The sequence below is a fragment of the Pseudomonas chlororaphis genome (genome assembly GCF_001921865.1).
Lineage (GTDB): Bacteria > Pseudomonadota > Gammaproteobacteria > Pseudomonadales > Pseudomonadaceae > Aquipseudomonas > Aquipseudomonas chlororaphis_D.
Genome location: NZ_MSCT01000018.1, coordinates 168862 through 226532, shown reverse-complemented (window position 1 = coordinate 226532; position 57671 = coordinate 168862). Strand labels below are relative to the sequence as shown.

Here is a 57671-nt window from a genome sequence, read left to right as displayed (position 1 = left end):
GGACAGCTCGAACGCCGCGGCCTCGACGGCGCGCACCTTGGACAGCGTGTAGGGCGCGATATCCAGGCGATCCAGGCGCCTGCCGTAGGCCTGGTTGAAGTCCTGGTAGAACCCGGCGAAATCGGCGGCGGCGATCAACTGCTCGATGTCCCGGAGGTAGGCGCGGTAGTGATTGATATTGCTCATGTAGCTGTTGGAGGGTTTATTGCCGGTCGCCGCCCAGGTCCGCGCGACTTTCGAGTCCCAGATCGGGTAGAGGTCCGGCCGGACAAAGTGCAGGAGCTTGGAGGCGCCCACCACCGAATGCAGGCTGTTGGCCAGGTCCTGCATCGGCTGCTTGTCGATCACGGTGGGCGAGGTGAGGGCGCTGGCCAGGGCGTGCGAAGCCTGGTCGAGATGCTTGGCGTTCACCCGCGCCACCCGGGGCATCCAGCCGTAGCACATGGCCGACAGTTGCAGCAGCAGGTCGGCGCTGTTGTGGTGGGCTGTCGCGAGGGTTTTCGAGGCGTGCAACAGCGCCGGGTAGGCGCGCATGTAGGTCAATGCCTGGAGCGTCGGCTCGATCGGCTGTTTGTCGATGATCGATATCGCTTTGCGCAGCTTGGCAAGGGTGATTCTGGGGACGGTCTGGCTCATTGGGTGGTGGCATCCATGGGGGTGGCCCCTGGCGAGCGTAGCGCCATTTTCACGGCGGAGGGGTGGGGGATTATGCCGCGTCAGGCTCGGGTAGCGACAAGTAATAATGCAACTTCAAGGTTGCGCTTTTGCCGAGAGCGTCTAGGGTCAACTCACTGGAGGTGACCCATGAACTCATCAGATCGTATCGAAAGAAAGATCCTGCTCAAGGCGCCGCAAGCCCGCGTCTGGGCCGCGCTGGCCGATGCTGAGGCGTTCGGCAGCTGGTTCGGCGTGGCGCTGGCGGGGCAGCGGTTTGTCGTCGGGCAGCGGACCCGCGGGCAGATTACCTACCCTGGCTACGAACACCTGGTCTGGGACGTGCGGGTGGAACAGCTGGAGCCTGAGCATCTGTTCGCGTTCAGCTGGCACCCTTACGCGGTGGAACCGGGCGTCGACTATTCCGCCGAGCCCTGCACCCGGGTGCAATTCGAGCTTGAAGAACTGGACGGCGGCACCCTGCTGCGGGTGGTCGAGTCCGGCTTCGACGGCATCCCGCCGGAACGCCGGCTCAAGGCGTTTCGCATGAACAGTCGCGGCTGGGACGAACAGATGAGCAATATCGAGACCTACCTTGGACCCTGAGACCTTAGCCATCCCCCCGCCGCTGGACCGTTCGGCCTTGATCTTCGCGGCACTGGGCGACGAGACCCGTCTGCGGCTCGTCGCCATCTTGTGCGGCGGCGGCGCGCTGTCGATCGCCCAACTGACCCTCGGTACCCAGATCAGCCGCCAGGCCGTGACCAAGCACCTGCACGTACTGGCCCAGGCCGGCCTGGTGCGCGACGCCAAGCTGGGGCGCGAACGGCGGTGGGCCTTCGAGCCGGCCCGGCTGGCCGAGGCCCGGCGTTCGCTGGAAGTGATCGGCCAGCAATGGGATCATGCCCTGGGCCAATTGCAGGCGTTTGTCGAGTCATAACGGAAACCGTCACGGATGTTCGAGCCTTACCTGAAACACTGGAATTTGCGGGTCGATGGCGCGCCGATCGTCACCCCTGGCAGCCACCTGCTGCCGGTGCGCCTGGACGGCGCGCCGGCCATGCTGAAGATCGCCCTCGACGACGAGGAAAAACACGGCAACCGCCTGATGGCCTGGTGGGCCGGGGAGGGCGCCGCCCAGGTCTACGGCCATCACGGCGATGGGCTGCTGATGGAGCGAGCCATGGGCCGGCGCTCGCTGATGCAAATGGCGCTGGCCGGCGAAGACGACGAGGTCAGCCGGATCGTCTGCGCCAGCCTGGCGCGCCTGCATGCGCCGCGCGCTGCGCCGTTGCCGCCGCTGTTGAGCCTGGGGGAATGGTTCCAGGCCCTGCGTCCGGCCGCCCGGCGCGAAGGCGGGGTTTTCCGGCGCAGCCTGGCCACGGCCGAGGAGCTGTTGGCGACGCCTCGCGAGCAGGTGGTGCTGCACGGCGATATTCATCACGACAACGTGCTGGATTTCGAGCAGCGCGGCTGGCTGGCGATCGATCCCAAGCGGGTCATGGGCGAACGCGGTTTCGACTTCGCCAACCTGATCTGCAACCCGGACCTGCCGACCAGCGCCGACCCGCGGCGTTTCACCCGCCAGGTCGAGGTCATCGCCCAAGCCGCGGGGCTGGAACGCAAGCGCCTGCTGCAATGGGTACTGGCCTATACCGGGTTGTCGGCGGCGTGGTTTCTCGAGGACGGCGAGGTCGCCAGCGCGGAGCACGAGCTGCAGGTGGCGGAGTTGGCCATCCGCGCGCTGGAAGGCGCGGTCTAGAAACATTCGCCCGTTGGCTTATGGCAAAAGGCTTACATGCGCTGCCGGATATTTCGTCTGTTGCCGTTTGCGCCACCGGCTTAATCTTCTTCCACCACTGCAGCGCAGGATGCGCTCAGGGTCATGGAAGACCGACCATTGCAAGGATTGCAGCGACAGGGAGTCGTAATGGTCTTGAAAGAAACCCGCTTCGGCGGGTTTTTTTTCGCCTGCGAAAAAGTGGTGGCGCTACAGGTGGCGGATTTCGTCCGGGACATTGCCCCAGTTGTCATGGCGGCCATCGGCATAGTGCACCGGGGCGGCGAGCAGTTCCTGCAGGTCGATATCGTCCAGGGTCATCACCTGCACCGCGACGTAGTCGCCGCCGATTTCCTGCACGTGTCCGCGGCCGAACGAACGCACGCCGCAACGCTTGCAGAACAGGTGATGGGTAGTGCCGGTGTTGAAGCGGTAGTCGCTCAGCGCCTGTTCGCCGCCGAGCAGGCGAAACGCCTTGGGCGCGACGATCGCGTTCCAGTTGCGGGTCTTGCTGCAGATCGAGCAATTGCACTTGTTGGTACCCTGGCTCAAGTCGATGTCGACTTCGTAGCGCACCGCGCCGCAATGGCAACTGCCGCTATAGGTCTTGTGCATCGCCGGGCTCCTGGAGAAAGACAGAGCCAGAGTGTAGGAGCTGTCCGGGCCGCCTGCCGGGAGCCGCCGGTCATTTTGCCGGGCCCCCGGCCGGTTGCGGCCGCATTCGCTCGTGGCGCCTCAGGCCTGCTGCCAGCGGGCCACGACCCGCTCGACGATTTCGCCGCGCTGCTTGAGGGAGCTCGCCGCCAGTTGCAGGGCTTGCGTCACCACCGCGCTCGGCGCGGTCTGCGGGCTACCGGCGGCGAACGGCGGGGCCGGGGCGTATTCCAGTTGCAACTGGACCCGCTGCGCGGTCGCCTCGTCGAACAGCTCGGCGGCCAGGGTCAGGGCAAAGTCGATCCCGGCGGTAATCCCGCCGCCGGTCAGCAGGTTGCCGTCGCGGACCACGCGTTCCTGCACCGGGATCGCCCCCAGCGGCGCCAGCAGCGAGTGATAGGCCCAATGGGTGGTGGCGCGTTTGCCGTGCAGCAGCCCGGCGGCGCCGAGCACCAGGGAGCCGGTGCACACCGAGGTGACGTAGCGCGCCTGCGCCGCTTGCCGGCGGATGAAGTCCAGGGTCTGCGGGTCCTCCATCAATGGCCCGACCCCCGAGCCGCCGGGGATGCAGAGCACGTCGAGCGGCGGGCACTCGGCGAAGCCGGTGGTCGCCTGCAGCACCAGGCCGGAACTGGAAACCAGCAGCCCGCGCTCTTTCCAGACCAGGTGCAGCTGCACGTCCGGCAGCGCTGCCAGCACATCGTAGGGCCCCGTCAGGTCGAGTTGCTGGACGTTGGGGAACAACAGGAAACCAATCTGCAGCGTCATGGGCTATCTCCCGAAAGTATTCAAAGGGGTCCGCGCTTGTGCGGCTGGACGGTTCGACTCTAGCCCCCTAGGATTTGGCGAATACGCCAACCTGCCCACGATTCACGCCAATCATGCCCCAGACCCCGAAAACCGTTCATGTACTGACTTTCGCTAACGCCCAGGTGCTCGATGTCACGGGGCCGTTGCAGGTGTTCGCTACGGCCAACGACCTGGCGCGGGACCAAGGTTTGCCGCCGCCCTACAAGGCGAGCGTGATCGCCGCCGGGGAGGGCGCCGTGGCCACGTCGGCCGGCCTGGCGCTGCTGGCCGAGCCGCTGCCGGCGCCGGGCACGCCTTGCGACACCCTGATCGTCGCCGGCGGCTGGGGCGTGTACGCCGCGGCCGAAGACCCGACGCTGGTGGCCTGGGTACGCCAGCAGGCGGCCCTGGCGCGGCGGGTGGCGTCGGTGTGCACCGGGGCGTTCCTGCTGGCTGCCAGCGGCTGGCTCGACGGGCGCCGGGTGGTCACCCACTGGACCCGCTGCGAGCAGTTGGCGCGGCAGTACCCGCGGCTGCGGGTGGAAGCCAACCCGATCTTCATCAACGAAGGGCCGGTCTGGACCTCGGCCGGGGTCACCGCCGGCATCGACCTGGCCCTGGCCCTGGTCGAGGCCGACCTGGGGCATGCCATGGCGCTGGACGTGGCCCGGCAATTGGTGGTGTTTCTCAAGCGCCCCGGCGGCCAGTCGCAGTTCAGCGCGACCCTGGCGTTGCAGAAGCGCGGCAGCCGGTTCGACGACCTGCACGCCTGGATCGCGGAAAACCTCGGGCGCGACCTGCCTATCCAGGTCCTGGCCGAGCAGGCCGGCATGAGCGAGCGCAGTTTTGTCCGCCACTACCGCGCCGACACCGGCCGGACCCCGGCCCGGGCCATCGAGCAGATCCGCGTGGAAAGTGCCCGGCGCCTGCTTGGCGACAGCGCCGTGGCGATCAAGCGCATCGCCGCGCAGTGCGGCTTCGGCAGCGAAGAAACCCTGCGCCGCAGTTTCCTGCGGGCCCTGGGGGTGACGCCACAGGCCTATCGGGAACGGTTTTTCGCCGGCGGATCAACCCCGCAGTAGTTCCAGCAGGGCCTGCACGGTGGCCTCGGGCGCCTCCTGCGGCACGTTGTGCCCGACCCCGGCCAGGACCCGCCGCTGGTAGGGGCCGCTGAACCGGCCGAGGTCTTCGTCCTCGACGCTCGCCGGGCCGACCCCGTCGTCGGCGCCGCACAGGGAAATGCTCGGCACGCGGATCGGCGGCGGTCGCACCAGCGCCTGCTCGATGTGTTCCAGGCTCGGATCGCCCGGGGCGTACCTGAAGCGATGGCGATAGGAGTGGATCACCACCTCGACGAAGTCCGGGTTGTCGAACGACGGCGCCGTCAGGCCGTAGAGTGCGTCACCGCGGGCCCAGCTCGGCGACCACAGTTGCCACAGCAGCGCGCACAGCTCGCGGCGGTTGGCTGTCAGCCCGTCCACCCCGCGCTGGGTATTGAAGTAGTACTGGTACCACAGCCGATGCTCGGTATCCGGCGCCCGGGGTTCGCTGGCCCCGGCGATGTCCTGGATGTTGTAGCCGTCGGCGCTCACCAGGCAGCGCACCCGCTCCGGCCACAGGGCGGCGACGATGCAGGCGGCGCGCCCGCCCCAGTCGAAACCGGCGAGGGCGGCCCGGGGAATCTTCAGCGCGTCCATCAGGTCCAGCAGGTCCTGGGCCAGCGCCGCCTGTTGCCCGGAACGCAGGATGCCCGGCCCGGCGAAACGGGTCGGGCCGTAGCCGCGCAGGTACGGCACTATCACCCGATAGCCGCGCGCCGCCAGGTCCGGGGCGATCTCGTCGTAGCTGCGCGGGTCGTAGGGAAAGCCATGCAGCAGGATCACCGGTTCGCCCTCGGCGGGGCCGTGGTGTTCGTAGGCGATGTGCAGGCGGGGAGTCTGGATGTACTGGACGCTGAGAGGGTTGCTCATGGGGAATCCCGTGGCAAGGAAAGCAGCAACCTTAGCTCAACCGGCATGACAGTCCAGCGTCTGGCCAGCAACCTTTTGCTCGATGGCGCCGGCCCGCGGTTATGAGCGCTCGGGCCGGAACCGTCGGGAGAGAAAGGCGGTTATTTTTTCTTCTTGACCTTGGTGGTCTTCCACGCCCACTGCGTGCCGGTGGAAATGAAGTAGTGACGATTCGTATGACTGCACGGCCTGGGATCGATGCTTCCTACGGCAGGTCGAGCTCGGCACAGGTCGTGACATGCTTGAAATGATGCTGCCACAGCTTCACCCCCAACTGGCCGGAACGGTCCAGCGACGAGCCCACGGTCAGGTCGGTGAGCAGGGTCGGTTGCAGGCCGGCGTCGAACAGGGCGAAGCCGGCGGCGAGGACGCAGGTGTCGGTCTGGATGCCGCACACCAGTACGCGTTCGGGCTCCAGGCTTTTCAGGTAGGCGACGGTTTCGGGCGTGGGGGCGTAGCCGTATTTGATGAAGATGCGGTCGGCGGCGACCAGGCTGTCGTCGTTGGCGGCGGGTTGCCAGCCGAGCTGGCGGGCGAAGGGGGTCCGGCTTTCGTCGTGGCGTTCGACCGTGGCCACCGATGGCAGCCGGCCGAGCAGGGCGTCGATACCGTTCAGCAGCCATTTTGGCGGGTTGAACGAGGGTTGCACGTCGATGATCAGCAGCACCTGGCGCATGGGAATCCTTGAGAGGGCCGGGCGGCCTATTCTGCCTGCGAATCGTCGTGGTCGCGAGCTTGCTCGCGATGGCGTTCGACGATGCAGCGCATCCCTCAGCGCACGCGCAAGCCTTGCAGCAGCACGTCCAGCCCGGTCAGCGCCTGTTGCAGGCGCTGCCCCGGATGCTCGTCCCGGGCGATCCACAACGAGGCGTCGAGCAGGCTGCCGTTGATCAGGCGCGCCAGGGCCTCGCTGGGGGCGGGGACGACCAGGCCGGCCTGGATCAGCTCGTCCAGCAGGGTGCTCAGGGACAGCACGCATTGTTCCTCGCTGGCCTCGGTCAATTCCCCCAGCACCGCGCGCGCGTCCTGCAGCATGATCCGCTGGATCTCGGCGTCCTGGGACATTTCCAGGTAGGTCCGGCAGCGCTGGACGAAAGCGCCCCAGAGGTCGTCGGTGCCGCGCGAGATCACCTCCAGGCGCTGGTCCATCTCACTGTCGAGCTGCTCGACCACCGCCGCCAGCAAGCCTTTCTTGTCGCCGAAATGGTGGTACAAGGCGCCCCGGGTCAGGCCCGCCTCGGCGGTCAAATCGTCCATCGAGGTATGGGCATAACCCAGGCTGCCAAAGGCCTGGCGGGCACTGGCGAGGAGTTTGCTGCGGGTTTCTTCGATCATCTCGGCGCGTTGGCGCGGGCTCATGGCAGGCACTCACACTGCTGATTCGTGGATTGACATACGGCGCGTATGTTCTCATGCTTTCTCACATACGCACCGTATGTATTTTTGTTCCGCGGTGCATTCATGGCACGTTACAGCCCCCACAACAAGGTGCACCGAGCATGGCAAACCCTTACCGCGAACTGTTCAAGGCCCCCGGCAGTCGCGCTTTCGTGGTCGCGGGGATGATTGCGCGGATGCCGATCTCCATGACCGGCATCGGCCTGATCACCATGCTGTCCCAACTCAAGGGCGGCTACGCGCTGGCCGGGGCGGTGGCGGCAACCTTTGCCTTGGCCACGGCCTTTTGTGCGCCCCAGGTGTCACGCCTGGTCGACCGTTTCGGCCAGGGCCGGGTGTTGCCGATCGCCGCGGGCGTCGGCGGCGGGGCGCTGCTGGCGTTGCTGTTGTGCACCCGTTTCCAGGCGCCGCACTGGACGCTGTTCCTGTTCGCCGCCCTGGCCGGGTGCATGCCGAGCATCTCGGCGATGGTACGCGCGCGCTGGACCGAGCTGTACCGCGGCCAGCCGCAATTGCAGACCGCCTACGCCCTGGAGTCGGTGCTCGACGAGGTCTGCTTTATCGTCGGTCCGCCGTTGTCGGTGGGCCTGTGCGTGGCGGCGTTCCCCGAGGCCGGGCCGCTGGCGGCGCTGCTGATGCTGGGCATCGGCGTCACCGCGCTGGTGGCGCAACGGGCGACCGAGCCGCCAGTGCATCCCCATGGGGACCAACACAGCGCGTCGATCGTCCGCGCGCCGGAACTGCAACTGCTGATCCTGCTGATGATCGCCATGGGCGTGATCGTCGGCGTGGTCGATGTGGTCAGCGTGGCGTTCGCCCAGCAGCAGGGGCAGCCGGCGGCGGCGAGCATCGTGCTCTCGGTGTACGCCATCGGTTCGTGCCTGGCGGGCATCGCCTTCGGCGCGCTGAAACTGCAGACGCCGTTGCCGCGGCTGTTCATGTACGGCGGCATCGCCACGGCGGTGACCACCCTGCCGCTGCTGGTGGCGAGCGATATCCTCGGCCTGTCCCTGGCGGTGTTCGTGGCCGGCCTGTTCTTCGCCCCGACCCTGATCGTGGCCATGGCCCTGGTGCAGAACATCGTGCCGCCGGCCAGGCTTACCGAGGGCCTGACCTGGCTGATTACCGGCCTGAGTATCGGCGTGGCCATCGGCGCCGCGAGTTCTGGCGCTCTGGTGGACGCCTTCGGCGCGCGCAGCGGTTTCTGGATGGCGCTGGCGGCGGGGGCGGTGGTGTTCGGCGCGGCGTTGCAGAGTTATCGCCGGCTGAGCCGCGGCTAGCCGGCAGTCGCCTGAGGGCTACCAGCCACGTCCGGAGTTGACCCAGAAATTCACCGACAGCGAGGTGGACACCGACTCCACCTGATGGAACCAGCCCTCGGGCAGGAACAGCAGGTCGCCGGCTTCCAGGGTCACCCGCAGGAAGGTCACGTCCCGCGAGGCCGGAAAACGCTCGTAGTCGGGGGCGTCCGGGTTGACGTCGCAACCGTCGAGCCCGCCCTGGGGGGCGGTCGACCAGGTGCCCAGCGCCTCGCGGTGGTGGGGCGCGGCGAGAATGAACGACTTCTGGCCCCAGACCTGGGCGAACAGGTTGTCGGTGTCGTCGCGGTGCAGCGGGGTCAGGGTGCCCTTGGGGCCGATCCAGATCCGTGGCGGGATGAACAGCGAGCGGTCGAAGTAGGGCGGGTACTGGATCTGCTCCAGCAACTGCGCTGGTAAAATGTTGTTGCCCATATAAGCCGGCGGTTCGCCGTCGGCGCTTTTCGGTGCGGGGTTGTCCAGCGAGGCGATGAACTCGGCCATCGAGGTAGAGCGGAAGTCGCGCTCGGTGGAGAAGGTCTTTTTCACGTAGTCGCCGTGGCGGGTGATGCCTTGCAGCTCGGCGAAATGCACCAGGGATTGTTCGCGACTGAGCTTGAACAGCGGCCAGTCCCCCAGGGCATCGCTGATCACCACGGGAATGCCCTGGGGCAGGTAATGGCTCCGGAATTCTTCCACCGACAGCTCGCTGCGCGGACGCCGCTCCACCGTGCGCTGGGTCGGCAGGCTCGCCGAAACCTGTTCGCTGTGGCGTGGCGGGGTGGGGTAACGGGTGTTCATCTCGACTTTCTTGGCCACCGCACCGCCATGCCGGGCATGGTCGATGATTTGTGGCAGCAGCGTGGCCAGGCCCATGTTGCCGCCGATCTTCAGGCGGCCGCTGGCAAACAGTTCCTCGACATTGACGTTGCCGCCCATGATCCCGAGAAAGTCCGTTTCGGCGACCTCGATGGTGACGTCGGGCGCCGGGTGGCGGCCGGCCTCGGTCTGGCTTTGCGCCTTGACCTGCGACCAGAAGGCCAACTGCGGACCGAACACGAACTGGAAGGTGCCTTCGATGCCCACGGCACCGGCATTGGCGAACAGCTTTGACAGGATGCTCTGCAAGTCCATGGCGATCTCTCTTGTTTTTCGGTTTGATCTGCAGCAGGGAACGAAGACTGTTTCTGGAAATTTATAGTTACAAGTGACGAGACCTCGGCCTCGCTCATTTGCCGGTCAGTCGGCATGGGGCAGGTGGCGACTAATTTGCCGAACGGGTGGCACGTCCAGTCTTTACCATCACTTTTTTTTCAGGGGAACAACGTGACCCAGCTGACGCTGCTGTGCCTGCCGTATTCCGGAGCCAGCGCCATGGTCTACAGCCGCTGGCGGCGCAAACTGCCGCAGTGGTTGCACCTTGCGCCGGTGGAACTGCCCGGGCGCGGGGCCCGCTATGCCGAGCCGCTGGCGACCGATATGCGCGAGCTGGCGCGGCAACTGGCGCTGGAAATCCGCGCCACCTTGCGCGCGCCTTATGCCGTGTTCGGCCATAGCCTGGGGGCCTTGCTGGCCTGCGAGCTGGCGCACGCGCTGCGGGCCCTGGGGTGTCCGGAGCCGGTGGCGCTGTTCGCGTCGGGGACCGCCGCGCCGACCCTGCGCACCGACTACGACCGGGGGTTTGCCGATCCGAAGACGGACGAACAACTGATCGAACAGCTGCGCACCCTCAATGGCACCAGCGAAGAGGTGCTGGCCAATGAGGAACTGATGAGCCTGACTTTGCCGATCCTGCGCGCCGACTTCCTCTTGTGCGGCCGTTTTCGGCCGGTGCAGCGGCCATTGCTGAGTTGCCCGGTGCATGTCCTGGGGGGCAAGGCCGACCGCGCCACCACCGAGCAACTGGTGGGTTGGAGCAAGGAGACCCGGGGCAGTTTCTCGGTGGACATGCTGGCGGGCGGGCACTTCTTCATCCATGAGCACGAAGCCAGGGTCTTGAGCCTGATCAAGGGGCACCTCGAGGTGCATCGCCGGCGCCACCTGCAACCCGCGGCCGCGGCGGCCCTGTAGCCGCCGCCGACTTCGGGCGGGCTCAACCCAGCGACGTACCCTGGCGCCAGTACCCCATCAGGGTCAGGTTGCGCCGGGCCTGGCCGCGCTCGTTGATCAGGTGGCGGCGGATGCTCATCACCGTGGCGGACTCGCCGGCGACCCAGGCGTAGAAGCTGTTGTCTTCCGGGGTGGCGGTTTCCCAGGGGCGTTGTTCCTCGCCGCGCTCGGAGACCTTGATCGGCCGGCGACTGGTGTCGGCCGGCGGCAGCTCGGCCAGCTCCCGGGCGGCATGGATCAGCGGTTCGCCGTGCTGGGCGCCGAGGATGTCGCGAGGCAGCCAGTGGACCCGGGTCTGCGGGTTGTAGCGCAAGTCGATGCAGTCGCTTTCGTGGGGCACCTCGATAAATACCTGCACGTCCGGGTAGTCCGGGTATTCCTGCAGTTCCTCGAGAATTCCGGCGATGGCGGGCAGGGCGGTTTCGTCGCCCATCAGCAGCACTTTGCGAATACCCGCTGGCGGCAGCCATTCATAGCCACCGGGGTCGCCGCTGTAGGCCTTGTTCGGGACCACCATTTGCAGGCGGTCGCCGGGCCGGGCGTGGGTGGCCCAGGCGGAGGCGGGGCCGTTGACCCCGTGCAGCACGAAGTCCACATCCATTTCCGCCGGTTGCAGGCGCAGGGCGCGGATGGTGTAGGTGCGCATCGGCGGCTGTTGCTCGGCCGGCAGCTTGCGTCGGGCGGCGTGCCAGTCGCCTTCCGCCGGCAGTTGCGGGACGCTGCCGTCGGCGCCGGGAAACAGCAGCTTGATGCGCTGGTCCGGGGCCAGGGCGCGGGCCTGGGCGATGTCCTCGCCGGCGAACACCAGGCGCACCAGGGACGGGCTGAGGTCGATACGTTGCTTGAGCTCGACGTTGATCACCCGGTAGCCCTTGGGCCTGGGGCGGTCGATACCGGTCAGTTTGCGCAAGCCTTGGGTGAGGATGTCGGTCAGCGATTGGGCGGAGGACATGGGCATGTTCCTGCTGCAAGGGGGATAAGAAAGGAACGAAGGGTGGCGGGGTCGATTTACCGCCGCCGCCGGTCGGGTTGTCGCCAGAGGCCCCGGAGTGGGCGGGCGGCATGCCGCGCGGGGTTAATTTTCCCGGGGCTTCATCCGTTCCGTAGGGATGACCGAGCCAATGCTCGATACCCAACACGCAAGTACGGATGACCCCGATGAACGCAGAAGACTCCTTGAAGCTCGCCCGCAGATTCATTGAACTGCCGCTGGAAAAGCGTCGGCTGTTCTTGAAGGCGCTGGACAAGGAAGGCGTCGACTTCTCTGTGCTGCCTATTCCCGCCGGGGTCGCCGTACCTGACCGTCAGGCCCTGTCCTACGCGCAGCAGCGCATGTGGTTTCTCTGGCAACTCGACCCCCAGAGCGCGGCCTACAACCTGCCTAACGCGGTACGCCTGAGCGGCCCGCTGGACCGGGCGGTGCTGGCTCGGGCTTTCGACTGGCTGCTGGAACGCCATGAAAGCCTGCGCACGGTGTTCCGCCTGGAGGACGACGAGCCCCGGCAAGTGATCCTCCAGGCCCAGGTGAACATCGATTACCAGGACCTGACCGACCTCGACCCCGCGCAGCGCGAAGCCCGCGTGCGGCTGCGGGCCGACGCCGAGGCACGCCGGCCGTTCGACTTGCAGCAAGGGCCGCTGTTGCGGGTCTGCGTGCTGGAGCTCGGCGAGCAGGAGCACGTGATGCTGCTGACCTTGCACCATATCGTCGCCGACGGCTGGTCCATGGGCGTGCTGATCGAGGAGTTCCTGCACGCCTACGACGCGCTGGTCCAGGGCGAGGAGGCCAGTGTGCCGGCCCTGCCGATCCAGTACCGTGACTACGCCCTGTGGCAGCGCAGCTGGCTGGAGGCGGGAGAGCAGGAGCGGCAACTGGCGTACTGGCAGGCCAAGCTCGGGGACGAGCACCCGGTACTCAGGCTGCCCACGGATCATCCGCGCCAGGCCCATTCCAGCCGTCAGGGGCGGCGCCTGGATTTCGCCCTGGAGCCACCTCTGGCCCAGCAGTTGGGCGCCCTGGCGCGGCAGCAGGGGGTGACCCTGTTCGCCGTGCTGCTGGCCGGTTTCAAGCTGCTGCTGTCGCGCTATAGCGGCCAGCAGGACATCCGCGTCGGCGTGCCGATCGCCAACCGCACGCGCCAGGAAGCCGAAGGGCTGATCGGCTTCTTCGTCAACACCCAGGTGCTGCGTAGCGAACTGAGCCCGCAGCTGACGGTGGAGCAACTGCTGGCGGATATCCGCGAGACCACCCTGGGCGCGCAGGCCCATCAGGACCTGCCTTTCGAGCGGCTGGTGGAGGCGCTGAACCTTGAGCGCAGCCTGAGCCACAGCCCATTGTTCCAGGTGCTCTATAACCACCAGCCGCAGGTCACTGAACTGGCCACTCTGCGCAGTCGTTCCGGGCTGGAAGTGCAGGCCCTGCCGCGCAACGAGCGCACGGTGCAGTTCGACCTGACCCTGGACACTTTCGAGCGCGGCGGCCAGCTGCACGCGGCCTTCACCTATGACTGCCAGCTTTTCGAGGCGCCAACCGTCGAGCGCATGGCCGGCCACTGGCAGAACCTGCTGTGGGCGATGGTGCGCGAGCCGCAGGCGGCGATCGCCGAACTGCCGTTGCTCAGTACTGAGCAGCGCCAGGGCATCCTGGCCCAGGGCGTGGGCCCGCGCGAGGCGTTCGCCGCCGCTTCGGTGCTCGAGCTGTTCGCCGAGCAGGTGCGGCTGCGGCCGGAGGCGCCTGCCCTGGTGTTCGGCGAGCAGAGCCTGAGCTATCGCCAGCTGGACCAGAACGCCGCGCGCCTGGCCGCGGCCCTGGTGCAGCGCGGTGTCGGCCCCGAGGTCCTGGTGGGCATCGCCGTGGAGCGCTCCCTGGAGATGGTGGTGGGCCTGCTGGCGGTGCTCAAGGCCGGCGGCGCCTATGTGCCCCTGGATTGCCAATACCCCGAACAACGTTTGAGCTACATGCTCGAAGACAGCGGCGTCGCCCTGTTGCTCAGTGAGACCGCGGTGCAACCACGGCTGCCGCTGGCGGACCGGGTCAGCGTGCTGTTGCTGGACCAGCCGGACAGCTGGGCGCCGGCCGGCGACCTTGATGCGCCGCTGCCCCGGGTCGAGGCCGGGCACCTGGCGTATTCGATCTACACCTCCGGCTCCACCGGGGCCGCCAAGGGCGTCACCATCAACCACGGCGCCCTGGCCAACTATGTGCAGGCGATCCTTGCGCGCTTGCCGCTGGGGGCAGCGCGCAATATGGCGGTGGTCTCGACCATTGCTGCCGACCTTGGGCACACCACGCTGTTCGGCGCGCTGTGTTCCGGCAGCTGCCTGCACGTGATCGACCTGGATACCGGGCTGGATGCCGAGGCCTTCGGGGCCTACCTGCACACCCGGGAAATCGATGTGTTGAAGATCGTCCCGTCGCATTTGCAGGCGCTGCTGAGCGGCGTAGAGCCGGCCCGTTCCCTGCCGCGCCAGTGCCTGGTGCTGGGCGGCGAGGCCTGCCCGGCGGCGCTGGTGCGCAAGATCGCTGCCCTGGCGCCGCAGTGCGCGGTGTTCAACCACTACGGCCCGACGGAAACCACGGTCGGCGCCCTGACCATGGCCGCCGGCAGCGCGGATCAGGCCCTGGCCGTGGTGCCCCTGGGCCAGCCCCTGGCCAACGTCCGCGCGCGGGTGCTGGATGCCTCGCTGCAACCGGTGGCGCCGGGCACCCCGGCCGAGTTGTACCTGGGCGGCGCCGGCCTGGCGCGCGGCTACCACCGACGCGCGGCGTTGACCGCCGAGCGTTTTGTCCCGGACCCCTTCAGCGGCGACGGCCAGCGGCTGTACCGCACCGGCGACCTGGCACGCTACCTCGAAGACGGGCTCGTCGATTACCTGGGGCGCATCGACCATCAGGTGAAGGTGCGCGGCTACCGCATCGAGCTGGGGGAAATCACCGCGGCGCTCAAGCAGTTGCCGCAGGTCGAGGACGCGGTGGCCCAGGTGGTCAGCGTGGCCGACGAGCCGCAAGTGGCGGCTTATGTGGTGCTGGCCAAGGCCCTGGAGCCGGAAGCGGCCTGGCAGGACATCCGCCGGCAACTGGCGCTGGCGTTGCCGGACTACATGCTGCCGATGCATTTCGTGGCGCTGGAAGGCATGCCGTTGACCGCCAACGGCAAGCTCGACCTGCGGGCCTTGCCGTCGGTGCAGCAGCAGGCGCCGGTCGCGGTCTACGTGGCCCCGGTCAGCGAGTTGCAGCAGGGCGTCGCGGCCATCTGGCAGGACGTGCTCAAGGTCGAGCGCGTGGGCCTCGGCGACAACTTCTTCGCCTTGGGCGGGCATTCGCTGCTGGCCACCCAGATCGTGTCCCGGGTCCGGCGCCTGGTGGCGGCGGATGTGCCGTTGCGGCTGCTGTTCGAGACGGCGCGCCTGGATGAATTCGTCGAGCAGGTGCAGGCCTGTGTCGGCGAAGGCTCGCTGTCGGTGATCGAGGCGGCGGGGCGCGATGCGCCGTTGCCGGCTTCCCATGCCCAGCAGCGGCAATGGCTGTTCTGGCAGATGCACCCACAGAGCACCGCTTACCACACGCCGATCGTGGTCCGGCTCCAGGGCGTGCTGGATCGACAGGCGCTGCAGCACAGCCTCGACGCCCTGGCTCAGCGCCATGAAGCGTTCCGCACCGTCTTCACCCAGCACCAGGACAACCTGTGTCAGGTGGTCCAACCCCAGGGCGCCATTACCCTGGCCTGGGAGCGCCTGGCGCCGGGCCTGCCCCGCGAGGCGGTCGAGGCCAAGGCCCTGGAGGAAACCCAGGTGTTGTTCGACCTGGAGCGCGGCCCGCTGTGCCGGGCCCGGGTGTTGCAGATTGCCGAGCAGGACTGCCTGCTGGTGGTGACCCTGCACCACATCATTTCCGACGGCGCGTCCATGAGCGTGCTGGCCCGGGAGTTCGTCGCCCTCTACCGCGGCTTTATCCACGGGCAGGCGCCGCAGTTCGAGCCGTTGAGCGTGCAGTACGCCGACTATGCCAGCTGGCACCGCAACTGGCTGGAGCAGGGCGAGCAGCAGCGCCAGCTGGATTACTGGCGCGAGCAGCTGGGGCTGGAGCACCCGGTGCTGGAGCTGCCGGTGGACCATCCGCGCCAGGCCCTGGTGAGCCATCGCCAGGAACGCCTGGGCGTGCGCCTGCCGGCGGACCTGGAGCAAGGGCTGCGGCGTCTGGCGCGGGACCATGACATGACCCTGTTCCAGCTGTTTCTCGGCTCGTTCGCGCTGTTGCTGCACCGTTATTCCGATCAGCCGGACATCCGTATCGGCGTGCCGGTGAGCAACCGTCGCCACCAGGAAATGGAAGGGGTGATGGGCTTCTTCGTCAACACCCTGGTGATGCGCGTCGAGCTGGCGCCGAGCCTGGCGGTGGGGCAGTTGCTGCGTCAGGTCAAGGCCACGGCGCTGGCCGCCCAGGCCCATCAGGATTTGCCGTTCGACCGTCTGGTGGATGCCCTCAAGCCCCAGCGCGCGCTGGACCAGAACCCGCTGTTCCAGGTGATGTACAACCACCTGAGCATTGCCGGGGAAAACACCGACGGTGCCAGCCTGCCAGGGCTGCGCGCCGAGGAAATGGTCTTGCAGGGCGGTACCGCGCAATTCGACCTGACCCTGGAAACCCTGGAGACCGACGCCGGGATCAACGCCTCGTTCATCTATGCCGGCGAGCTGTTCGAGGTCTCCACCGTCGAGAGCCTTGCCGAGCATTGGCGCAACCTGCTGCAAGGCATGCTCGAACCGCAGCAAGCGCTGGGCGAGCTGCCGATGCTGGGCCGGGACGAGCAGCGCCGCATTCGTCATGACTGGGACCACACCGGTGTGGTCTATCCGACTCACCGTTTTGTCCATCAACTGTTCGCCGATCAGGCGGCCAAGGCCCCGGACGCGCCGGCGGTGTTCTTCGCCGAGCAGCGCCTGAGCTATCGCGAGCTGGATATTCAAGCCAACCAACTGGCGCACAAGCTGATTGAGCTGGGCGTCGGCCCGGAAGTTCGAGTAGCCATCGCCATGCCGCGTTGCGCGGAAATCATGGTGGCCTTCATTGCCGTGCTCAAGGCGGGCGGAGTGTATGTGCCGCTGGATATCGAGTACCCGCAGGACCGCCTGCGCTACATGATGCAGGACAGCGGCGCCTGGCTGCTGCTGACCCAGGATCATCTGCTGGATCGCTTGCCGATTCCTGATGGCCTGCCGACCTTGTCGGTGCAAGGCGCGACCGATTTCGCGGCTTACCCGACGACCAGCCCGCAGGTGGATCTGGCCGAGGAAAACCTCGCCTATGTGATCTACACCTCCGGTTCCACCGGCTTGCCCAAGGGCGTGGCGGTGTCCCACGGTCCGCTGGCCATGCACAGTTTGGCCACCGGCGAACGCTACGAGATGAGCCCGGCGGATTGCGAACTGCACTTTATGTCCTTCGCCTTCGACGGCTCCCACGAAGGCTGGATGCACCCGCTGATCTACGGCGCCAGCGTGCTGATCCGCGACGACAGCCTGTGGTCGCCGGAATTCACCTACGAGCAGATGCATCGCTATGGGGTGACGGTTGGCGTGTTCCCACCGGTTTATCTGCAACAACTGGCGGTGCACGCCGAACGCGACGGCAACCCACCGGCGGTGCGCGTGTACTGCTTCGGCGGTGATGCGGTGCCGCAAGCCAGCTACGACCTGGCTTGGCGCGTGCTGCGGCCGAAGTACATCTTCAACGGCTACGGGCCGACCGAAACCGTGGTTACCCCGTTGATCTGGAAAGCCCGTGCCGGCGATCCGTGCGATGCAGCCTACGCGCCGATCGGCAATATCGTCGGCAATCGCAGCGCCTACGTGGCCGATGCCAACCTCAATCTGTTGCCAGTGGGTGTGGCCGGTGAACTGTACCTGGGCGGCCTGGGCGTGGCCCGCGGTTACCTGGATCGTCCGGGGCTGACCGCCGAGCGGTTTATCCCCGACCCTTACAGCACCAGCGGCGCGCGGCTGTACCGCAGCGGCGACCTGACCCGCTACCGCACCGACGGCTTGGTGGAATACGTCGGCCGCGTCGATCATCAGGTCAAGGTGCGCGGCTTCCGTATCGAGCTGGGCGAGATCGAAGCGCGCTTGCTGGAACAGGACCCGGTGCTGGAAGTGGCGGTGATCGCCCAGCCAGGGCCGAGCGGCCAGCAGCTGGTGGGTTATATCGTGCCGGTGGATGCCGACGTGGCGCACAGCGCCGAGCGTCAGGCGCAACTGCGCGAGAGCATCAAGGCGCGCCTGCGGGAGAACCTGCCGGACTACATGGTGCCGACCTACCTGCTGTTCCTCGAAGCCTTGCCGCTGACGCCGAACGGCAAGCTGGACCGCAAGTCGTTGCCGAAAGTCGATGCACAGCTGATGCAGCAGACCTATGTGGCGCCGCAGAACGAACTGGAACAACAGATCGCGGCCATTTGGGCCGATGTGCTGAAGCTGGAACAAGTGGGCGTCACCGACAACTTCTTCGAGCTGGGCGGCGACTCGATCATCTCGATCCAGGTGGTCAGTCGCGCCCGTCAGGCCGGTATTCGTTTCACCCCCAAAGACCTGTTCCAGCACCAGACGGTGCAAGGCCTGGCGACGGTGGCGGAGCAGGGCGAGGGCGGTTTGCAGATCGACCAGGGCCCGGTGCGCGGTGCCATGGCGCTGCTGCCGATCCAGCAATGGTTCTTCGATACCCCGGTGCCGGAGCGCCATCACTGGAACCAGTCGGTGCTGCTCAAGCCGCTGAAACCTCTGAGTGCCCAGGCACTGCAGCAGGGCCTGCAAGCCCTGCTCGAACATCACGACGGCCTGCGCTTGAATTTCGTCGAAGAAGCCGGCGATTGGACCGCGACTTATGCGCCGGCGGGGCAGGTGGTCGCGGCGCCGTTGGCGGCGTTGCAAGCCGATGCCGTGCTGTGGCTGGCGGATAACGCCACCGAGGATTCGTTGTCGGCGCTATGCGAACAAGCGCAACGCAGCCTCGACCTGCAACAGGGCCCGTTGTTGCGTGCCGTGCTCTGCACCTTGCCGGATGGCAGCCAGCGCCTGTTCCTGGCGATCCATCACCTGGTGGTGGACGGCGTGTCCTGGCGGGTCCTGCTGGAGGATCTGCATCAGGCCCTGGTACTGCAGGCTGCCGGGCAAGCCATCAAGCTGCCGGCCAAGACCAGTTCTTCCCAGGCTTGGGCCGGGCAGTTGCAGGCCTATGCCGGTAGCACGGCGTTGCAGCAGGAGCTGGGTTACTGGCAGGTGCAGCTGCAGGGCGTCGAGTCGAGCCTGCCCTGCGACCGGGCAACGGATCAGGTGTTGATCAAGGATGCCCTGAGTGTCAGCACCGAGCTGGACCCAAGCTATACCCAGCGCCTGTTGCAGGACGCCCCGGCGGCCTACCGCACCCAGATCAACGACCTGTTGCTCACCGCCCTGGCCCGGGTCATCACCCGCTGGACCGGCGAAGCCAGCGCCCTGGTGCAACTGGAAGGCCACGGCCGCGAAGAGCTGTTCGACAGCATCGACCTGAGCCGCACCGTGGGTTGGTTCACCAGCGTATTCCCGGTGAAGCTGACACCGCAGGCGGCCCTGGCCGATTCGATCAAGCAGATCAAGGAGCAACTGCGCGCGGTGCCGAACAAGGGCATCGGCTTTGGCGCCTTGCGTTACCTGGGTGACCAGAGCGCGCAACAAACCCTGGCGGCCTTGGCCGTGCCGCGCATCACCTTCAACTACCTGGGCCAGTTCGACGGTAGCTTCGACGAGCCGGATGCCTGGTTCGCCCCCTCCGCGGAAGCCAAGGGCGCCGATCAAGGCGCCCAGGCCCCGCTGGGCAACTGGTTGAGCATCAATGGCCAGGTCTATGGCGGCCAATTGAAACTGGGTTGGACTTTCAGCCAGGCAATGTTCGACGCTGCGACCATCCAGCGCCTGGCGGACGACTACGCCCGCGAACTCAAGGCGTTGATCGAGCATTGCAGCCAGCCCGAGCATCGCGGCGCCACGCCGTCGGACTTCCCCCTGGCCGGCCTCAGCCAGCAGCAGCTGGATCGCCTGCCGGTGGCCCTGGCCCAGGTCGAAGACCTCTACCCGCTGTCGCCGATGCAGCAGGGCATGCTGTTCCACACCCTGTACGAGCAACAGGGCGGCGACTACATCAACCAACTGCGGGTGGACGTGAGCGGCCTCGATCCCGAGCGTTTCCGCCAGGCCTGGCAGGCGGCCATCGACAGCCACGACATCCTGCGCAGCGGCTTCCTCTGGCAGGGCGAACTGCCAGCGCCGATCCAAGTGGTGCACAAGCGCATCGCCCTGGATTTCGTCGAGCATGACTGGCGTGCTGCGGCATCGCCGGTCCAGGACCTGGAGGCCCTGGCCGAACAGGAACGCCAACGCGGTTTCGATCTGGCGACGGCGCCGTTGCTGCGCCTGACCCTGGTGCGGCTCGACGAGCAGCGTTACCACCTGATCTACACCAACCACCACATCCTGATGGACGGCTGGAGCAACTCGCGGCTGCTCGGCGAAGTCCTGCAACGCTATGCGGGGCAACTGGCGGGGTCGGCGCCTGGGCGCTATCGCGACTACATCGCCTGGCTGCAACGCCAGGACGCCCAGGTCAGCGAAACCTTCTGGAAGCAGCAATTGGCCGACCTGGACGAGCCGACGCGCCTGGCCCAGGCCATCAGCCATGCTGGGCAGGGCAGTACGGGCCAAGGCTACGGGGCTTATCAGCAACAGCTGGACGAGGCGCAGACGCAACGCTTGAGCGAGTTCGCCCGCCAGCAGAAAGTCACGGTCAACACCCTGGTGCAGGCGGCCTGGCTGTTGCTGCTGCAACGCTACACCGGGCAGGACACAGTGGCGTTCGGCGCCACGGTCTCCGGTCGTCCCGCGGAGCTCAAGGGCGTGGAGCAGCAGATCGGCCTGTTTATCAACACCCTGCCGGTGGTGGCGGCGCCACGTCCGGACATGCCGGCCAGCGACTGGCTGCAAGCGGTGCAGGCCCGCAACCTGGCCTTGCGCGACTTCGAGCACACGCCGCTGTACGACGTGCAGCGCTGGGCCGGCCTGGGCGGCGAAGCCCTGTTCGACAACATCCTGGTGTTCGAGAACTACCCGGTGTCCGAGGCCCTGGCACAAGGCGCCCCCGCGCAATTGAGCTTCGGCGTGGCGGCCAACCACGAGCAGACCAACTACCCGCTGACCCTGTCGGTCTACCTGGGACAGACCCTGTCCTTCGACTACAGCTATGCCCGCGAGCATTTTGCCCAGGCGAGCGTCCAGCAACTGGCCGGCTACCTGGAGCACTTGCTGATGGGCATGGTGGCGAGCCCGCTGAGCAGCCTCGGCGAGCTGTCGCTGATCGGTACCGCCGAGCAGCGACTGATCGAGGAACAGCGCAGCCGTACCCCGGCGCGGGGTCTGGCGCCGCAGTGCATCCAGCAATTGATCGAGGCCCAGGCCCAGCGCACCCCGGATGCCGTGGCGCTGCTGTGCGATGGCCAGCAACTGAGCTACCGGCAGTTCAACCAGCGGGCCAACCAGTTGGCGCACAAGCTGATCGAGCTGGGCATCGGCCCGGATGTGCGGGTCGGTATCGCCGTGGAGCGCGGGCTGGACATGATTGTTGGCCTGCTGGCGGTGCTCAAGGCCGGCGGCGCCTATGTGCCGCTGGACCCGGAATACCCCCAGGACCGCCTGCACTACATGATGCAGGACAGCGGCATCCAGCTATTGCTGACCCAGGCCCCGTTGCTCGAACGCTTGCAGGCTGGCGTCGAGGTGCCGCACCTGTGCCTGGACCAGGATGGCCTGGACGGCTACGCCCTGGGCAATCCGCCCGAGCGCAGCAGCGCGCAGAGCCTGGCTTACGTGATGTACACCTCCGGCTCCACCGGCCGGCCCAAGGGCGTGGACATCAGCCACAGCGCCTTGAGCCAGCACGCCCAGGTCTCGCGGGATTATTTCAAGATGACCGCCGAGGACCGCGGCCTGCAATTCTCCACCTTCAACTTCGACGCCTTCGTCGAGCAGTTGTACCCGGCGCTGATCTGCGGCGCCTCGGTGGTGATCCGTGGCAAGGAGCTGTGGGACAGCGAGACCTTCTACCGCGAACTGATCGAGCAGGGCATCAGCATCGTCGACTTGAGCACCGCCTACTGGTTCATGCTCGGCAAGGACTACGCCACCCGCGAACCGCGGGACTTCGGGCGCCTGCGCCAGCTCAACCTGGGTGGCGAGGCCATGGCGGCGGAAGGTGTGGCCGCGTGGAAAAAGGCTGGCCTGAAGCACGCTTGCCTGCTCAATACCTACGGCCCCACCGAGGCCACGGTGAGTGTCACCGCCCATGATTGCAGCGCTTACCTGCAGGACGGCGTTGCCCTGCCCAGCCAGATTCCCCTGGGCAAAGGGCTGCCGGGTCGTTCGATCTACCTGCTGGACAGCAGCGGCAACCTGACCCTCCAGGGCGCCACGGGCGAGCTGATGATCGGCGGCGAGCTGCTGGCCCGGGGTTACCACAACCGTCCAGGGCTGACGGCGGAGCGCTTCATTCCCGACCCGTTCAGCCAGGACGGTGGACGCCTGTACCGCTCCGGCGACCTGGCGCGTTACGACGCCGAAGGCGTGATCGAGTACGCCGGGCGTATCGACCATCAGGTGAAGATCCGTGGTTTCCGTATCGAAATGGGCGAGATCGAAGCCCGCCTGCTGGAACAGCCCCAGGTGCGCGAAGCGGTGGTGCTGGCCCAGGAAGCGGCCGGTGGTCCGCAACTGGTGGCCTACGTGGTCGCGGCCCAGGGCGTGGCGGCCGACAGCCTGGACGACCAGGCGTCGTTGCGCGAGCAGTTGAAGACGGCGCTCAAGGTGGTGCTGCCGGACTACATGCTGCCGGCTCATCTGCTGTTCCTTGAGGCCCTGCCGTTGAGCCCCAACGGCAAGCTGGACCGCAAGGCCTTGCCCAAGGCCGACGCCAGCCTGTTGCAGCAGGCCTATATCGCGCCACAGAGCGAGCTTGAGCAACAGGTCGCGGCGATCTGGGCCGAGGTGCTCGAGGTCGAGCAAGTGGGCATGAACGATAACTTCTTTGAATTAGGTGGGCATTCCTTGTTGGTAACCGCGATGGTCTCTCGAGTCCAGCTCAAGCTTGGGCGCCAGGTCAGTGTGCAGATGGCGTTCGAATTTCCAACCCTGGGGCTGTTCGTCAGCCAGTTGCAACAGGCCCCGGGCCAGGCGCAGAACGCCGACCTGAGCGCGCTGGAACTGTTGCTCGACGAAATGGAGGCGGTGTAATGGACAACGCCAGCGCGCTGAAAATCGTCAAAGGCTTCATCTTGCTGCCCCTGGAAAAACGCAAGGTCTACCTGCAGAAGATGCTGGAGCAGGGGATTTCCCCGGCCAACCTGCCGATTCCCGAGGTGCGCCTGAGCCAGGAGCGCTTGCCCCTGTCCTACGCCCAGCAACGCCAGTGGTTTCTCTGGCAACTGGCGCCCGAGAGCACGGCCTACCACATCCCCAAGGCCCTGCGCCTGCGCGGCCGGTTGGATATCGAGGCGTTGCAGAGCAGTTTCGACACCCTGATTGCCCGCCATGAAAGCTTGCGCACGCATTTCGTCGAGGACGCCGACACGGCGCTGCAAGCGGTGCGGCCCGAGGCACGCCTGGCCATCGCTCGCCAGACGTTGCCGGCCCTGGCCGACGAGCGCGAACTGGACGCCGCGGTGCAGGGCTTCGTGCAGGCCCAGACCCGGCAGCTGTTCGACCTGCTGGGCGGCCCGCTGCTCAGGGTCGGCCTGTTGCAGGTGGCCGAGGACGACCATGTGCTGGTCCTGACCCAGCACCACATCGTTTCCGATGGCTGGTCGATGCAGGTCATGGTGGATGAGTTGATGGCCCTCTATATCGGCTACAGCCAGGGGCAGCAGCCCCAGTTGCCGCCGCTGCCGATCCAGTACGCCGACTACGCCATCTGGCAGCGCCACTGGATGGAAGCCGGCGAGAAGGAACGGCAGCTGGCCTACTGGACCGCGCAACTGGGAGGCGAGCAGCCGCTGCTCGAACTGCCGCTGGACCGTCCGCGTCCGGCCGTGCAGAGCCATCGCGGCGCCCGCCTGGAGCTGACCCTGGAGCAGCCGTTGAGCGAAGCCCTGGTCAGCCTCGCCCAGCGCGAAGGGGTGACCCTGTTCATGCTGTTGCTGGCCTCGTTCCAGGCCTTGCTGCACCGCTGCAGCGGCCAGGCCGATATCCGCGTCGGCGTGCCCATCGCCAACCGCAACCGGGTCGAGACCGAGCGCCTGATCGGCTTCTTCGTCAACACCCAGGTGCTCAAGGCCGAGATCGACGGGCAGATGTCCGTAAGCCAGCTGTTGCAACAGGTGCGGCAGACCGCCCTGGCGGCCCAGGCGCACCAGGACCTGCCGTTCGAGCAATTGGTGGAAGCACTGCAACCGGAGCGCAGCCTGAGCCACAACCCGCTGTTCCAGGTGATGTTCAACCACCAGGTCGAGTCCGCGGCTCCGGCGAGGGTTCTCAGCCTGCCGGGCCTGAGCCTCGAAGCCCTGGAGTCGGCAGGGCAGTCGGCACAGTTCGACCTGACCCTGGACACCGTGGAAACCCAGGGCCGGATCGCCGCGGCGCTGATCTATGCGACCGACGTGTTCGACGCCGCGACCATCGAGCAACTGGCCGGCCATTGGCGCCAGCTGTTGCAAGGCATGGTCCGCCAGCCGCAGCAGCGCATCGGTCTGTTGCCCCTGCTCGACGAGCGCGAGCAGGCGCAGACCCTGGCCCAGTGGAATCCGCGGCAGCAGGCGTTCCCGACCGCGGCCTGCGTGCACCGGTTGATCGAGGCGCAGGCGGCGCGGGCGCCCGAGGCCATTGCCCTGACGTTCCAGGGGCAGCACCTGGACTACCGGCAGCTCAACGAGCGGGCCAACCGCCTGGCGCACAAACTCATCGAGCAGGGCGTGGGGCCCAACCGGCTGGTGGGGCTGGCGGCGGAGCGCGGCCTGGAGATGCTTGTCGGCTTGCTGGCGATCCTCAAGGCCGGCGGCGCCTACGTGCCGCTGGACCCGGCGTATCCCCAGGACCGCCTGCAGCACATGATGCAAGACAGCGGTATCGGGTTGTTGCTGACCCAGGAGCATCTGCGGCAGGGGCTGCCGGCGTTCGCCGGTACGACCCTGTTGCTCGAGCAGCCGCTGGACGCCTACGGGGTCGATAACCCCGAGGTCGGGGTGACGCCAGAGGACCTGGCCTACGTGATCTACACCTCGGGCTCCACCGGCAAGCCCAAGGGCACCTTGCAGCCGCACCGCAACGTCCTGCGCCTGTTCGCCGCGACCGAGGCCTGGTTCGGCTTCGGCCCGGAGGACGTCTGGAGCCTGTTCCACTCCTATGCCTTCGACTTCTCGGTGTGGGAGATCTTCGGCGCCCTGATGCATGGCGGACGCCTGTTGATCGTGCCCCAGGACGTCGCTCGTTCGGCCGAGGACTTCTACCCGCTGCTGTGCGCCGAAGGGGTCACGGTGCTCAACCAGACGCCGTCGGCCTTCCGCCAACTGATGCACGTGGCCTGCTCGGCCGGGCAGGCGCATCGGTTGCGCTACATCGTGTTCGGCGGCGAGGCCCTGGAGGTCAATACCCTGCAACCCTGGTTCCAGCGTTTTGGCGACCGCCAGCCGCAACTGGTGAACATGTACGGCATCACCGAAACCACGGTGCACGTGACCTATCGCCCGCTGTCCCAGGCGGACCTGACACTGGCCGGGGCCAGCCCGATCGGCGAGCTGATTCCCGACATGTCCTGGTACCTGCTGGACGGCAACCTGCAACCGGTGCCCAAGGGCTGTATCGGCGAGCTGTATGTCGGGCGCGCCGGGCTGGCCTGGGGCTACCTGAACCGTGGCGACCTGAGCGCCGCGCGCTTTGTCCCGGACCCTTTCGGCGAAGCGGGCGGGCGCCTGTACCGCACCGGCGACCTGGCGCGTTACCAGGCCGACGGCTCGATCGGCTACATCGGTCGGATCGACCATCAGGTGAAGATCCGCGGTTTCCGTATCGAGCTGGGCGAGATCGAAGCACGCCTGCTGGAGCTGCCCGCGGTGCGCGAGGCGGTGGTGCTGACCCAGGAAGGCCCCGACGGCCCGCAGCTGGTGGCCTACGTGGTGCCGGCCGACCTGGACTGGAGCGCCCAGGCCCTGGCCGACGCGCAACTGACGCTGCGCGAAAGCCTCAAGGCCGAGCTGCCCGCCTACATGGTGCCGGCCCATGTGCTGTTCCTCCAGGCCTTGCCCCTGACCGCCAATGGCAAGCTCAATCGCACGGCCTTGCCGGCCATCGACGGCAGTCTGTTGCAGCGGGCCCATGTGGCTCCGCGCAGCGAACTCGAGCGGCAAGTGGCGGGGATCTGGGCCCAGGTGCTGAAGCTGGACAAGGTCGGCATGACCGACAACTTCTTCGAGCTTGGCGGTCACTCGCTGCTCGCTACCCAGGTGATGTCGCGCATTCGGCAGGACCTGGGGATCGACGCGCCGTTGAAGGTGCTGTTCGAGGGCGAGTCGCTGGAAGATTTCGTGCGCCTGCTGGGCCCGGAAACCTCCCAGGCGTTGCAACCGATGCCCCGAGTGGACAGGCAGCAGCCACTGGCCGTGTCGTACGCCCAGGAGCGCCAGTGGTTCCTCTGGCAACTGGACGGCGACAGCAGCGCCTACCACATCCCCATGGCCCTGCGCCTGCGCGGCGCCCTGGACGGCGCGGCGTTGCAGAGCAGCTTCGACGCCCTGATCGCCCGTCACGAAACCCTGCGCACGCGCTTTGTCGAGGGCGCGCAGGGCCTGACCCAGGTGATCGAGGCCCAGGCCCGCTTGCTGATCGAGCAGCAGGACCTGTCCCTGCTGGTGGACGCCGGCAACGCCGAATCGTTGATCGAGGAGGTGCTCGAGAGCCAAGTGCGTCAGCCTTTCGACCTGCGCCAGGGGCCTTTGCTGCGGGCCACCCTGGTGCGCCTGGCGGCGGACGAGCATGTACTGGTGCTGGTGCAGCACCATATCGTCTCCGACGGCTGGTCGATGCAACTGATGGTCGAGGAACTGATCCAGCTCTACGGCGCCCACACCCAGGGGCGCGAGGCGCAGTTGCCGGCGCTGGCGGTGCAGTACGCGGACTACGCGGCCTGGCAGCGGCAATGGATGGACGCCGGCGAGCGCGAGCGGCAATTGGGTTATTGGCTGGCGCAGTTGGAAGGCGGTACCCAGGTACTGGACCTGCCGCTGGACCGTCCGCGGCCCTTGCAGCAAAGCCACCAGGGCGCGCGCCTGGGCATCAGCCTGGACGGCTCGTTGCCGGGCGCCTTGAAACAACTGGCGCAGCGTGAAGGGGTGACCCTGTTCATGCTGTTGCTGGCCTCGTTCCAGGTGTTGCTGCACCGCTACAGTGGCCAGACCGACATCCGCGTCGGCGTGCCGACGGCCAACCGCAACCGGGTCGAGACCGAGCGCCTGATCGGCTTCTTCGTCAACACCCAGGTGCTAAAAGCCGAGGTCGACGGGCAGCTGGGCTTCAGCGACTTCCTGCGCCAGGTCAAGGGTCATGCCCTGAAGGCCCAGGAGCATCAGGACCTGCCGTTCGAGCAACTGGTGGAGGCCCTGAACCCGGAACGCAGCCTGAGCTACAGTCCGCTGTTCCAGGTGATGTTCAACCATCAGGCCGCGGCCCGTCAGGGTGCCGAGGGCCTGGCGGTGCCCGGGCTGCAGGTGCAGATGCTTGCCGGCAAGGAGAGCAGCACCCAGTTCGACCTGACCCTGGATACCTTCGAGTCACCCGATCGGTTGTGGGCCTCTATGACCTACGCCACCGACCTGTTCGAGGCGTCGACCATCGAGCGCCTGGCCCAGTCCTGGGTGCAACTGCTCCAGGGCATTGTCCAGCAGCCGAGTCAGCGGCTGGGCGACTTGCCGTTATTGGGCGCCGCCGAGCAGCACCAGCTCCTGCACGAGTGGACGCCGCCGACCGGCGAGTTCCCCAGCGAGCGCTGCGTGCACCAGCTGGTGGAGCTTCAGGCGCAGAAAACCCCGACCGCCCAAGCCCTGTTGTTCGCCGGGCACAGCCTGAATTATCAGGAACTCAATGCCCGGGCCAACCGCCTGGCGCACAAGCTGATCGAGCTGGGCGTCGGACCGGAAGTGCGGGTCGGCGTGGCGCTACAACGTACTCCGGAAATGGTCGTGGCCCTGCTGGCGGTGCTCAAGGCTGGCGGCGCCTATGTGCCGCTGGACCCGGATTATCCACAGGACCGCCTGGCTCATATGCTGCGCGACAGCCAGGCGCAGATCCTCTTGACCGAGAGTGCATTGCTCACGGTGCTGCCGGCGGTGGAGTCCTTGCGGACCCTGCAACTGGATGCCCAGCCGGGCTGGCTGGACGCTTACTCCAGTGACAATCCGCTGTCGCAAGCGACCCCGGACAACCTGGCCTATGTGATCTACACCTCCGGTTCCACCGGCCTGCCCAAAGGCGTGGCGATTGCCCATCGCAACGTGCTGGCACTGATCGACTGGTCGAACCGGGTGTACTCGGCCGACGACCTGCAAGGCGTATTGGCCTCGACCTCGATCTGCTTCGACCTGTCGGTGTGGGAGCTGTTCGTGACCCTGTCCAGCGGCGGCTTTATCGTCCTGGCGCGCAACGCCCTGGAGCTGCCGGAACTGGCGGACCTCGACCGGGTGCGGTTGATCAACACCGTACCGTCGGCGATTGCCGCCTTGCAGCGCAGCGGGCAGATCCCGCCGAGCGTGCGGATCATCAACCTGGCGGGCGAACCGCTGAAACAGGCGCTGGTGGACACCCTCTACCAGCAGCCGGGGCTGGTGCATGTCTACGACCTGTACGGTCCGTCGGAAGACACCACGTACTCGACCTACACCCGCCGCGAAGCGGGCGGCCAGGCCAATATCGGCCGGGCCATCAGCAACACCCAGAGTTATATCTTGAGCCCTGACCTGCAACCGGTGCCGGTGGGCAGCGCCGGCGAGCTGTACCTGTCTGGGGCCGGGGTGACCCGCGGTTACCTGGCCCGCCCGGGTCTGACCGCCGAGCGCTTCGTGCCCAACCCGTTCTCCACCGACGGCGGCCGGGCCTATCGCACTGGCGACCTGACCCGCTACCGCGCCGATGGGGTGATCGAGTACATCGGGCGCATCGACCATCAGGTGAAGGTTCGCGGTTTCCGTATCGAGCTGGGGGAAATCGAAGCGCGGCTGGTGCAGCAGGCGGCGGTGCGCGAGGCGTTTGTCCTGGCCCAGGACAGCGACAATGGCCAGCAACTGGTGGCCTATATCGTGCCGAGCGAAACCACCGAGGCCGTCGAGGCGCAGGCCGCGCTCCGGGAAAGCATCAAGGCCGCGCTGAAAGAACATGTGCCGGATTACATGGTGCCGTCCTACCTGCTGTTCCTCGAAGCGCTGCCGCTGACACCGAACGGCAAGCTGGATCGCAAGGCTCTGCCCAAGGTCGACGCGCAACAGATGCAGCAGGTCTATGTGGCGCCGCAGAGCGAGCTGGAACAACAGGTCGCGGCGATCTGGGCCGATGTGCTGAAACTGGACCGGGTAGGGTTGACCGACAACTTCTTCGAATTGGGCGGCCATTCCTTGCTGGTGGCCCAGGTCGTGACCCGGGTCAAGCAGCAGTTCGGCGTGGATATTCCCATCAAGTCGCTGTTCGGCGCGGAAAGCCTGTCGGCCTTTGTCGAGAAGGTTCAGGCCCTGCGGGAAACAACCTCGTCGCTGCAGGACGAATTGGCTAAATCTTTGGAGGCCCTCAAACGTTTATCTCCCGATGATCTTGAAAAAATAATTTCTTAGGAGAGGTAGTACATGCAAGCTTTAATCGACTCGGTAGGCACGCTTTCTGCCAAAGAAAGAAAAGCCCTGGCGATTTTGCTTAAAGAAAAGGGCATCAACCTTTTTGGTATCGCTCCTATCAGCAGCCGCGGCGCCGACGAGGCGCCGGTTCTCTCCTACACCCAGGAAAGCCAATGGTTCCTTTGGCAACTGGAGCCCGACAGCACCGCCTACCACATCACCACGGCGTTGCGCTTGACGGGAGAACTGGACCTCGGCGCGCTGCGCCATGCCTTCGATACCCTGATTGCCCGGCATGAAACCCTGCGTACTACCTTTTGCGAAGAAGATGGCGTCGCGGTGCAGGTGGTCCAGCCACCGGCGCCGTTGGACATCCGGATCATCGACCTGCAAGACGGCGGCCTGTCCTATGAGGAACAGGTCCATGCCCTGACCGACAGCGAGCGCCAGCCGCCCTTCGACCTGCGTAACGGCCCGCTGCTGCGCGCCAGCCTGTTGCGGGTGGCGGCGGACGACCATGTGCTGGTGCTGACCCAGCACCATATCGTTTCCGACGGCTGGTCGATGGGGGTGATGGTCGACGAGTTGATCCAGCTCTATGCCGGCTACCGCCAGGGGCGCGCGGTGAGCCTGCCGGACCTGCCGATCCAGTACGCCGACTATGCCAGCTGGCAACGGCAGTGGATGGACGCCGGCGAACGCGAGCGGCAGTTGGGCTATTGGTTGACCCAACTGGGCGGGGAGCAGCCGCTGCTGATGCTGCCCCTGGACCATCCGCGCCCGGCGATCCAGAGCTACCGGGGCGCGTTGTTCGATATCCCGCTGGGGGACGAACTGCGGCTGGGCCTCAAGCAACTGGCGCAGCGCGAAGGGGCGACCCTGTTCATGCTGTTGCTGGCCTCGTTCCAGGTGCTGCTGCACCGCTACAGCGGCCAGGCCGATATCCGCGTCGGCGTGCCCACGGCCAACCGCAGCCGGGTCGAGACCGAACGCCTGATCGGCTTCTTCGTCAACACCCAGGTGTTCAAGGCCGAGGTCGACGGGCAACTGGGGTTCACCGATTTCCTACAAGCGGTCAAGCAGACTGCCTTGATGGCGCAGTCCCATCAGGACCTGCCGTTCGAGCAACTGGTGGAGGCCCTGCGCCCCGAGCGCAGCCTGAGCCACAGCCCTCTGTTCCAGGTGATGTTCAACCACCAGACGGCGGTCAAGAAGGACGCGCAGAGCCAGCGCCTGGACGACCTCGCGATCGAAACCCTGAGCTGGCAGGGGCGCGCGGCGCAGTTCGACCTGACCCTGGACACCTTCGAGTCCGAAGACGGCCTCTGGGCGTCCCTGACCTACGCCACCGACCTGTTCGAGGCGTCGACCATCGAGCGCCTGGCCCAGTCCTGGGTGCAACTGCTCCAGGGCATTGTCCAGCAGCCGCGCCAGCGGCTGGGCGACTTGCCGTTATTGGGCGCCGCCGAGCAGCACCAGCTCCTGCACGAGTGGACGCCGCCGACCGGCGAGTTCCCCAGCGAGCGCTGCGTGCACCAGCTGGTGGAGCTTCAGGCGCAGAAAACCCCGACCGCCCAAGCCCTGTTGTTCGCCGGGCACAGCCTGAATTATCAGGAACTCAATGCCCGGGCCAACCGCCTGGCGCACAAGCTGATCGAGCTGGGCGTCGGGCCGGAAGTGCGGGTCGGCGTGGCGCTGCAACGTACTCCGGAAATGGTCGTGGCCCTGCTGGCGGTGCTCAAGGCCGGCGGTGCCTACGTGCCGCTGGACCCGGATTATCCACAGGACCGTCTGGCCCATATGCTGCGCGACAGCCAGGCGCAGATCCTCTTGACCGAGAGTGCATTGCTCACGGTGCTGCCGGCGGTGGAGTCCTTGCGGACCCTGCAAGTGGATGCCCAGCCGGGCTGGCTGGATGGGTATTCGACGGAGAATCCGCTGTCGCAAGCGACCCCGGACAACCTGGCCTATGTGATCTACACCTCCGGTTCCACCGGCCTGCCCAAGGGCGTGGCGATTGCCCATCGCAACGTGCTGGCACTGATCGACTGGTCGAACCGGGTCTACAGCGCCGACGACCTGCAAGGCGTACTGGCCTCGACCTCGATCTGCTTCGACCTGTCGGTGTGGGAGCTGTTCGTGACCCTGTCCAGCGGCGGCTTTATCGTCCTGGCGCGCAACGCCCTGGAGCTGCCGGAACTGACGGACCGCGACCGGGTGCGGCTGATCAACACCGTGCCGTCGGCGATTGCCGCCTTGCAGCGCAGCGGGCAGATCCCGCCGAGCGTGCGGATCATCAACCTGGCGGGCGAACCGCTGAAACAGGCATTGGTGGACACCCTCTACCAGCAGCCGGGGCTGGTGCATGTCTACGACCTGTACGGTCCGTCGGAAGACACCACGTACTCGACCTACACCCGCCGCGAAGCGGGCGGCCAGGCCAATATCGGCCGGGCCATCAGCAATACCCAGAGCTATATCTTGAGCCCTGACCTGCAACCGGTGCCGGTGGGCAGCGCCGGCGAGTTGTATCTGTCTGGTGCCGGGGTGACCCGCGGTTACCTGGCGCGCCCGGGGCTGACCGCCGAGCGCTTCGTGCCCAACCCGTTCTCCACCGACGGTGGCCGGGCCTACCGCACCGGCGACCTGACCCGCTACCGCGCCGACGGGGTGATCGAGTACATCGGTCGCATCGACCATCAAGTGAAGGTCCGCGGTTTCCGTATCGAGCTGGGGGAAATCGAAGCGCGGCTGGTGCAGCAGGCAGCGGTGCGCGAGGCGTTTGTCCTGGCCCAGGACAGCGACAATGGCCAGCAGCTGGTGGCTTATATCGTGCCCACCGACGCCGAGGTGGCCCTGGCCGGCGATGCACAAGTGGCGTTGCGCGAGGGCATCAAGACCGCGCTGAAAGAACATGTGCCGGATTACATGGTGCCGTCCTACCTGCTGTTCCTCGAAGCGCTGCCGCTGACACCGAACGGCAAGCTCGACCGCAAGGCGTTGCCCAAGGTCGACGCGCAGCAGATGCAGCACGTCTATGTGGCGCCCCACAGCGAACTGGAACAGCAGATCGCGACGATCTGGGCCGATGTGCTGAAGCTTGCGCAGGTCGGCGTCACCGATAACTTCTTCGAGCTGGGCGGCGACTCGATCATCTCGATCCAGGTGGTCAGCCGCGCCCGTCAGGCCGGTATCCGTTTTACCCCTCGGGACCTGTTCCAGTACCAGACGGTGCAGGGGCTGGCGACGGTGGCCGAGCGGGGCGAGGGCGGGGTGCGGATCGACCAGGGCCCGGTGCGCGGCGCCACGGCGTTGTTGCCGGTGCAGCAGTGGTTCTTCGAGTCGCCGATGAGCGAGCGGCATCACTGGAACCAGTCGGTGCTGCTCAAGCCGGCCCAGGCCTTGCGCGCCGAGGTGGTGGAAAAAGCCTTGCAGGCGCTGCTGGTGCAGCATGACGCCCTGCGTGTGCAGTTCAGTTCGCACGCCGATGGCTGGACGGCGCGCTTCGCCGAGGTGGCCCAGCAGCCGGACCTGCTGTGGCAGGTCGCGGTGGAGAACGCGCAGGCCATGGAGCAACCGGCGATCGAGGCCCAGCGCAGCCTGGACCTGGAGCACGGGCCGCTGTTGCGGGCCGTGCTCTTCACCTTGCAGGACGGCAGCCAGCGCCTGTTGCTGGTGATCCATCACCTGGTGGTGGATGGCGTGTCCTGGCGGATCCTGCTGGAAGACCTGCAACAGGCCCACGCGCAACTGAGCGCCGGCCAGCCCCTGGCCTTGCCGGCCAAGACCCACTCGACCCAGGCCTGGGCCGAGCGCATGCAGGCCTATGCCAAGAGCGAAGCGCTGCAAGCGGAACTCGGCTACTGGCAAACCCAGCTGCAAGGCGTCGAATCGAGCCTGCCGACCGATCGCCCGGCGACGGCGTTGCAGAACCGACATGCCAGCAGCCTGAGCTCGCGCCTGGACAAGGCGCATACCCAGCGCCTGTTGCAGGACGCCCCGGCGGCCTACCGCACCCAGATCAACGATTTGCTGCTCACTGCCCTGGCCCGGGTCATCACCCGCTGGACCGGTCACGACAGCGCCCTGGTGCAACTGGAAGGCCACGGCCGCGAGGAGCTGTTCGACGACCTCGACCTGACCCGCACCGTGGGCTGGTTCACCAGCATGTTCCCGGTGAAGCTGACGCCGCAGGCGGCCCTGGCCGACTCGATCAAGCAGGTCAAGGAACAGCTGCGCGCGGTGCCGAACAAGGGCATCGGCTTCGGTGCCCTGCGTTACCTGGGCGACGAGGCCGCGCAACACACCCTGGCGGCCCTGGCCGTGCCGCGTATCACCTTCAACTACCTGGGCCAGTTCGACGGCAGCTTCGACGAGCAGGATGCCCTGTTCAAGCCGACCGGCGAGCCCAAGGGCGAGGACCAGAGCCCGCTGGCGCCGCTGAGCAACTGGTTGAGCCTGGATGGCCAGGTCTACGGCGGCGAGCTGAGCCTGAGCTGGACTTTCAGCACCCAGATGTTCGATGCCGCGACCATCCAGCGCCTGGCGGACGACTATGCGGAGGAACTCAAGGCCCTGGTGACGCATTGCTGCACGCCGGAGCAGGGCGGCGCGACGCCGTCGGACTTCCCCCTGGCCGGCCTCAGCCAGCAGCAGCTGGACCGTTTGCCCGTGGCCCTGGCCCAGGTCGAGGACCTCTACCCACTGTCGCCGATGCAGCAGGGCATGCTGTTCCACACCCTGTACGAGCAGGCGGCGGGCGACTACATCAACCAACTGCGGGTGGACGTCGACGGCCTCGATCCGCTGCGCTTCCAGCAGGCCTGGCAGGCGGCCATCGACCGGCACGACATCCTGCGCACCGGTTTTATCTGGCAGGGCGAGGTGTCGACGCCGCTGCAAGTGGTGCACAAACACATCGCCCTGGATTGCAGCGAACACGACTGGCGCGGCCGGCCGCAGCAACAGGAGGCGCTGGACGACCTGGCGAGCGCCGAACGCCAGCGCGGCTTCGAGCTGGACGCGGTACCGCTGTTGCGCCTGACCCTGGTGCGTCTCGACGACCAGCGTCATCACCTGATCTACACCAACCACCACATCCTGATGGACGGCTGGAGCAACTCGCAGTTGCTCGGCGAGGTCCTGCAGCGTTATGCCGGCCAGTTGCCGAGCCATGCGCCTGGCCGCTACCGCGACTACATCGGCTGGCTGCAACGCCAGGATGCCCAGGCCTGCGAACGCTTCTGGAAAGAGCAGTTGCAAGCGCTGGACGAGCCGACCCGGTTGACCCAGGCGCTGTCGCGGGTCGCCGACATTCCGGCCGGCACCGGCCATGGCAAGCATCATCGCGACCTGGACCTGGCGCAGACCGCGCGTCTGGGCGAGTTCGCCCGGCAGCAGAAGGTCACGATCAATACCCTGGTGCAGGCGGCCTGGCTGTTGCTGCTGCAACGTTGCACCGGCCAGGAAAGCGTGGTGTTCGGCGCCACGGTGGCGGGGCGCCCCGCGGAGCTCAAGGGCATCGAGCAGCAAGTCGGCCTGTTCATCAACACCTTGCCGGTGGTGGCCACGCCGCGTCCGGACATGACCGTGAGCCAATGGTTGCAAGCGGTGCAGGAGCGCAACCTGGCGCTGCGCGACTACGAATACACGCCGCTGTACGACGTGCAGCGTTGGGCCGGGCTGGGCGGCGACGCCTTGTTCGACAACATCCTGGTGTTCGAGAACTACCCGGTGTCCGAGGCGCTGGAAAAAGGCGCGCCGGCGCAACTGCAATTCGGCGCGGTGGGCAACGTTGAGCAGACCAACTACCCGCTGACGGTGGCGGTCAATCTCGGCGAGAGCCTGTCGTTCGAATTCATCTATGCCCGCGAGTCGTTCTCCGAGCCTGCGATGGTGCAATTGGGCGGGCACTTGCAGAGCCTGTTGCTGAGCCTGATGGAGCATCCGCGAACCGGCCTGGGCGAGTTGCCGCTGCTGACGCAGGACGAGCAGCAGCGCATCCGCCAGGACTGGGACCACACCCACGCGGTCTACCCGACCGATCGTTTCGTTCATCAACTGTTCGCCGATCAGGCGGCCAAGGCCCCGGACGCGCCGGCGGTGTTCTTCGCCGAGCAGCGCCTGAGCTATCGCGAGCTGGACATTCAAGCCAACCAACTGGCGCACAAGCTGATCGAGCTGGGCGTCGGCCCGGAAGTGCGGGTGGCGATCGCCATGCCGCGTTGCGCGGAAATCATGGTGGCCTTCCTCGCCGTGCTCAAGGCCGGCGGAGTGTATGTGCCGCTGGATATCGAGTACCCGCAGGACCGCCTGCGTTACATGATGCAGGACAGCGGCGCCTGGTTGCTGCTGACCCAGGATCATCTGCTGGATCGCTTGCCGATTCCCGATGGTTTGCCAACCTTGTCGGTGGAGCGAGCCGCGGATTTTGCCAGCTATCCCGCCAGTGCTCCGCAGGTAGATCTGGCCGAGGAAAACCTCGCCTATGTGATCTACACCTCCGGTTCCACCGGCTTGCCCAAGGGCGTGGCGGTGTCTCACGGACCTTTGGCCATGCACAGTTTGGCCACCGGCGAACGCTACGAGATGAGCCCGGCGGATTGCGAACTGCACTTTATGTCCTTCGCCTTCGACGGCTCCCACGAAGGCTGGATGCACCCGCTGATCTACGGCGCCAGCGTGCTGATCCGCGACGACAGCCTGTGGTCGCCGGAATTCACCTACGAGCAGATGCATCGCTATGGGGTGACGGTTGGCGTGTTCCCGCCGGTCTACCTGCAACAACTGGCGGTGCACGCCGAGCGCGACGGCAACCCACCGGCGGTGCGCGTGTACTGCTTCGGCGGCGATGCAGTGCCGCAAGCCAGCTACGACCTGGCCTGGCGCGTGCTGCGGCCCAAATACATCTTCAACGGCTACGGCCCGACCGAAACCGTGGTTACCCCGCTGATCTGGAAAGCCAAGGCAGGCGATCCGTGCGATGCGGCCTACGCGCCGATCGGCAATATCGTCGGCAATCGCAGCGCCTACGTGGCCGATGCCAACCTCAACCTGTTGCCAGTGGGCGTGGCCGGTGAGCTGTACCTGGGTGGCCTGGGCGTGGCTCGCGGTTACCTGGACCGGCCGAGCCTGACCGCCGAGCGGTTTATCCCCGATCCTTACAGCACCACCGGCGCGCGGTTGTACCGCAGCGGCGATTTGACCCGCTACCGCACCGACGGCTTGGTGGAATACGTTGGCCGCGTCGACCATCAGGTCAAGGTGCGCGGCTTCCGTATCGAGCTGGGCGAGATCGAAGCGCGGCTGCTGGAACAGGACCCGGTGCTGGAAGTGGCGGTGATCGCCCAGCCAGGGCCGAGCGGCCAGCAGCTGGTGGGTTATATCGTGCCGGTGGACGCCGACGTGGCGCATAGCAACGAGCGTCAGGCGCAACTGCGCGAGAGCATCAAGGCACGCCTGCGGGAGAATCTGCCGGACTATATGGTGCCGACCTACCTGCTGTTCCTCGAAGCCTTGCCGCTGACGCCGAACGGCAAGCTGGACCGCAAGTCGCTGCCGAAAGTCGATGCACAGCTGATGCAGCAGACTTATGTGGCGCCGCAGAACGAACTGGAACAACAGATCGCGGCCATTTGGGCCGATGTGCTGAAGCTGGAACAAGTGGGCGTCACCGACAACTTCTTCGAGCTGGGCGGCGACTCGATCATCTCGATCCAGGTGGTCAGCCGCGCCCGTCAGGCGGGTATTCGCTTCACCCCGAAAGACCTGTTCCAGCACCAGACGGTGCAAGGCCTGGCGACGGTGGCGGAGCAGGGCGAGGGCGGTTTGCAGATCGACCAGGGCCCGGTGCGTGGCGCCATGGCGCTGCTGCCGATCCAGCAATGGTTCTTCGACACCCCGGTGCCGGAACGTCATCACTGGAACCAGTCGGTCTTGCTCAAGCCGGCCCAGCCGCTGCAAGCGGACGTTGTGGACGCGGCCTTGCAGGCGCTGACGGTGCAGCATGACGCCTTGCGCCTGCGTTTTGTCGAGCGCGAGGGGACCTGGAACGCTGCTTTCGCCGAGTTCGACGCGCAGGCGCAACTGCTGTGGCAGGTCAGCGTGGCCGACGAGCAGGCGCTGCAGCAATCCGCCGAGCAGGCCCAGCGCAGCCTCAACCTGGAAGGCGGCCCGCTGCTGCGCGGCGTGCTGTTTACCCTGGCCGACCAGAGCCAGCGTTTGTTGCTGATCTTCCATCACCTGGTGGTGGACGGGGTGTCCTGGCGGATTCTCCTGGAAGATTTGCAGGCCTTGCTGGGCCAGCGCGCGCTGCCGGCCAAGTCCAGTTCGACCCAGGCCTGGGCCGAGCAGTTGCAGGCCTATGCCAGCAGCGCGGCCTTGCAGCAGGAGTTGGGTTACTGGCAGGCGCAGTTGCAAGGCGTGGTCTCGGACCTGCCCTGCGATCACGGCCGCGACGGGTTGCAGAACCGGCAGGCGCACAGCGTCGATACCCGCTTGAGCAAGCGCGACACCCAGCGCCTGTTGCAGGACGCCCCGGCGGCCTACCGCACCCAGATCAACGACCTGTTGCTCACCGCCCTGGCCCGGGTCATCACCCGCTGGACCGGCGACAGCAGCGCCCTGGTGCAACTGGAAGGCCACGGCCGCGAAGAGCTGTTCGACAGCATCGACCTGAGCCGCACCGTGGGCTGGTTCACCAGCGTATTCCCGGTGAAGCTGACGCCGCAGGCGGCCCTGGCCGACTCGATCAAGCAGATCAAGGAGCAGTTGCGCGCAGTGCCGAACAAGGGCATCGGCTTCGGCGCCCTGCGTTACCTGGGCGACGAGCATGCGCAACAGACCCTGGCGGCCCTGGCCGTACCGCGCATCACCTTCAACTACCTGGGCCAGTTCGATGCCAGCTTCGACGAAGAGCAGGCGTTGTTCGTCCCGGCCCGCGAAGCCAAGGGCGAAGATCAAAGCCCGCAGGCGCCCCTGGGCAACTGGCTGACCCTCAACGGCCAGGTCTACGGCGGCGAGCTGAGCCTGGGCTGGAGCTTCAGCCAGGGGATGTTCGACGTGTCGACCATCCAGCGCCTGGCGGACGACTATGCCCGCGAGCTCCAGGCGCTGATCGAGCATTGCAGCCAGCCCGAGCACCGCGGCGCCACGCCGTCGGACTTCCCGCTGGCCGGCCTGAGCCAGCAGCAACTGGACCGCCTGCCCGTGGCCCTGGCCCAGGTCGAGGACCTCTACCCGCTGTCGCCGATGCAGCAGGGCATGCTGTTCCACACCTTGTTCGAGGAGCAGGGCGGCGACTACATCAACCAGTTGCGGGTGGACGTGGACGGCCTCGACCCCGAGCGCTTCCGCCAGGCCTGGCAGGCCACCGTGGAGCGCCACGACATCCTGCGCAGCGGCTTCCTCTGGCAGGGCGAACTGCCGGCGCCGATCCAGGTGGTGTACAAACAGGCCACCCTCGACTGCGTCGAGCACGACTGGCGTGCCCAGGCGCATCGGCAAGAGGCGCTGGACACCCTGGCGGCGGCCGAGCGCCAGCGCGGCTTCGATCTGGCGGCGGCGCCGTTGCTGCGCCTGACCCTGGTGCGGCTCGACGAGCAGCGTTACCACCTGATCTACACCAACCATCACATCCTGATGGACGGCTGGAGCAACTCGCAGCTGCTTGGCGAAGTGCTGCAACGTTATGCCGGTCAATTGCCCGCGCACCTGACCGGGCGCTACCGCGACTACATCGCCTGGCTGCAACGCCAGGACGCCCAGGTCGGCGAGGACTTCTGGAAGCAGCAACTGCTGGCCCTGGATGAGCCGACCCGTCTGGCCCAGGCCATGGCCGCGGGTGTGCAGGCGCCGCAGCCAAGCGGCCAGGCCAGCCATGCCTGCACCCTGGACGCCCAGCAGACCCGCGGCCTGAGCGAGTTCGCCCGGCAGCAGAAAGTCACGGTCAACACCCTGGTGCAAGCCGCCTGGCTGCTGTTGCTGCAACGCTGCACCGGGCAGGACACCGTGGTGTTCGGCGCCACGGTGTCCGGGCGCCCCGCGGAACTCAAGGGCGTGGAGCAGCAGATCGGCCTGTTCATCAACACCCTGCCGGTGGTGGCCACGCCACGTCCGGAGCAGTCGTTGAGCGACTGGTTGCAGGTGGTGCAGGCGCGCAACCTGGCCCTGCGCGATTTCGAGCACACACCGCTGTACGACGTGCAGCGCTGGGCCGGCCTGGGGGCCGATGCCCTGTTCGACAACATCCTGGTGTTCGAGAACTACCCGGTGTCCGAAGCCCTGGAGCAGGGTTCGCCGGCGCAGCTGCAATTCGGCGCGGTGGGCAACGTTGAGCAGACCAACTACCCGCTGACCCTGTCGGTGTTCGTCGCGGAGCGCTTGTCGTTCGACTACAGCTATTCCTTGCAGCACTTCAGTGCCGCGGCGATCGAGCAGTTGGCCGCGGGGCTGCGGCAGGTGCTGCTGGCCATGGTCGGCAACCCCCGGCAGTGCCTGGGCGAGCTGTCGCTGCTCGACGACGGGCAGCGGGCGACGATCGAGCAGACGTCGCGCCAGGCGGCCACCCACGTGGGTCGCGACCTGAACGTACAGCAATTGATCGAGGCCCAGGCCCAGCGCACCCCGGATGCCGTGGCGCTGCTGTGCGACGGCCGGCAACTGAGCTACCGGCAGTTCAACCAGCGGGCCAACCAGTTGGCGCACAAGCTGATCGAGCTGGGCATCGGCCCGGATGTCCGGGTCGGTATCGCCGTGGAGCGCGGGCTGGACATGATTGTCGGCCTGCTGGCGGTGCTCAAGGCCGGCGGCGCCTATGTGCCGCTGGACCCCGAATACCCCCAGGACCGCCTGCACTACATGATGCAGGACAGCGGCATTCAACTGCTGCTGACCCAGACGCCGCTGCTCGATCGCCTGTGCGGTGCGGTGGACGTACCGCACCTGTGCCTGGACTTGAGCCACGAATGGCTGGACGGCTATGCCCTGGGCAACCCGCCCGAGCGCAGCAGCGCGCAGAACCTGGCGTATGTGATGTACACCTCCGGTTCCACCGGCCGGCCCAAGGGCGTGGGGATCACCCAGGACGCGCTGAGCCAGCACGCCCGGGCCACCGCGAGCCACTTCAAGATGACCGCCGAGGACCGCGGCCTGCAATTCTCCACCTTCAACTTCGACGCCTTCGTCGAGCAGTTGTACCCGGCGCTGATCTGCGGCGCCTCGGTGGTGATTCGCGGTAAAGAGCTGTGGGACAGCGAGACCTTCTACCGCGAACTGATCGAGCAGGGCATCAGCATCGTCGACTTGAGCACCGCTTACTGGTTCATGCTCGGCAAGGATTTCGCGGCCAAGGGGCCACGGCACTTCGGGCGTCTGCGCCAGCTCAACCTGGGCGGCGAGGCCATGGCGGCGGAAGGCGTGGCCGCCTGGAAACAGGCCGGGCTGGATCAGGTCTGCCTGCTCAACACCTACGGCCCTACCGAGGCCACGGTGAGTGCCACGGCCCATGACTGCGGCGCTTACCTGAGCGGTGCCGAGCCGATGCCGGCGGTGATTCCCCTGGGCAAGGCGTTGCCCGGGCGTGCCATCTACCTGCTGGACAACAGCGGCCACCTGCCGCTGAACGGGGTGATCGGCGAGCTGATGATCGGCGGCGAGCTGCTGGCCCGGGGTTACCACGACCGTCCGGGCTTGACGGCGGAGCGCTTCATTCCCGACCCGTTCAGCCAGGACGGCGGGCGCCTGTACCGCTCCGGCGACCTGGCGCGTTACGACGCCGAAGGCGTGATCGAATACGCCGGGCGTATCGACCATCAGGTGAAGATCCGCGGTTTCCGTATCGAAATGGGCGAGATCGAAGCCCGTCTGCTGGAACAGCCCCAGGTGCGCGAAGCGGTGGTGCTGGCCCAGGAGGCGGCCGGCGGTCCGCAGTTGGTGGCCTATGTGGTGGCGGCTGACAGCCAGGAAGACCAGGCGTCGTTGCGCGAGCAGTTGAAGGCGGCGCTCAAGGCGGTGCTGCCGGACTACATGTTGCCGGCCCATCTGCTGTTCCTTGAGGCCCTGCCGTTGAGCCCCAACGGCAAGCTGGACCGCAAAGCGCTGCCCCAGGCCGATGCCAGCCTGTTGCAGCAGGCCTATAGCGCGCCACAGAGCGAGCTTGAGCAACAGCTCGCGGCGATCTGGACCCAGGTGCTCGAGGTCGAGCGCGTGGGCCTGAACGACAACTTCTTCGAGCTGGGCGGCCACTCCCTGGATGCCTTGCGCCTGATCGGTGCGATCAACCAGGCCCTGGGGCTGAAACTGAGCATCAACGCGCTGTTCACCGCACCGACCGTCGGGCAACTGGTGGCCGTCATCGACGCCGGCCAGGCCGCTGCCGCGGACAACGTCATCGCCTTGGGCGGTTCCGGTCAGCCGCTGTTCTGCTTCCACCCGGCGGGGGGCAGCGTGTATGGCTACCTGCCGCTGGCGGCGCGGTTGCGCGACCGTTGCGCGGTGTACGGCGTGTTGCATCAGTCCTACCTGCAAGCCGACTGGACAGAGGTTTCATGGCTGGCGATGGTCCAGCGCTACGTGGCCAGCATCCGCAAGGTGCAGCCGGTCGGGCCTTACTACCTGGCCGGTTGGTCCCTGGGCGGGTCGATCGCCATGGACGTGGCCAGCGAGCTGGAGGCGGTCGGCGAGACCGTGCGTTTCCTCGGCCTGCTCGACCCGACGCCGCCCCAGGAGGCGGGCGATCGGGTCGAGGAGCAGGCGCTGCCAGTCAAGGTGACGGCCGAGTCCGAGTGGCGGGCGATCGTCGACAAGCTGTGCCTGCTGTTCCCGGCCAGCGCCGAGTCGATCGAGCAGCGGCTGAGGCAGGAGGCGGAGTTGAACTGGCAGAGCATCCACGGCTGGGTATCCCGGCATATTGCCCTCGAACCGGGCGAGCTTGCGCGTGCGGCCGGGTTGTTCAAGGCCGAGTTCGACGCGGCGCTGGTCGGCGCGGTGTTCGACGATTTGAGCGCCTTGTCCGCGGCCTATGCCTACCGTCCGTTGCAGGTCGCGCCGCACCTGTGGTGGTCCGGCGACTATGCCCGCGAACGTATCGATACCCTGGAGCAGGCCATTGGCCGCGAGGTGTCGGGCGGGCAGATGGCGGCTTCGCGCAGGATCGAGGTCGGCCATGAAGCGATGGCGGACAGCGCGGCGCTGCTGGAGAGCTTCAGGGAGCAGCTGCTGACCCACTTGAACTGAGTCGCCGACAAAGGCCCGGACCGGTAACGGTCCGGGCCTTTGTCGTTTCTGGCTGTCAGGTATCGGCTTGCTGTTGGCGCGGCCTGCTGCCGTTCCTCATGGACGCAAGCATGCCGGCACAGGTACGCACCAGCCTTGGGGCGGTGTTCAGCGAGCGCATTGGAGGCGGGGAAACGAGGGCAAAAAAAACGCCAGGCGGGCATCGCTGCCAGGCCTGACGTGGGGAGTACCGCCGTTGGAGTCAGCCGCCGTTGGCGCCGACCCCGGGCTCGGGGAGGAGGATCAGAGCGACCAGCCGACGGTGACCATGGCGTTACGCGGATCGCCGTAGAAGTTGTTGCCGTAGTCGGTGTTGCTGCTGATGCTCTGGTAGTAACGCTTGTCGAACAGGTTGTTGATGTTGAGGCGAACGATCACATTCTCCGAGGCCTTGTAGCTGGTCATCAGGTCCACCAGGGTGTAGGCCTTTTGTTCGATGCGGTAGTCGTAGGGCGGTGGAGCGGTAAGATCATTGGTGCCTTTGTTATAGATGGTGTTCTGCCGATACACGCCGCCACCGATGGTCCAGCGGTTGAGGTCGCCGGGCAGCTGATAGGTGGTGAAGGCCTTGAACACATGGCGTGGGATATCGGTGTCGAACAGGCGACCTTCGTTGGCTGGGTCGGTGTCCTTGGTGTACTTGACCGAGGCGTAGGTGTAGCCGGCGCCCAGCTCCCAGCCCGGGGCCAGGGAGCCGTTGATTTCCAGTTCGATACCTTCGCTGCGCACTTCGCCCGCGGCTTCGTAGCAGGTGGTGCCCACTGGGTTGCACTGGTTGGGGTTCAGATCCTTGGCGCGGTTTTCCTGGTCGATGCGGAAGATCGCCGCGCTGGCGTTCAGGGCGCCGTCGAAGTACTCGCCCTTGATGCCCATCTCGTAGTTCTTGCCTTCGATGGGCTTGAGGGCGTTGTTGGAGGCGTCGAGTTCGGTCTGCGGCTTGAAGATGTCGGTGTAGCTGACATAGACCGAGTGATGCTGGTCCAGGTCATAGATCACGCCGGCATAGCGGGTCAGGTTGCGGGTGACCTTGTTGGGCAGGCTGGAGGAGTTCGGTTTGCCGTTCCAGGTGGTGGTGACGTCGTAGTCGTACCAGTCCAGCCGCCCGCCGAGGATAACTTTCCAGTCATCGGCAGGGTTCAGGCGCGTGGTGACATAGGTGCTTTCCAGCTCGCTGGTGCGATGCTGTGTCCAGGGCGTGGCGCTCATGTCCGGCTTGGGGATGCCGCTGGGACGGTAAATATTGGTGTTGGTCTCGAAGTCGCTGGGGTTGCCCTTGCCCTTGAACGACAGGTCGCGCCTGCTGGCACCCACTACCAGTTCATGGGTGCGGCCGAACAGCGAGAAGGGGCCGGAGACATAGCCGTCGTAGCTGTTTTGCTGGTCTTCATATTCGTAGCGGCCGATGTTCTGGCCAAATTCACTGTAGTCGCTTTGCCAGGTGCGCATCGGGATGGAGCCATGCATGTCCAGGTCCGACCAGCTCTTGCTGGCGGCCAGGAGCATTTTCCAGTCGTTGGCGAAGCGGTATTCCAGGCGGGTGAAGGCGGTGGTGTTGTCCTGGTCCCAGTATTCCCAGTCGCTGCCCAGGTAAGTGGAGCGCTTGAGGTGCAGGTCGCTGCCGTCGCGGGCAACGGGCAGGCCGCCCCAGGAATTGTTGTTGTTGGCGTTCTGGTTGGAGATGCCGAAGGTCAGGGTGGTGTCTTCGTTCAGGTCGGCCTCGGTGATGCCGTAGAACACCGAGCGCTCGGAACTGACGAAGTCCTGGAAGCTGTTCTGGGTCTGGTAGGCGGTGACGATCCGGCCGCGCAGGGTGCCGCTTTCGTTCAGCGCGTTGGAGGCGTCGAACTCGGTGCGGTAGTTGTCCCAGCTGCCGGCGCTGCCGGTGACGCTGACGCGCGGCGTGGCGGTCGGACGCTTGTGCACCATGTTCACCGCGGCCGACGGGTTGCCCGCGCCCTGCATCAGGCCGGTGGCGCCGCGCACCACTTCCACATGGTCGAAGATCGCCATGTCGGGGGTGGAGTTCATGTCCCGGCTGAGGTAGTGGCTCAGGTCGTTGGACAAACCGTCGACCATCAGGTTTTCAATGGCGAAACCCCGGGCGTAGAAGGTCGGTCGCTGCGGGCCGACCTTGTTCGTGGAAATGCCCGGGGTGGCCTTGAGCACGTCTTCCAGGGAGCGCATGTTCTGGTCGTCCATGCGCTGGCGGGTGATGACCGTGACCGACTGCGGGGTTTCCCGCGCCGTCAGGGCCAGCTTGGTGGCGCTCTGCATCGGCCCGGTGGTGTAGGACCCGGTGTCCTCGGTCTTGCCGTCCAGGCCCTTGCCGTTGATGAAACTGGTCCCCAGTTCCAGCGAGCCGCTGGAGGCGCGGTTGAGGATGGTGATCGAATTGTCCTTGAGGTTGTAGGCCACCCCGGTGCCGTTGAGCAGCGCCGCGATGGCCCGCTCCGGGGCATAGCTGCCGGTCAGCGCGTTGCTGCGCTTGCCCTGCACATCGTCGGGGCTGTACAGCACCTGCATGTTGGCTTGGCGTCCGAACTCCTGCAGGGCCGAAGCCATGGACTGCGAGGCGATGTTGAACGAAATTTCCTGAGCCTGGACCTGGGCCATCAAGGGCAGGGTCAGGGCCAGGCCCAGGGTGCGGGAAGCCATTCTCGGCGAGAACGCCTGGCAGAGGAGGGCTTTGGCCAAAGGAGTCAGTCGATGTTGTGCGGGCATGCTCATGCGCTCTTATAGGTCCGGCAGATGTAATGATTGTTAATGCTAGTAATTCTCAGTTCTGTCTGTATGACGCACCAGTGGCCATAAACCGGAAACAATCACGCCGGTTGCAGATCGGTCATGACTTTCCCGGCCTTCATCCGCACCAGTTGGTCGGCGATATCGAAGTAGCGATCGTCGTGGCTGATGACGATGATGGTCTTGCCCAGGCGCTTGAGGTCCGGCAGCAGCTCGGTGTAGAAAATCCGCCGGAAGGCCGGGTCCTGGTCCGCCGCCCATTCGTCGAACACCAGCACCGGGCGCTCTTCCAGCCAGGCATTGACCAGGGCCAGGCGCTTGCGCTGGCCGGTGGACAGGTCGGTGGTGGTGAAGGCGCCGTCCTTGACGCTGACCTTGTGGGCGATTTCCAGGCGGTCCAGGTATTGGCTGGCGCTGTCCAGTGACTGGCCGCCGCTGCCCTGGACCAGGTCGTCGAACAGGTAGTAGTCGGCGAACACGGTGGTGAACAGTTGGCGGTAGTCGTCGCGGGTCGGGTCGGTCACGGCCTCGCCGTTCAGGCGTATTTCCCCGGCCTGGGGTTGGTACAGCCCCAGCAGCAGCTTGATCAGGGTGGTCTTGCCGCAGCCGTTCTCGCCGACGATGAAGACGATGTCGCCCTGCTTGATGTCCAGGTTGATCGGCCCCAGGTGGAACGGTTCGCTGCCTTCCACCGCGGGCGGGCTGTAGCTCACGCCGCGCAGTTCGAGGCTGTGCACCACCGGTTTCGGCGCTTCGGTATCGTCCAGCAGCAGATGGGGTTCGGGGGAAGAGAAACGCTCGGACAACTCGCTGATGCGGCCGAAGGCGATCTTCGCCTTGCCCACCACCGGCAGGTAGGACACCAGGTTTTCCAGCGGGCCTTTCATGTACAGCAGCACCAGCACGAAACCGGTGATCACGGTCGGGTCCGGGTTGGGGTTGTAGGCCTGCATGGCCAGGGCCAGGCCGATGACCACGAAGAACAGCATCGAGCCGAAGGTCTTGGCCAGGATATAGATGTTCACCGAGCGCACCTGGATCGAGGCGATGCGGTCCGCGGTTTCCTGGATGCGGTGGGTGTTCATCCGGTAGCGGCGCGGGCGGTGCATGCGCAGCTCCTTGGCGCCGGAGGCAATCGCGTTGTAGTAGCGCTGCAACTCGTCTTCCTGGTCGCGGGCCAGGTCGAAGCCGCGGATCCCCTTGCCGCCCGCCACGTACTGCACGCTGATGCCGATGACGATGGCGACCACCATCATCAGGAACATCGGCACCGACAGGTACGCCAGGTAGCCCAGGCAACCCAGGGTGACGGTGGCGGCGATGGCCAACGGGGTGAAGGCGAAGGAAAAGTCGCTGATGGTGTCGACGTCGTGGGTCAGTACCGGGATCAGGCGGTGGGAGCGGTAGCGTTCGATCTGGGTGATGGGCGCCGACAGCACTTTCTCCCCCAGGTCCTTGCGCAGCGCGGCGATGATCCGCTGGCCCACGTAGTTGGTGCCGATATCCGAGACGATCGAGCTGGTCAGGGCCAGCAGGCACAGGGCGGCGAAGGTCAGGACCACACCCTGGGTCATGCCGGTGGCCGAGTGCAGGGCGTTGTTGATAGTGGCCAGCAACAGGGTGATGGCCAGGCCGCCGAGCATGCCCAGGGCAACGGAAATCACCACAGTGGTACGAAAGGGTCTGAGCAGGGCGAGCAGTCCGTGAAAGGCTCCGCGCTTGGGGTCGGTCATAAGGGGTTCCCGGCAGTGAAGGATGGGTCGAGGCAGAAAGACCCGTACTCATTGACAGACGAACCGTTGGCGAGAGTATTTAGCGCGGCGGCGGGCGCGGATAAATTGCGCGCCGGCTGATTCGTTCTTGTTCTGGAGGTGCACGCGTAACGACGCCGTGCCTGGCCCATTCAGCGAGAGCGATTGAGATGACGAAAAAGAATCTGGTGTATGTCTGGTCCCTGAGGAACGCGGCGGCCGACAAGGCGGGGCAGCCGGTGGCCTACAAGGATCACGAACGCTACATGAAGTCGGTGCTGGAGTTCCTGGTGGAGTCGCTCGAACAGACGCCGCTGGGCGAGGCCTACAACCTGGTCGGCGTGGTGTACGACGACGACGAGCAATCGCCGCGCGACCAGCAGTTGGTCAAGGATTACGGTTTCGCCTACCAGCCCGGCCGGCAATGGCTGTACCCGGCGGACCTGCGGGTCCAGGGGCGCCTGGTCAACGACCTGTTGCTCAGCGTGCCGTCCACCTACCGCCGCCATCCGCGCGGCAGCGCCGAGCACATCGCCGGCAAGCAGGATTTCGAACGCCGCCTGCACGAGACCCTGGTGGAATTGAAGGCCGATATCGTGGTGCTCGACGGCCTGCTGGTGATCCTCGACGAGCTGGTGCGCCCGGGCGCGCCGTTCGCGCGGCGGATCATGAACATCCATCCGGGCATCACCCGCCTCGAGTCGCCTTACGAGCGTCGCGGCGCCTACGCCACCTGGAATGCCTTGTACGGTGCCCGCGGGCAGAAGGTGGTGGACTGGGCTACCCGGGAAACCGAGCCGGTCGAGCCGCTGTACAAGACCGGCGCCTCGTTCCACTACGTGGACAACGGCATCGATTCCGGCGAGGTGTTCCACGACGTGCTCAATACCGAGATCGCGCCCGAGGACACCATCCTCGAACTGCGCTGGAATAACTTCAACAACAGCCTGTTCCCGGCCTTGCACGAAGGCCTGGCATTGCTGGCCGAACAGCCGGCTGGCGCGTCCCGGGCCGAGGCCTGAGGCCCGCGGCGCTCAAGCGCGGCTATCGCGCTTGAGCGCCGTCGATCGGCCGCTTACGGGCGGCCGGTGCCAGGCTGTTCCAGTTCGCGGGCTACGCGAAAGCCGAGGAAGTCGCCGCGAACCTCGCGCTTGCGGCTGTTGCGGTTGCCCGAGCGGGAGAACACCGGAGCCTCGCCCCAGTCGTTGCCGCGAATCTGCGCGTCGAGGCACACGCCGCCCGAGTCTTCCATCCAGGCGCTGCCGTCGGTGGGCGCGCCGACATAGTCGGGGTGCCAGCAGTCGGCGACCCACTCATACACATTGCCGTGCATGTCGTACATACCGAAGGCGTTAGGCGGATAGCTGCCCACCGGGGAGCTGTAGCTGTAGCCGTCCTTGGGGCCGTAGGTGTTGGCGTGCTTGCTGATCTGGTACTGGCCTTCCTCGTCGAACGGGAAGGGGAAGGAGCCGGTGCTGCCGGCGCGCGCGGCGTACTCGCGTTCCGCTTCGCTGATCATCCGGTAGTGCTGGCCGGTCTTCTTCGACAGCCACTTCGCATAGTCCCGGACCTCGAAATAGTCGACGCAGACCGCGGGCTGGCGCGGGCCTTGTTCATAACGCGGCTTGCTGGCCTGGCACAGGCGGCCGGGGCGGTCGTCGCCGTCCTTGATCACGGTGCCGGTCTCGCGGATATAGGCGTCCAGCTCGCCGGCGGTCACATGGAAGCGGCTGATAGCGAAGGGCTTGCTGAAGGTCACGGTATGCAGCGGACCTTCATCGGGTTCTCTGCCGACCTCGCCTTCGGGGGAGCCCATGACGAAGCTGCCGGCGGGCAGCACGACCATTTCCGGGCAGTTCTTGCAGTCCTTGAACACGCTGCCCGGCTTGGGCGGTTCGACCGCCTGGGCATTGATGCTGATCAGGCAGCCGAACAGCGCGGCCAGGGAGGAACAGGCGACAGGTTTCATCGATAAATAACCTTGTGCAATGGACGAAAAAAGGAGGGTCAGGTGGCCTTGCCGGTGCGCAGGCGCTTGCCCAGCAGGTCCAGGGCGCGGTCGAGATCCGCCTCATCGTTGAGCACGCCGGGCGCCATGCGCACCACCGGTCCCGCATCGCGGTCCACCGCGTCCACCAGGATGCGGTTCTCGATCAGCCAGGCGGCGGTGGCGTCGGTGTCCAGGCCCTGGCCGCGGAAGAAGGTGAAGCCGGCGGAATGCTCCGGGCTCAGGGGCGTCACCAGCTCGATGCCCGGGAGTTCCTGCAAGCGCTGCTTGAGGTAGCTGTTGAGTTGGTGGATGCGCGACTGGATATTGGCCTTGCCCAGCCGCATGTGCAGCTCGAAGGCCTGGTCCACGGCCCAGCGATGCTCGAAGCTGTGGTAGCCGCCGGGGCTCATGGTGGTGGCGAAGTCCTGATTCTCGGAAAAGGTCGCCACCATCGGCGTCAGGTGTTCGAGCTTTTCCGAGCGCGAGCAGAAGATCCCGGTGCCCCGTGGGCCGAACATCCATTTGTGGGTGCCGGCGACGAAGAAGTCGCAATTGAGGTCGGCGAAGGTGATGTCTTCCACCCCCAGGCCGTGCACGCCGTCGACGCAGTAGAGAATGCGGTCGCGCTCGTCGCGGTTGCGGTTGTGCCGGTCCACCAGTTTGCCGATCTCGCCGATCGGCAGCTTCACGCCGCTGCCCGACTGCACCCAGGTCATGCCCAGGACGCGGGTGTTGGGACGGATATTGCGCTCGATGTTGCCCAGTACTTCGTCGGTGGACATCCGGTGGGCCGACTTGAACAGCTCGATGCCGCGCACCTGGGTGCCGTCGCGCTCGGTGCGGTACTTGAGGGCGTTACGGGTCGAGTAGTGCTCGTGCACCGTGGTCAGGATCTCTTGCTCGGGGCGCACGTGAATGCCCCCGTACATCAGCGCCAGGCCTTCGGTGGTGCTGCCGGTCAGGGCCACCTGGGCGGGCTTGATCTGCAGGTAGCGGCCGACGCTTTCGCGCACCTGGGCTTCGCGCTTCCAGGTGTACTGGGTGTCGTAGTCCATGGCCAGGGCCGGGTTGCTGTCCAGTACCGCGCGGTACTTTTCGATGGCTTCGCGCACGGGCCTGGGGTGCGAGGTGATGAGGAAGTTGGACAGGTGCACGTAGTTCGGGTCGAGGTCGAACAGCTGGCGCAACTGGGCCCACTGCGAGTTGCCGGCGACCGGCGTGGCGGCGGCCCGGGCCGGGCCGACGGCGAGGTTGCCCAGGGGCAGGGCGGCGGCCAGCAGGCCCGCGTGCTTGAGGAAGGTCCGACGATTGGTCACAGGGATTCTCGTGGTCATGGTTCAGCCGGCAATGTCAGGCTGGACGGCGGGTTTGGCAGGCTTGGCGAGTTTCTGCGCCTGTTCCCAGACGCGCAGATAGTTTTCGCCCCAGAGTTTGGCGATCTCGATGTCGGTGTAGCCGCGCTGGATCAGCTCGGCGGTGACGTTGCGGTTGTCCGCCACGTTCATCCAGCCGGTGACGCCGCCGCCCTCGTTGAAGTCAGAGCTGATGCCGACGTGATCGATGCCGATTTTCTTCACCGTGTAGTCGATGGCGTCGACATAGTCCTTGAGGCTGGCCTTGGGCTCTTCGTCGAGGATGCCGTACAGGGAGCTGGCGTATTCGCCGAAGCGCTGCTCCGGCCAGATGGTGATGACCGCGTCGCCCGGCATCAGGGCGTTTTCCAGGCCTTGCAGCGGGCCCAGGTCGAAGCGCTGGCGCAAGGCGTTGAGCTTGTCCAGGGTCGGCTGGCTGAGGGGGCGCAGGTAAGTGGAGAAGCCCACGACCTGGACCACCCCGCCGGTGGTCTTGATGATTTGCAGTTCCTTGTCGCTCAGGTTGCGCGGGATATCAACCAGCGCCCGCGGCGCGGAGTGCGAGGCCACCACCGGCGCCCGGGTCAGGGCGGCGACATCGTCCAGGGCCTTGCTGGACATCTGCGAGACGTCGATCACCACCCCCAGGTCGTTGAGCCGCTGCACGGCCTGCTTGCCGATCGGCGACAGGCCGCCGAGGGCGTCCCGCGTGTCGTTGAAGAACGGCAGTGGGCGCGAGGAGTCGGCCCAGTCGTTGTTGCCCACGTAGCTGAAGCCGAACAGGCGCATGCCGCGCGCGGCCCATTGGTCCAGCTGGTTGAGGTCGTCGCCCATGGCGTAGGCGTTGAGCAGGCTGATCACCACCGCCAGCTTGCCTTCGGAAGCGATGCGACGCAGGTCGGCGGGGGTGTAGGCGATGGCTGCCTGGTTGGGGAAGTCGCGCACCATGCCCTGGATGATCCGGTAGCGGGTTTCCCGCTGGTGGCGGGCCTCTTCGACGAAGCCGGCGGTGGGGCGGTGCGGGGCGTTGGGGCCGTTCCACATTTCCGGCCAGGCGAGAATGCTCAGGGCGGCGCCGGACATTCTGCCGCGACCGGCCTTGACCAGGTCGAACTGGCGATGGGTGTCCTTGTCCGCTTCGGTGCCTTCGGTGCCGAAATCCAGGGGCACGGTGATGTGGCTGTCGAAGGAGATGATGCGTTCCTGGAGATCGTTGGCGTGCTTGACGATGTCGTTGGGGTAAGACACCCGGTCTTTCCAGTAGTAGTGCCAGGCGGCGCCGGCACCGACACCGAGAGCCGCGACCGCCAGGACCAGCAGGCTCAGATAGAGGGTTTTCTTACCAGATATTTTGATCATTGCTATCCCAGTCGCAGGCGGGCTGATGACGGGGCCGGGCCGGGAGGCGCAGGGCATTCCGGTCTGACCTTTTTGTGTACATCTATCCGCGATAGACGAGCGGGTCGGCGGCAAATTTAGCGGCCCGGGAGCGTCTGGCCGGTAAATTTCCTTGCAAATCCAACGTTCTAGCTAGATGCGTGGCGCGCCACTGGATAAAGGTAGAGCGATGAGGTTTTCGAGAAGAGGATTTTTGACCGGTCTGGCGGTGACGGGAGCGGCTATTCCTGTGGCGCTCTACACCCAGAAGGCATTGCAGCGCCAGGATGTTCGCCGTCAGGAAGAGCTGGAAGTCACCCCGGGGGAAGCCAAGCTGGAAGTGGCCCTGGACCCGGGCGTACGCCTGGCCGATCACCTGCGGGGCATCTGGGACATCGAGTTCCTGGGGGCCGGGGCACCGCTGCCGCGGCGCGGCTGCGAGCTGCTGCTCGACGCCGGCCCGACCGGGCGTGGCCTGCGCGGCTGTCTCGGGCGCCCGCAAAGCCTGCGCGGCGACGGCCCGGTGGAGTTTCTGGTGCAGGGCGACCTGGCCCAGGCGAACGCCGCGAAGGTGCGCTGGCGGCTGTTTGCCGGCGGCCGGCTCGACGGCGCGCCGAGCCACGAGTGCCAGGTGGTGCTCGACGAGGTCTGGGCGAACTGGGGCAATGCCGGCAGTGGCACCCTCAGCGGCAGCCTGCAGCCGTTGCAAGTCTCGCCGCTGGCGCCGGTGTCCGCCGTGGCGTTCGTGGCGCGCAAGCGGGCTTTTCCCGCGGCCCGCGAGCAGACCGGGCTGAGCCCTGAATTGCTGGCCTGGCTGGTGTCCCCGCAGCACCGGCTGTTCCACCAGCTCTGGCACGCCTCCCGGGATCGCTGGCACTCCTTGCCCAAGGACAAACGCAACAGTTTGCGCGGGCTCGGCTGGCAGCCGGGGCCGCTCAAGCACGAGCGCGATGCCCGTGGGCGGCGCAAGCATCGCAACGCCTCGGGCATCGATTTTTTCTTCATGCACCGGCACATGCTGCTGCATGCCCGTTCGTTGCAGCCGGACCTGGCGTCGTGGCAGCAGATTCCCTTGCCGTCCCCGCGCCTCGAGCAGGACCGCCAGGCCTTTATCCGCTACTACGAAAACCACGACGGCTGCTCGGTGCCGCCGGCCTGGGTGGCCGACGACGATGAAGAGTTCACCCAGTGGTTGCATGGCTTGAAAAGCGACGCGGCCTTCTATGGCAACTTCCAGGTCTGGGAGTCGCAGTACCGGGACCCCGAATACCTCAGCCGCCTGACCCTCGGGCAGTTCGGTTCGGAGGTCGAGCTGGGCCTGCACGACTGGCTGCACATGCGCTGGGCCGACGTGTCCCGGGACCCGGCCAACGGCATGCCGGTCATGGAGGCGCGGGTGTCCTCGGATTTCGCCGGGCGCTGGTACCTGGCGCAGAACGACTTTCTCGGCGACCCGTTCTCGTCCCATGTGCATCCGATGTTCTGGAAGTTCCACGGCTGGATCGACGACCGCATCGACGACTGGTTTCGCGCCCACGAGCGTTATCACCCCGGCGAGGTCTTGCGGCGCGAGGTCAACGGCGTGCCCTGGTTCGCGCCCGGGCGTTGGGTGGAGGTCGACGATCCGTGGCTGGGGGCTTCGACCCACGGTTGCGGGCCGCTGGGCAACGCCCCCGGCGAGATGTCGCTGGAGATGGATCAGGAGGTCATGAAGCTGGCCTTGCGCATCGCCCTGAGCCGCGACGAGGAGGTGCCGGAGCTGCTCAAGCGGGCGCCGCGGCGTCCGTGGTACGCCCAGCACCTGAAACTCTGAGGCTTGCGATGCGGGCGCGGGGCTTGTCGAAGCGCCCGCGCCGCGTGGTCCGGGGTATGCCCTAGAGGGTCTTCCAACCGCCGCCCAGGGCTTTGTACAGGGCAATGCTCGATTGCACCCTGGACAGCCGCAACTGCACGTTCTGGTCCTGGGCGGCGTACAGCGTGCGCTGGGTTTCCAGTACCGTCAGCAGGTCTTCGGCCCCGGCCTGGTAGCGGCTCTGGGCGATCTCGAACGCCCGCTGCGCCTGGTTCAGTTCTTCGCCTTGCCATTGTCGCTGCTGGTCCAGGCCGCGAATGCTGTTGAGGGCCTTTTCCACATCGGCGAAGCCATTGACGATCGCGCCGCGGTAGCTTTCCAGCAGTTCCTCCTGGCGGGCCGTGGCGCGGTCGCGCTCGGCGCTCAGGCGGCCGTTGTTGAAGATCGGCGCCACCAGGCCGCTGGTGAGGTTGTAGAAGGGGCTGCGCAGTATGTCGTCGAACTTGGCGGCGCCCGAGCTCAGGTTGGCGGTCAGGGTCACGGTGGGCAGCATCGCCGCCCGGGCCACGCGGACATCGGCCTGGGCCGCCGCCAATCGGGCTTCGGCGCTGGCGATATCGGGACGGCGGGCCAGCAGGTCGCTGGGCACTCCGGCGTCGATGCTCGGCCAGTTCAACCGGGCGAAGGGCTGGTCGCCCAGGGCCAGGCTCTGCACCGGCCGGCCGAGGAGGGCGGCAAGGGTGATCAGGGCTTCTTCGGCTTGCTGGCGAACCAGCGGCACCTGGCGTTGCTGGGCCGCCACCAGGCTTTTCTGCTGGGCCAGTTCCAGGGCAGTGGCCGAGCCCGAGTCGTAGCGGGTCTGCACCAATTGCAGCACATTGCGGGCATTGGCCAGGTTGAGCTCGGCAATCCGGCTTTGCTCCCTGAGCGACAACACCTGGGCGTAACTGTTGGCCACGCCGCTGAGCAGGGTCAGCTCCACGGTGGCCTGGTCGAATTCGCTGGCCTGGACGCCCAGCAGGGCGCTGTCCCGGGCGGCGCGCCGGCCGCCCCAGAAATCGACTTCGTAGGTGGCGCTCAGGCCGACGTCGAAAGAGTCCACGGTCTTGTTGCTGCTGTCGGCATCCAGCTGGCTGTAGCCGCTGCCGCGCAGGAGTGTCTGGCGGTTGGCGTTGAAGGTGCCGGTGACGGCGGGCAGCAGCGGCGCGCCGGCGATGACGGCGCTGGCCTGGGCCTGGCGGACCCGGGCCATGGCTGCCGCCAGGTCGTGGCTGCCGGCGCGGGCTTCGGCGATCAGGCGGTCGAGTTCCGGGCTGCCGAATTGCAGCCACCAGCGCGGGTCTTGCTGGCGCTGGGCCAGGCGCTCGGCGGAATGCCAGGCCGCCGGGGCTTGCAGGCCGCTGTCCGGGCGCGGCGCCGGGCTGCTGCAGGCGGCCAGTATCAGGCTGGCGGCGATAAGGGTCAGGTGCGCTTTCATAGGTCGATCATTCACTGGTAAGGGCCGTGACCGGGTCGAGTAGGGCGGCTTTGCGGGCCGGCATGAAGCCGAAGATGACGCCGGTGACCAGGGCGCAGGCGAAGGCGCCGAGGATCGCCGCCAGGGAGAAGGCCACGGCCACTTTGCTGAGCATCAGCACGCCGCCGATGATCAGCGCCAGGGCGATGCCGGTCAGGCCGCCGACCACCGAGAGCATCACCGCCTCGGTGAGGAACTGGCGCAGGATGTCGCGCTGGCGGGCGCCGGTGGCCATGCGGATGCCGATCTCGCGGGTGCGTTCGCGCACGGTCATGAGCATGATGTTCATCACCCCGATGCCGCCCACCAGCAGCGAGATCGCGGCGATGGCGCCGAGCATCAGCGACAGGGTGTTCTGGGTGCGGGCCTCGGCCTGGATCATCGCCGCGTTGTTGGTCAGTTCGAAGTCGCGCTTGCCGCCGTGCATGCGCAGCATCAGTTCGTCGATCTCGCGTTCGGTCTGCTTGACCCGGCTGGCATCGGCGGCGGCAATCGCCACGTACTGCGGGTTGTGGTCGCCGAACAGGCGGATGCTGGCGGCGGAGTAGGGCACGGCGATGCGGTCGTCGCTGTCGCTGTCGCCGGAACTGGCGCCTTTCTCCGAAAGCACGCCGACCACCTGGAACGGCACGTTCTCGATCAGGATGTACTGGCCAATGGGGTTGGCCACGTCCTTGAGGAGTTTTTCCCGGACCTTGTGGCCGATCACCGCCACCGCGGCCGCCGAGCGTTCGTCGGCTTCGCTGAAATAGCTGCCCTGGGCCACGGGCCAGTTGAAGATTGCCGGGAAGTTGGTGTCGTTGCCGCCCACATAGCTCATGTAGTCGGCGTTGCCGAAGCGCACCCCGGCCTCCGCGCCGTTGACCGGCATGATGCGTTTCACCTGGGGCAGGTTGGCCAGGGCCGCGACGTCGTCGAGGGTGACGATGCCCTCGGGCGTGCGCGGGTTGGGCGAGTAGCCGCTCAGGTAAATGATGTTCGAGCCGAAGGCGCCCATCTGCGCCATGACCTGGCGCTTGCTGCCTTCGCCCACCGCCAGCATGACCACCACCGAGGCGACGCCGATGACGATCCCCAGCAGGGTCAGGGCGGTGCGGAAGCGGTTGATCCACATCACCCGCCAGGCCGCTTGCACGGCGTCCACCAGTTCGCCTTTCCAGGCGCCGTTGTGTTCGCTGCCCTCGGCCAGGCGCTGGCGCAGGTCCACCGCTTGCAGGGCGCCGCTGTTGGCGCTGGCCTGGACTTCGGGGTGTTCGTCGGCGGTGTCGCTGATGATCTCGCCGTCGCGGATTTCGATGATGCGCTTGGCCCGGGCCGCGACTTCGCGGTCGTGGGTGATGAGGATCACCACGTGGCCCTGGCTGGCCAGTTCGTCGAGCAGGGTCATGACCTCGGCGCCGCTGTGGCTGTCGAGGGCGCCGGTGGGTTCGTCGGCGAGGATGATGTGCCCGCCGTTCATCAGCGCGCGGGCGATCGATACCCGTTGCTGCTGGCCGCCGGACAATTGGTGCGGGCGGTTGCCGGTGCGGCTGGCCAGGCCCAGGCGGTCGAGCAGGGCGGCGGCGCGGGCGTGGCGCTCGGCCGCCGGGGTGCCGGCGTAGATCGCCGGCATCTCGACGTTTTCCTGGGCCGAGCCCGAGGGAATCAGGTGGTAGCCCTGGAACACGAAGCCGAAGGCTTCGCGGCGCAGCCAGGCCAGTTCGTCGCTGTCGAGCTGGGCGACGTTTTCCCCGGCGAACAGGTAGTCGCCCGAGGTCGGGCGGTCGAGGCAGCCGAGGATGTTCATCAGCGTCGACTTGCCGGAGCCGGAGGCGCCGACGATGGCGACGAATTCGCCGGCGTGGATCGACAGGTCGATACCCCGCAACACATCCACTTGCGGGGTGTCGCCGCCGCCGTAGGATTTGCGGATGCCCTTGAGATCGATCAGCGGAGTCTGCATTCAGCCCCCGCTGCTTTCGGTCGGGCCGATCAGCAGGTGCTCGCCTTCGGCGAGGCCCTCCAGGACCTGGATGCGCAGGCGGTCGCTGATGCCGACCCGGACCTTGCGCTCCTCGATCGAGCCGTTCTTGGCCACCACCCGCGCCAGTTGCACGCCTTCGTCGGTGCTGCCCTGCAGCGCGGCAATCGGCGCGGTGAGGGTGTCTTGCGCGCGTTCTGAGACAAAAAATACCTGGGTGGTCATCTCGGCCATCAGCGCGTTGTCGGCGTTATCCACATCCAGCAGCACGGTGTAGAGCACCACCCGGCCGCTGCCGCTCTTGCTCGAACTGTTGGGGCTGCCGCTGCCCTGGCTGGTTTCGTTGAGCGGCT

27 protein-coding genes (2 of these 27 only partly in view) are annotated in these 57671 nt (G+C 66.5%); 11 read left to right on the top strand and 16 right to left on the bottom strand.

Translation table 11 applies throughout. The features are described 5' to 3' along the window. Window positions 1–636 carry the 5' portion of a DUF6308 family protein gene (locus BTN82_RS19830; protein WP_075120799.1) on the bottom strand. It extends 12 nt beyond the left edge of the window, so only the first 636 of its 648 coding nucleotides appear in the window; its start codon is at window positions 634–636; the stop codon falls past the left edge of the window. 168 nt (window positions 637–804) lie between these two features. Between BTN82_RS19830 and BTN82_RS19825 the strand changes: the two genes are divergently transcribed. Genes BTN82_RS19825 through BTN82_RS19815 form a run of 3 tightly spaced genes read left to right on the top strand, consistent with a single transcriptional unit; the run spans window position 805 to window position 2416 of the window. Then, on the top strand, window positions 805–1260 hold the full coding sequence (locus BTN82_RS19825; protein ID WP_075120798.1) for an SRPBCC family protein: 456 nt from the start codon (window positions 805–807) through the stop codon (window positions 1258–1260). Continuing rightward, entirely contained in the window at window positions 1250–1594 is a 345-nt protein-coding gene (locus BTN82_RS19820; protein WP_075120797.1) for an ArsR/SmtB family transcription factor, read from the top strand. The genes BTN82_RS19825 and BTN82_RS19820 overlap by 11 nt, the downstream gene beginning before the upstream one ends. Before the next feature lie 15 nt (window positions 1595–1609). Continuing rightward, window positions 1610–2416 (top strand): aminoglycoside phosphotransferase family protein, encoded by an 807-nt coding sequence (locus BTN82_RS19815; protein ID WP_075120796.1) that lies wholly within the window; start codon window positions 1610–1612, stop codon window positions 2414–2416. A gap of 228 nt (window positions 2417–2644) precedes the next feature. Here BTN82_RS19815 and BTN82_RS19810 read toward each other — a convergent pair whose 3' ends face one another. Both BTN82_RS19810 and inhA read right to left on the bottom strand, forming a co-directional pair. After that, a complete protein-coding gene (locus BTN82_RS19810; protein ID WP_075120795.1) occupies window positions 2645–3049 on the bottom strand; it encodes a GFA family protein in 405 nt (134 codons plus the stop codon). A 120-nt stretch (window positions 3050–3169) separates the two neighbouring features. After that, window positions 3170–3856 carry an isonitrile hydratase gene (inhA, locus tag BTN82_RS19805; RefSeq protein WP_075120794.1) on the bottom strand — a complete coding sequence of 229 codons (687 nt, stop codon included), beginning with the start codon at window positions 3854–3856 and terminating at the stop codon, window positions 3170–3172. Window positions 3857–3969: 113 nt separating this feature from the next. On the opposite strand from inhA, the gene BTN82_RS19800 reads away from it, so the two are divergent. Further along, window positions 3970–4959, top strand: a complete 990-nt coding sequence (locus BTN82_RS19800) for a GlxA family transcriptional regulator (RefSeq protein ID WP_075120793.1) — start codon at window positions 3970–3972, stop codon at window positions 4957–4959. On the opposite strand, the gene BTN82_RS19795 is transcribed toward BTN82_RS19800, so the two are convergent. From BTN82_RS19795 to BTN82_RS19785, 3 genes are all read right to left on the bottom strand, one after another. Then, window positions 4945–5847: an alpha/beta fold hydrolase gene (locus tag BTN82_RS19795; RefSeq protein WP_075120792.1), complete on the bottom strand. Its 903-nt coding sequence runs from the start codon at window positions 5845–5847 to the stop codon at window positions 4945–4947. The two genes, BTN82_RS19800 and BTN82_RS19795, sit on opposite strands and share 15 nt — an antisense overlap. Before the next feature lie 244 nt (window positions 5848–6091). Further along, complete coding sequence (locus BTN82_RS19790; protein ID WP_075120791.1) at window positions 6092–6562, bottom strand: cysteine hydrolase family protein; 471 nt, start codon at window positions 6560–6562, stop codon at window positions 6092–6094. 95 nt (window positions 6563–6657) lie between these two features. Then, entirely contained in the window at window positions 6658–7245 is a 588-nt protein-coding gene (locus tag BTN82_RS19785) for a TetR/AcrR family transcriptional regulator (RefSeq protein WP_075120790.1), read from the bottom strand. Between the two features lie 140 nt (window positions 7246–7385). Between BTN82_RS19785 and BTN82_RS19780 the strand changes: the two genes are divergently transcribed. Next, window positions 7386–8564: an MFS transporter gene (locus BTN82_RS19780; RefSeq protein WP_075120789.1), complete on the top strand. Its 1179-nt coding sequence runs from the start codon at window positions 7386–7388 to the stop codon at window positions 8562–8564. Between the two features lie 18 nt (window positions 8565–8582). Here BTN82_RS19780 and BTN82_RS19775 read toward each other — a convergent pair whose 3' ends face one another. Further along, window positions 8583–9716 (bottom strand): cupin-like domain-containing protein, encoded by a 1134-nt coding sequence (locus BTN82_RS19775; RefSeq protein ID WP_075120788.1) that lies wholly within the window; start codon window positions 9714–9716, stop codon window positions 8583–8585. 192 nt (window positions 9717–9908) lie between these two features. Here BTN82_RS19775 and BTN82_RS19770 point away from each other — a divergent pair, with 192 nt between their 5' ends. Further along, the gene (locus tag BTN82_RS19770; protein WP_075120787.1) at window positions 9909–10652 is read left to right on the top strand and encodes a thioesterase II family protein; all 744 of its coding nucleotides are present in this window, start codon (window positions 9909–9911) and stop codon (window positions 10650–10652) included. A gap of 22 nt (window positions 10653–10674) precedes the next feature. Here BTN82_RS19770 and BTN82_RS19765 read toward each other — a convergent pair whose 3' ends face one another. After that, window positions 10675–11643 (bottom strand): siderophore-interacting protein, encoded by a 969-nt coding sequence (locus tag BTN82_RS19765; protein ID WP_075120786.1) that lies wholly within the window; start codon window positions 11641–11643, stop codon window positions 10675–10677. 206 nt (window positions 11644–11849) lie between these two features. On the opposite strand from BTN82_RS19765, the gene BTN82_RS19760 reads away from it, so the two are divergent. The 3 genes from BTN82_RS19760 to BTN82_RS19750 are packed head-to-tail and all read left to right on the top strand — an operon-like array spanning window position 11850 to window position 42799. Further along, window positions 11850–22997, top strand: a complete 11148-nt coding sequence (locus tag BTN82_RS19760; protein WP_075120785.1) for a non-ribosomal peptide synthetase — start codon at window positions 11850–11852, stop codon at window positions 22995–22997. Further along, window positions 22997–29566 carry a non-ribosomal peptide synthetase gene (locus tag BTN82_RS19755; protein ID WP_075120784.1) on the top strand — a complete coding sequence of 2190 codons (6570 nt, stop codon included), beginning with the start codon at window positions 22997–22999 and terminating at the stop codon, window positions 29564–29566. Before BTN82_RS19760 ends, BTN82_RS19755 begins: the two co-directional genes overlap by 1 nt. A gap of 12 nt (window positions 29567–29578) precedes the next feature. After that, on the top strand, window positions 29579–42799 hold the full coding sequence (locus BTN82_RS19750) for a non-ribosomal peptide synthase/polyketide synthase (protein WP_075120783.1): 13221 nt from the start codon (window positions 29579–29581) through the stop codon (window positions 42797–42799). Window positions 42800–43081: 282 nt separating this feature from the next. Here BTN82_RS19750 and BTN82_RS19745 read toward each other — a convergent pair whose 3' ends face one another. Together BTN82_RS19745 and BTN82_RS19740 are read right to left on the bottom strand one after the other, a co-directional pair. Next, window positions 43082–45565 (bottom strand): TonB-dependent siderophore receptor, encoded by a 2484-nt coding sequence (locus tag BTN82_RS19745; RefSeq protein WP_075120782.1) that lies wholly within the window; start codon window positions 45563–45565, stop codon window positions 43082–43084. Between the two features lie 95 nt (window positions 45566–45660). Continuing rightward, window positions 45661–47313 (bottom strand): cyclic peptide export ABC transporter, encoded by a 1653-nt coding sequence (locus BTN82_RS19740; RefSeq protein ID WP_075120781.1) that lies wholly within the window; start codon window positions 47311–47313, stop codon window positions 45661–45663. Window positions 47314–47501: 188 nt separating this feature from the next. On the opposite strand from BTN82_RS19740, the gene BTN82_RS19735 reads away from it, so the two are divergent. Next, complete coding sequence (locus tag BTN82_RS19735) at window positions 47502–48353, top strand: formyltransferase family protein (protein WP_075120780.1); 852 nt, start codon at window positions 47502–47504, stop codon at window positions 48351–48353. A gap of 53 nt (window positions 48354–48406) precedes the next feature. Here the strand turns inward: BTN82_RS19735 and BTN82_RS19730 are convergent, their stop codons facing one another. Genes BTN82_RS19730 through pvdM form a run of 3 tightly spaced genes read right to left on the bottom strand, consistent with a single transcriptional unit; the run spans window position 48407 to window position 52032 of the window. Further along, window positions 48407–49300 (bottom strand): formylglycine-generating enzyme family protein, encoded by an 894-nt coding sequence (locus BTN82_RS19730; protein WP_075120779.1) that lies wholly within the window; start codon window positions 49298–49300, stop codon window positions 48407–48409. A 38-nt stretch (window positions 49301–49338) separates the two neighbouring features. Then, window positions 49339–50637, bottom strand: a complete 1299-nt coding sequence (locus tag BTN82_RS19725; RefSeq protein WP_075120778.1) for an aminotransferase class V-fold PLP-dependent enzyme — start codon at window positions 50635–50637, stop codon at window positions 49339–49341. 21 nt (window positions 50638–50658) lie between these two features. Continuing rightward, the gene (pvdM, locus tag BTN82_RS19720; RefSeq protein WP_075120777.1) at window positions 50659–52032 is read right to left on the bottom strand and encodes a pyoverdine-tailoring dipeptidase-like protein PvdM; all 1374 of its coding nucleotides are present in this window, start codon (window positions 52030–52032) and stop codon (window positions 50659–50661) included. Between the two features lie 208 nt (window positions 52033–52240). Here pvdM and BTN82_RS19715 point away from each other — a divergent pair, with 208 nt between their 5' ends. Beyond that, a complete protein-coding gene (locus BTN82_RS19715; RefSeq protein WP_075120776.1) occupies window positions 52241–53863 on the top strand; it encodes a twin-arginine translocation signal domain-containing protein in 1623 nt (540 codons plus the stop codon). Window positions 53864–53924: 61 nt separating this feature from the next. On the opposite strand, the gene BTN82_RS19710 is transcribed toward BTN82_RS19715, so the two are convergent. The 3 genes in view from BTN82_RS19710 to BTN82_RS19700 are tightly spaced (at most 7 nt apart) and all read right to left on the bottom strand, a layout consistent with a single transcriptional unit that may run on beyond the window. Next, the gene (locus BTN82_RS19710; protein WP_075120775.1) at window positions 53925–55319 is read right to left on the bottom strand and encodes an efflux transporter outer membrane subunit; all 1395 of its coding nucleotides are present in this window, start codon (window positions 55317–55319) and stop codon (window positions 53925–53927) included. Between the two features lie 7 nt (window positions 55320–55326). Beyond that, window positions 55327–57300 carry a MacB family efflux pump subunit gene (locus BTN82_RS19705; protein ID WP_075120774.1) on the bottom strand — a complete coding sequence of 658 codons (1974 nt, stop codon included), beginning with the start codon at window positions 57298–57300 and terminating at the stop codon, window positions 55327–55329. Next, window positions 57301–57671 carry the 3' end of an efflux RND transporter periplasmic adaptor subunit gene (locus BTN82_RS19700; protein ID WP_075120773.1) on the bottom strand. It continues 802 nt past the right edge of the window, so the window shows 371 of its 1173 coding nt (coding positions 803–1173); its start codon lies beyond the right edge, outside the window — the gene reads right to left on this strand; it ends in the stop codon at window positions 57301–57303.

Excerpts from the sequence above, each read along its gene's own strand:
- BTN82_RS19825 (WP_075120798.1), top strand. The coding sequence starts at position 805 with ATGAACTCATCAGATCGTATCGAAAGAAAGATCCTGCTCAAGGCGCCG.
- BTN82_RS19815 (WP_075120796.1), top strand. The coding sequence starts at position 1,610 with ATGTTCGAGCCTTACCTGAAACACTGGAATTTGCGGGTCGATGGCGCG.
- BTN82_RS19810 (WP_075120795.1), bottom strand. The coding sequence starts at position 3,049 with ATGCACAAGACCTATAGCGGCAGTTGCCATTGCGGCGCGGTGCGCTAC.
- inhA (WP_075120794.1), bottom strand. The coding sequence starts at position 3,856 with ATGACGCTGCAGATTGGTTTCCTGTTGTTCCCCAACGTCCAGCAACTC.
- BTN82_RS19800 (WP_075120793.1), top strand. The coding sequence starts at position 3,970 with ATGCCCCAGACCCCGAAAACCGTTCATGTACTGACTTTCGCTAACGCC.
- BTN82_RS19795 (WP_075120792.1), bottom strand. The coding sequence starts at position 5,847 with ATGAGCAACCCTCTCAGCGTCCAGTACATCCAGACTCCCCGCCTGCAC.
- BTN82_RS19790 (WP_075120791.1), bottom strand. The coding sequence starts at position 6,562 with ATGCGCCAGGTGCTGCTGATCATCGACGTGCAACCCTCGTTCAACCCG.
- BTN82_RS19785 (WP_075120790.1), bottom strand. The coding sequence starts at position 7,245 with ATGAGCCCGCGCCAACGCGCCGAGATGATCGAAGAAACCCGCAGCAAA.
- BTN82_RS19780 (WP_075120789.1), top strand. The coding sequence starts at position 7,386 with ATGGCAAACCCTTACCGCGAACTGTTCAAGGCCCCCGGCAGTCGCGCT.
- BTN82_RS19775 (WP_075120788.1), bottom strand. The coding sequence starts at position 9,716 with ATGGACTTGCAGAGCATCCTGTCAAAGCTGTTCGCCAATGCCGGTGCC.
- BTN82_RS19765 (WP_075120786.1), bottom strand. The coding sequence starts at position 11,643 with ATGTCCTCCGCCCAATCGCTGACCGACATCCTCACCCAAGGCTTGCGC.
- BTN82_RS19760 (WP_075120785.1), top strand. The coding sequence starts at position 11,850 with ATGAACGCAGAAGACTCCTTGAAGCTCGCCCGCAGATTCATTGAACTG.
- BTN82_RS19755 (WP_075120784.1), top strand. The coding sequence starts at position 22,997 with ATGGACAACGCCAGCGCGCTGAAAATCGTCAAAGGCTTCATCTTGCTG.
- BTN82_RS19750 (WP_075120783.1), top strand. The coding sequence starts at position 29,579 with ATGCAAGCTTTAATCGACTCGGTAGGCACGCTTTCTGCCAAAGAAAGA.
- BTN82_RS19745 (WP_075120782.1), bottom strand. The coding sequence starts at position 45,565 with ATGAGCATGCCCGCACAACATCGACTGACTCCTTTGGCCAAAGCCCTC.
- BTN82_RS19740 (WP_075120781.1), bottom strand. The coding sequence starts at position 47,313 with ATGACCGACCCCAAGCGCGGAGCCTTTCACGGACTGCTCGCCCTGCTC.
- BTN82_RS19735 (WP_075120780.1), top strand. The coding sequence starts at position 47,502 with ATGACGAAAAAGAATCTGGTGTATGTCTGGTCCCTGAGGAACGCGGCG.
- BTN82_RS19730 (WP_075120779.1), bottom strand. The coding sequence starts at position 49,300 with ATGAAACCTGTCGCCTGTTCCTCCCTGGCCGCGCTGTTCGGCTGCCTG.
- pvdM (WP_075120777.1), bottom strand. The coding sequence starts at position 52,032 with ATGATCAAAATATCTGGTAAGAAAACCCTCTATCTGAGCCTGCTGGTC.
- BTN82_RS19715 (WP_075120776.1), top strand. The coding sequence starts at position 52,241 with ATGAGGTTTTCGAGAAGAGGATTTTTGACCGGTCTGGCGGTGACGGGA.
- BTN82_RS19710 (WP_075120775.1), bottom strand. The coding sequence starts at position 55,319 with ATGAAAGCGCACCTGACCCTTATCGCCGCCAGCCTGATACTGGCCGCC.
- BTN82_RS19705 (WP_075120774.1), bottom strand. The coding sequence starts at position 57,300 with ATGCAGACTCCGCTGATCGATCTCAAGGGCATCCGCAAATCCTACGGC.